The 41,295-nt window shown below is 63.9% G+C and carries 41 protein-coding genes (1 of these 41 cut by a window edge); 25 read left to right on the top strand and 16 right to left on the bottom strand.

All coding sequences use genetic code 11. The features are described from left to right. On the bottom strand, positions 1 to 351 hold a 351-nt coding region (locus tag WFP78_RS15235; protein ID WP_336964032.1), incomplete at its 3' end, for a ParB N-terminal domain-containing protein. A gap of 448 nt (positions 352 to 799) precedes the next feature. Here WFP78_RS15235 and WFP78_RS15230 point away from each other — a divergent pair. Both WFP78_RS15230 and WFP78_RS15225 read left to right on the top strand, forming a co-directional pair. After that, on the top strand, positions 800 to 1,408 hold the full coding sequence (locus tag WFP78_RS15230) for a type IV toxin-antitoxin system AbiEi family antitoxin domain-containing protein (protein WP_336964029.1): 609 nt from the start codon (positions 800 to 802) through the stop codon (positions 1,406 to 1,408). Continuing rightward, positions 1,405 to 2,325, top strand: coding sequence for a nucleotidyl transferase AbiEii/AbiGii toxin family protein (locus WFP78_RS15225; RefSeq protein ID WP_336964026.1), 921 nt, complete (start codon positions 1,405 to 1,407; stop codon positions 2,323 to 2,325). The genes WFP78_RS15230 and WFP78_RS15225 overlap by 4 nt, the downstream gene beginning before the upstream one ends. 136 nt (positions 2,326 to 2,461) lie before the next feature. Here WFP78_RS15225 and WFP78_RS15220 read toward each other — a convergent pair whose 3' ends face one another. Beyond that, a complete protein-coding gene (locus WFP78_RS15220) occupies positions 2,462 to 3,769 on the bottom strand; it encodes a DGQHR domain-containing protein (RefSeq protein ID WP_336964023.1) in 1,308 nt (435 codons plus the stop codon). Beyond that, positions 3,769 to 4,338, bottom strand: a complete 570-nt coding sequence (locus WFP78_RS15215; protein ID WP_336964020.1) for a hypothetical protein — start codon at positions 4,336 to 4,338, stop codon at positions 3,769 to 3,771. Before WFP78_RS15215 ends, WFP78_RS15220 begins: the two co-directional genes overlap by 1 nt. A gap of 289 nt (positions 4,339 to 4,627) precedes the next feature. Here WFP78_RS15215 and WFP78_RS15210 point away from each other — a divergent pair, with 289 nt between their 5' ends. Next, the gene (locus WFP78_RS15210) at positions 4,628 to 6,013 is read left to right on the top strand and encodes a hypothetical protein (protein ID WP_336964017.1); all 1,386 of its coding nucleotides are present in this window, start codon (positions 4,628 to 4,630) and stop codon (positions 6,011 to 6,013) included. 56 nt (positions 6,014 to 6,069) lie between these two features. Here the strand turns inward: WFP78_RS15210 and WFP78_RS15205 are convergent, their stop codons facing one another. The 6 genes from WFP78_RS15205 to WFP78_RS15180 all read right to left on the bottom strand — a co-directional run bounded on the left by WFP78_RS15205 (position 6,070) and on the right by WFP78_RS15180 (position 13,382). After that, positions 6,070 to 7,257 (bottom strand): cysteine desulfurase family protein, encoded by a 1,188-nt coding sequence (locus WFP78_RS15205; RefSeq protein ID WP_336964013.1) that lies wholly within the window; start codon positions 7,255 to 7,257, stop codon positions 6,070 to 6,072. After that, positions 7,254 to 7,628, bottom strand: coding sequence for a DNA sulfur modification protein DndE (gene dndE, locus WFP78_RS15200; RefSeq protein WP_336964011.1), 375 nt, complete (start codon positions 7,626 to 7,628; stop codon positions 7,254 to 7,256). The genes WFP78_RS15205 and dndE overlap by 4 nt, the downstream gene beginning before the upstream one ends. Then, entirely contained in the window at positions 7,609 to 9,615 is a 2,007-nt protein-coding gene (dndD, locus tag WFP78_RS15195; protein ID WP_336964008.1) for a DNA sulfur modification protein DndD, read from the bottom strand. Before dndD ends, dndE begins: the two co-directional genes overlap by 20 nt. Next, entirely contained in the window at positions 9,612 to 11,075 is a 1,464-nt protein-coding gene (dndC, locus tag WFP78_RS15190) for a DNA phosphorothioation system sulfurtransferase DndC (RefSeq protein ID WP_336964006.1), read from the bottom strand. The genes dndD and dndC overlap by 4 nt, the downstream gene beginning before the upstream one ends. Beyond that, positions 11,075 to 12,184: a DNA sulfur modification protein DndB gene (dndB, locus tag WFP78_RS15185; protein WP_336964004.1), complete on the bottom strand. Its 1,110-nt coding sequence runs from the start codon at positions 12,182 to 12,184 to the stop codon at positions 11,075 to 11,077. Before dndB ends, dndC begins: the two co-directional genes overlap by 1 nt. A gap of 73 nt (positions 12,185 to 12,257) precedes the next feature. Next, the gene (locus tag WFP78_RS15180; protein ID WP_336964002.1) at positions 12,258 to 13,382 is read right to left on the bottom strand and encodes a hypothetical protein; all 1,125 of its coding nucleotides are present in this window, start codon (positions 13,380 to 13,382) and stop codon (positions 12,258 to 12,260) included. Between the two features lie 400 nt (positions 13,383 to 13,782). Between WFP78_RS15180 and WFP78_RS15175 the strand changes: the two genes are divergently transcribed. The 3 genes from WFP78_RS15175 to WFP78_RS15165 are packed head-to-tail and all read left to right on the top strand — an operon-like array spanning position 13,783 to position 16,359. Then, positions 13,783 to 14,793, top strand: coding sequence for a hypothetical protein (locus tag WFP78_RS15175; RefSeq protein WP_336963999.1), 1,011 nt, complete (start codon positions 13,783 to 13,785; stop codon positions 14,791 to 14,793). 18 nt (positions 14,794 to 14,811) lie between these two features. Beyond that, positions 14,812 to 15,240, top strand: coding sequence for a hypothetical protein (locus WFP78_RS15170; protein ID WP_336963997.1), 429 nt, complete (start codon positions 14,812 to 14,814; stop codon positions 15,238 to 15,240). Positions 15,241 to 15,264: 24 nt separating this feature from the next. Further along, a complete protein-coding gene (locus WFP78_RS15165) occupies positions 15,265 to 16,359 on the top strand; it encodes a DUF4238 domain-containing protein (RefSeq protein WP_336963994.1) in 1,095 nt (364 codons plus the stop codon). Positions 16,360 to 16,717: 358 nt separating this feature from the next. Here the strand turns inward: WFP78_RS15165 and WFP78_RS15160 are convergent, their stop codons facing one another. After that, positions 16,718 to 17,275, bottom strand: coding sequence for a hypothetical protein (locus WFP78_RS15160; RefSeq protein ID WP_336964049.1), 558 nt, complete (start codon positions 17,273 to 17,275; stop codon positions 16,718 to 16,720). Between the two features lie 331 nt (positions 17,276 to 17,606). Beyond that, a complete protein-coding gene (locus tag WFP78_RS15155) occupies positions 17,607 to 17,840 on the bottom strand; it encodes a hypothetical protein (RefSeq protein WP_336963991.1) in 234 nt (77 codons plus the stop codon). A gap of 146 nt (positions 17,841 to 17,986) precedes the next feature. Between WFP78_RS15155 and WFP78_RS15150 the strand changes: the two genes are divergently transcribed. Next, positions 17,987 to 19,117: a sensor histidine kinase gene (locus WFP78_RS15150; protein ID WP_336963987.1), complete on the top strand. Its 1,131-nt coding sequence runs from the start codon at positions 17,987 to 17,989 to the stop codon at positions 19,115 to 19,117. A 4-nt stretch (positions 19,118 to 19,121) separates the two neighbouring features. Then, a complete protein-coding gene (locus tag WFP78_RS15145) occupies positions 19,122 to 19,916 on the top strand; it encodes a LytR/AlgR family response regulator transcription factor (RefSeq protein ID WP_336963985.1) in 795 nt (264 codons plus the stop codon). Between the two features lie 101 nt (positions 19,917 to 20,017). Here WFP78_RS15145 and WFP78_RS15140 read toward each other — a convergent pair whose 3' ends face one another. Continuing rightward, positions 20,018 to 20,365 carry a UrcA family protein gene (locus tag WFP78_RS15140; protein WP_336963982.1) on the bottom strand — a complete coding sequence of 116 codons (348 nt, stop codon included), beginning with the start codon at positions 20,363 to 20,365 and terminating at the stop codon, positions 20,018 to 20,020. A gap of 910 nt (positions 20,366 to 21,275) precedes the next feature. On the opposite strand from WFP78_RS15140, the gene uvrA reads away from it, so the two are divergent. From uvrA to WFP78_RS15080, 12 genes are all read left to right on the top strand, one after another. Beyond that, positions 21,276 to 24,188: an excinuclease ABC subunit UvrA gene (uvrA, locus tag WFP78_RS15135; protein ID WP_336963979.1), complete on the top strand. Its 2,913-nt coding sequence runs from the start codon at positions 21,276 to 21,278 to the stop codon at positions 24,186 to 24,188. 282 nt (positions 24,189 to 24,470) lie between these two features. Further along, entirely contained in the window at positions 24,471 to 25,160 is a 690-nt protein-coding gene (locus WFP78_RS15130; RefSeq protein WP_336963976.1) for a hypothetical protein, read from the top strand. Between the two features lie 11 nt (positions 25,161 to 25,171). Then, positions 25,172 to 25,777, top strand: coding sequence for a hypothetical protein (locus WFP78_RS15125; protein WP_336963973.1), 606 nt, complete (start codon positions 25,172 to 25,174; stop codon positions 25,775 to 25,777). Positions 25,778 to 25,949: 172 nt separating this feature from the next. Then, a complete protein-coding gene (locus tag WFP78_RS15120; RefSeq protein ID WP_336963970.1) occupies positions 25,950 to 26,144 on the top strand; it encodes a hypothetical protein in 195 nt (64 codons plus the stop codon). A gap of 47 nt (positions 26,145 to 26,191) precedes the next feature. Further along, the gene (locus WFP78_RS15115) at positions 26,192 to 26,542 is read left to right on the top strand and encodes a glycine zipper 2TM domain-containing protein (protein ID WP_336963967.1); all 351 of its coding nucleotides are present in this window, start codon (positions 26,192 to 26,194) and stop codon (positions 26,540 to 26,542) included. Positions 26,543 to 26,844: 302 nt separating this feature from the next. Beyond that, positions 26,845 to 27,039 carry a hypothetical protein gene (locus WFP78_RS15110; protein WP_336963964.1) on the top strand — a complete coding sequence of 65 codons (195 nt, stop codon included), beginning with the start codon at positions 26,845 to 26,847 and terminating at the stop codon, positions 27,037 to 27,039. Positions 27,040 to 27,224: 185 nt separating this feature from the next. Beyond that, positions 27,225 to 27,593, top strand: coding sequence for a hypothetical protein (locus WFP78_RS15105; protein ID WP_336964046.1), 369 nt, complete (start codon positions 27,225 to 27,227; stop codon positions 27,591 to 27,593). Positions 27,594 to 27,861: 268 nt separating this feature from the next. Next, entirely contained in the window at positions 27,862 to 29,061 is a 1,200-nt protein-coding gene (gene sucC / locus WFP78_RS15100) for an ADP-forming succinate--CoA ligase subunit beta (protein ID WP_336963961.1), read from the top strand. Positions 29,062 to 29,173: 112 nt separating this feature from the next. Continuing rightward, positions 29,174 to 29,923, top strand: a complete 750-nt coding sequence (locus tag WFP78_RS15095) for an electron transfer flavoprotein subunit beta/FixA family protein (RefSeq protein ID WP_336963958.1) — start codon at positions 29,174 to 29,176, stop codon at positions 29,921 to 29,923. Next, positions 29,920 to 30,849, top strand: coding sequence for an electron transfer flavoprotein subunit alpha/FixB family protein (locus WFP78_RS15090; RefSeq protein WP_336963956.1), 930 nt, complete (start codon positions 29,920 to 29,922; stop codon positions 30,847 to 30,849). Before WFP78_RS15095 ends, WFP78_RS15090 begins: the two co-directional genes overlap by 4 nt. Positions 30,850 to 30,937: 88 nt before the next feature. Next, positions 30,938 to 31,234: a cupin domain-containing protein gene (locus WFP78_RS15085; protein WP_336963954.1), complete on the top strand. Its 297-nt coding sequence runs from the start codon at positions 30,938 to 30,940 to the stop codon at positions 31,232 to 31,234. A gap of 130 nt (positions 31,235 to 31,364) precedes the next feature. Continuing rightward, the gene (locus tag WFP78_RS15080; protein ID WP_336963952.1) at positions 31,365 to 31,763 is read left to right on the top strand and encodes a hypothetical protein; all 399 of its coding nucleotides are present in this window, start codon (positions 31,365 to 31,367) and stop codon (positions 31,761 to 31,763) included. A 61-nt stretch (positions 31,764 to 31,824) separates the two neighbouring features. Here the strand turns inward: WFP78_RS15080 and WFP78_RS15075 are convergent, their stop codons facing one another. Next, entirely contained in the window at positions 31,825 to 31,974 is a 150-nt protein-coding gene (locus tag WFP78_RS15075) for a hypothetical protein (RefSeq protein ID WP_336963949.1), read from the bottom strand. 94 nt (positions 31,975 to 32,068) lie between these two features. After that, positions 32,069 to 33,352 (bottom strand): Na+/H+ antiporter NhaA, encoded by a 1,284-nt coding sequence (gene nhaA / locus WFP78_RS15070; RefSeq protein WP_336963945.1) that lies wholly within the window; start codon positions 33,350 to 33,352, stop codon positions 32,069 to 32,071. A 101-nt stretch (positions 33,353 to 33,453) separates the two neighbouring features. Here nhaA and WFP78_RS15065 point away from each other — a divergent pair, with 101 nt between their 5' ends. From WFP78_RS15065 to WFP78_RS15045, 5 genes are all read left to right on the top strand, one after another. Further along, positions 33,454 to 34,878, top strand: a complete 1,425-nt coding sequence (locus WFP78_RS15065; RefSeq protein ID WP_336963942.1) for a glycosyl transferase family protein — start codon at positions 33,454 to 33,456, stop codon at positions 34,876 to 34,878. Beyond that, the gene (locus WFP78_RS15060; RefSeq protein WP_336963939.1) at positions 34,875 to 35,999 is read left to right on the top strand and encodes a hypothetical protein; all 1,125 of its coding nucleotides are present in this window, start codon (positions 34,875 to 34,877) and stop codon (positions 35,997 to 35,999) included. Before WFP78_RS15065 ends, WFP78_RS15060 begins: the two co-directional genes overlap by 4 nt. A gap of 89 nt (positions 36,000 to 36,088) precedes the next feature. Further along, positions 36,089 to 37,003 (top strand): sulfite exporter TauE/SafE family protein, encoded by a 915-nt coding sequence (locus tag WFP78_RS15055; RefSeq protein WP_336963937.1) that lies wholly within the window; start codon positions 36,089 to 36,091, stop codon positions 37,001 to 37,003. Positions 37,004 to 37,050: 47 nt separating this feature from the next. Further along, complete coding sequence (locus tag WFP78_RS15050) at positions 37,051 to 37,779, top strand: TIGR02186 family protein (RefSeq protein WP_419722976.1); 729 nt, start codon at positions 37,051 to 37,053, stop codon at positions 37,777 to 37,779. Between the two features lie 182 nt (positions 37,780 to 37,961). After that, positions 37,962 to 39,623 (top strand): ATP-binding protein, encoded by a 1,662-nt coding sequence (locus WFP78_RS15045; protein ID WP_336963931.1) that lies wholly within the window; start codon positions 37,962 to 37,964, stop codon positions 39,621 to 39,623. A 26-nt stretch (positions 39,624 to 39,649) separates the two neighbouring features. Here WFP78_RS15045 and WFP78_RS15040 read toward each other — a convergent pair whose 3' ends face one another. Further along, positions 39,650 to 41,107, bottom strand: a complete 1,458-nt coding sequence (locus WFP78_RS15040) for an MATE family efflux transporter (RefSeq protein WP_336963928.1) — start codon at positions 41,105 to 41,107, stop codon at positions 39,650 to 39,652. A gap of 50 nt (positions 41,108 to 41,157) precedes the next feature. Further along, positions 41,158 to 41,295, bottom strand: the final stretch of a protein-coding gene (locus WFP78_RS15035) for a valine--tRNA ligase (RefSeq protein ID WP_336963925.1). The gene runs 2,574 nt beyond the window's last position; only the last 138 of its 2,712 coding nucleotides appear in the window; its start codon lies off the right edge, out of view; its stop codon occupies positions 41,158 to 41,160.

The following is a 41,295-nucleotide window of genomic DNA, read 5'->3' as shown; positions in this document are numbered from 1 at the left end:
CATCAACGTTCCGCCATCCTGACAGGGGGTCCCTTTTGCGCGCCGATAAGGGGTCCCGTTTGCACGCCGATTGACACGCTTGGCGCGCAGCAGCATCGCCAGCCTGCGGCCCTCGCCAGCGGTGACGAGGTAATAGCCGGTCGGCGTCCCGTCCTCCTTGGTTTCCGGCTCCACGACAAGGTTCTGGATCAGCCCCTTGTGCTGCATCGAAGCGGCCAGCGCCTCGATAGCGGCTTCCCCATGCGGCACCTTTCGGGCATTGTACGGGGACTTTTTGAGCTTGGCGAGCGGCACGAAAATCTCGACGCCCGACACAGGCTCGGCGGCTTCGGTTTCGGTAACAGCGTTCATCACACTACTCCTTCTAAAACCACACACACCCCGGAATGGGGTGGGCGGCGAAAGAGCGACCGGCAGGCCCGCCGGCGGAGCCGGGCAGCATCCGAAGGACCGGAACGCAGAGGAGGTAAGCGCGCCTGCGCGCGTTGCGGCCCGGCGCGGCGGGCCTATAGGGAGGCGACGCCCACCCCATAGCGGGAGTGCCACGATCAACGCGATCGGGCCGGCGAACGCCCTGGCCCGATCTCCGCAGATACGGAAAAAGCCCAAATCCGCAGGGGCGGATTTACAGATAGCGGGGCGTTGCGGGGTGTCCCCGCTTGAAGGGGTACGGCCAGATTTAGGCTGGCCGTCAGGGGAAGGCTTCCCCCACGATCAGCGTTGGCTATGGACGCCGCGGCAGTTCTGATACAAAACCTTGGTCATTGCATGTAAATACCGAGGACTTATATCAAAGCGCATGGAAACGACGACTCATCGAGAACGGGCCCTGGAGGTCGTCCGTCACCGCGGCATTGCGCGCGGCCGCGACTTTGACGCGGCTGGAGTCACGCGCGCCACCCTACAGCGCCTGCGTGACGAAGGCGTCCTCCAGCAGGTCGGCCGCGGACTCTACAAGCTGGCCGATGCGGACGTCGACAGCGCGACGAGCCTGGCCGAGGCCGTGCGTATCCAGCCACGCGGCGTCATCTGCCTGCTCTCGGCGCTGCAGTTCCACGAGCTGACCACGCAGATCCCCCATGCGGTGTGGATGATGCTCGGCCAAAAGGAGTGGGCACCGGTCAATCCGTCCGTGGCGCTGAAGATCGTTCGCGCGAGCGGCGAAGCGCTGACAGCGGGCGTGGAGACACACATCATCGACGGCGTTCCCGTGCCCATCACCGTACCGGCCAAAACCGTCGCCGACTGCTTCAAGCACCGCAACAAGATCGGTATCGACGTGGCGGTCGAGGCCCTGCGCGATTTCATGAAGTCCCGACCCCGGCCGGACCTCAATGCGGTCTACCGTTATGCCCAGCTCGATCGGGTCCAATCGGTGATCCGGCCCTACCTCGAAGCGATGACATGAGCCGGCCGCCGAAGAACATGGCGATCTCGGTGCGCGACCGGCTGACGGCGCGCGCCCGCGAGCGCCGCGAAAACGCACAGCTGCTGATGACCCGCTATGTCATCGAGCGCCTGCTGTTCCGCCTGAGCCTGTCACCGCATCGCGAGCGGTTCGTGCTCAAGGGCGCGATGCTGTTCAGCCTGTGGGCGGACGCCCCCTATCGCGCCACCGGCGACCTCGATCTGCTTGGCATGGGCGAGAACGCGCCCGAGCCGCTCGCGGCGGTTTTTCAGGAAATCCTCGCGGTCGCGGTCGATGACGACGGCATCGTGTTCCGGCCCGAAACCCTGCGCGCGGCCGCGGCCCGTGCCGAGGATGAATATGCCGGCGTCCGTATCGACTTCGTCGCCGAACTCGCCGGCGCGCGGCTGCCGATGCACGTCGATATCGGCTATGGCGACGCGATCACGCCGGGCGCGATCGAGATCGAGTATCCATCGCTGCTCGGCCAGCCGACCGCGCATCTTCGGGCCTATCCGCCCGAAACGGTCGTGGCCGAGAAATTCCAGGCCATGGTCGCGCTTGGCATGCTGAACACGCGCCTGAAGGATTTCTACGACATCTGGGCGATCGCGGGATCGTTCGCGTTCGATGGCGCCGTGCTGTCGCGCGCTATCCAAGCGACCTTCGATCGCCGCCAAACCCCGTTGCCCGTCGAGACGCCCCCGGCGCTCACGCCCGCCTTCGCCGACGAAAAACAGGGCCAATGGACAGCGTTCCTGCGGCGGACCGAAATCGCGTTGGCGCCCGAACCGTTTGCGGCAATCCAGGCGCAAATCGCGTCGCTCGTGATGCCGCCGGTGCTGGCGCTCGGCCAAGGCACCGCCTTGGCCAGCGACTGGCCCATTGGCGGTCCCTGGAGGAGAGTGGCCCGGTAGCTCCACCCAAACTGAGCGCTATTGAGCTAGCGGGTGTCTTCGATGTGCAAGATAACAGAAATGGATAATGGACTACGCGCAACGACTTGCAAACAGGGGGAGGCGATTAAAATTTATCGGGTCCTAGCGTCTAGATTCACGCATCAATGAAGCGCTCGTCACCCACAGGAAGCTCAGTGGCCGGCAACAGACCTAATCGCACCCGCAAGATGCGCCGAATGGCGGTGCGGTTGGATCCGGATGCGTTCTGAAACCGCTCGTCGGCGAAATTCACTCCCGCCCCAGGCTTCATCCGTTCGAGAAACGCCGCCTCGGTCATCACGCCTTGCGCGTACATGTCGCCGGCAATTTCACGATAGACGTCGAAGAGCGCTTGGACTCCGACGGTCTTCCGGATGAATGAATTGGCGGGTGCCTTCTTCCAGAAGAGCTGATCGCAGGCGTTGAGAAAGTTGCGCGTCGCCGCATAGAGCAGGGCATCGTCGCCTGTACGATAGACGTCCCGGAGCGGCGGCTTTCCGCTGCTAAGGTCGCTTCGCCTCGTGCCCGATCGCTTCTTAAGAGTGTTGGCGTCTTCCTTCGGGTTTGAGCTAATCAGCCGGAGGATGCCCCCGACGATAACCGCGAAGGAGAGCTTCATATCACCGCGCGGAATCATCACCGCGGACGCGAAATCATTGACGGGCGCGACCGCGACCTTGCCCTTGAGCGCGGATTGGTCGTCCGTTGCCAAGCGACGCGCAAGGAACACCGCCAGTTTTTCCGGACTCCATTGGTCCTCGGGCTCGTCGGAGAGATTGTACCCGAACAGCTCATAAGTCAGGCTCTTGTCGACGGCCTTCTGGTTGGAATTGATCGTCGCGAAGATTTGCGCCTGCATCGGCTTGGGTAGATCGATGAAGACAGAGCACAGAAGCTGATCGTCGAGATGCTGTTGCTCCGCGCGTGCGAAGGCGAACAAGCGATGTTGCCCGTCGATGACGGCGGCGAGCTTGGCCGCCGATGGAATCCGAAGCTCGTACCGTTCAGGCTGCTGCGCCGGTCCATCAGTGACGGCCGGAAAGACGGTGATCTGCCATCGTCGGTCGAGCTCCTCGACCTCATCCTCTTCGGTCTCGTCTTCGGACAGGTCCGATTCGATGTCGCCCTCGATGCGCCCTTCGGAACCGTGAATGTTCGCTGCCAATATGATTGAGTTTGGAAAGCTGGCGTCGATCCGGTTGATGTAGCGGCTGATCGCGTCGAGGCGACGTGGGTCGGACAATCGCTGGGCGCCATCCACGACGTATGTGCCGGTCGTGGAGTCCAGCTGCGCTTCGACGACATCGCTGAAGGCCACGTCAAGCAGCGTCCGCGCGCTCAGCACGACCGCGAAGAATGTGCCGATCGGTTGATCAATCCGCAACGCTGGTACGATAAGGGGATATTGCGTGGCCATCGGCATCAGACCTGCACGTTGCTGGTGCCGCCGGGAAGCGGACGCTGCGCTCCTCCAAGCAGGGGCCGGGTCGGATTGCCGCCGGTGGCAGCGTCGTCGGGCGTTTCATCCTGGAAAATGTTGTCGCCACCGTTAGCCAGCCACCATGTGAGTACGGCCAGGCCGAGGCCGATGAAGCCCCATAATATTGTGCCGCACCCATCCGGCGAGCCGAAGCCCATCAAGTAGATGGCGAGGACCAGCTCGACCGCGATCAGAAGAATCGCGACCACCGTGGCCATCTTATCGAGCGCATACATCAGCTGCATCGCGGCGGGACCCGCGATAGCCAGAATGGCCGTCGCCAGCGCGAGACGAATCCCAGAGAGTTCGGCGTGGGGATGGTCCTGGGACGCAACGAAGGTCAAGAATCGATAGGCCTCGATCCAGATCGCCATACCGCCGAGAAACAGGATGCCGACACCCAGAAAGATGTAGAACGACCACTCCTTGCACGGCTTTTGCAACCGCTCTCGAAGCAAATTCCATGGGCTGGGCGAGCGAAAAGCCCCCAAATCCTGACTAGTCTCGTCCATCCCCGTTCCCTGATTCGTCTCGCGTTGTCGATCAATTGCGACTGTCTCGGTGAGCACGACGGCAGCGTCAACTTAAAGGTTCCTGCCTGCGGAACCTCTTGACAGGTGACCCGTGACTGTGGTCGTTACGAAGCCGATCTCCGGATGGAGGTCATTAAGTCCCGGATGGGACGCTGTTGAAACCGCCTGGTGAGGCTGGTTGGTTGGTAAGGAAATCGCCCCAGGCATGATGCCTGAGGTGCCTGTGCCGTCCTGGCCGGTCTCTCGTTGGCTAAACGAGAGATGAAAAATGCAAGACAATTCCCTGATCGTTCGAATCCACGACGCAAGCCAGCAGAGCTATGGCTTGAACAAACTCGTGGGCAATGTCGGCCTCGCGGCCTTTGTCGATCTCATCACCATCGCTGATCTGGATGCCAATCCGCGCCAGGCCAAGAAGAGCATGGTCACCGACGACATCGAGGAAAGCCTCGAGACCGAACCCGACATCTTCCACTTCATGACCAAGGGCGTGCTGATTGGCGCGCGGCGGGTCGAGACGCTCGAACGCGACCGCTATCGCATCACGTTCGAAGATCCGCAGCTCGAGGGCATTCTCGACGGCGGCCACAATACGTTCGCCAATGGCCGCTTCATCGTGCGGACCCTGCTCGATGACGGCGAGGCTATCGCGAAGAAGATCCGGCGGTGGGATGATCTGCGCACCGTCTGGCAGGATCACCGCGAAACGATCGAACTGCGCAAGAAGGATTTGCCCGACGTGCGGATTCCGGTCGAGGTGATCTTCCCGGCGACCGGTGACGGTGCCGAGGAATATTTCCAGGAGAAGATCCTCCGGATCAACGCAGCGCGCAACAACAACGCCCAGCTGACCGAGGAGACCAAGACCAACAAGCGCGGCGGTTATGACGAGATCAAGAAGAACCTCGATCCCCAGATCGAGGTCGATGTCGAGTGGAAAGCCAATGCCGGCGGCCGCCTGAAGGCGCGCGACTTGATCGCCCTGTCGCTCATTCCGCTGTCCGTCCTACCGGAGGATCTGCCGACAGCCGCGATCCGCAAGAACCCAACGATCATCTTCTCGCAGAAGGGCCAGTGCGTCCAACTGTTCGACGATCTGCTGGAAACCGACGGCGTCGCTGAATCGGTGAAAGGTGACATCGTCGAGATCACGCACCCGAGCATCCAGAGCGCGCTCAAAATGATGAAGGACATCCCGCGGCTCTATGATCTGGTCTATGCGCGGCTACCCGACGCTTACAACAAGGTCAGCTCGCGCTTCGGCGGCATGAGCTGTGTCCGCTTGTGGAACGGCACCGACAAGCACAAAGAAAACAAGAAGAAGTACCTCGCCAAGCCGGCATCGACCAAATTCTACCAGAAGGAGGTCGAGTATGATTATCCCGACGGCTTCGTGTACCCGATCGTCTATGCCTTGTCGGCCCTGATGGAATTCAAGGACGGGGAGCTGTCGTGGAAGACAGCGCCCGATGCCTTCATCATCGCCAATCTGGAAAAGGTCATGCGCACCTATTGGACGATCATTCAGGGCCAGGGCTATGATCCCGCAAAGGTCGGCAAGGCGACGGGCGCCTATGCGCTGGTACAGACGCTGTTCGAGAGCGCGCTCAACGAGAATCTGATCGCGCAGCTAAAGGCAACGAACCAGATCTGATCGGACCGACCATGATGATGGCGGCGCCGGGCCATGCCCGGCGCCGCTTTTTCGTGTCAGCCGCGCACGCTCTGCAGGCCGCGCACGGCCGCGATCATCGCATCGCAGGCCGCGTCCATCATGATCGCTGTCGTAAACCGGCCGGGGGTCACCCGGAACGCCTGCCGCGCGCGCTTGGTATCCCCGAAAAGCGCAAGCAACACATGGCTGGTCTCGATCTTATCGGTTGAGCAGGCGCTGGAGGCCGAAATGCTGACGTCATCACGCAGGCGCCGCAGCAGCGCGAGCGGTTCAACCCCCTCGATGCTCAAGGACAGCATCGGCAGGCGCCGCTCGGGATCGCCATTGAGCTGCACTCCGGGCAGAGCCTCGCCTAGCCGGTCGAGAAACCCATCACAGAGGCCACGCAGCCTTGCGCGCTCGGTATTCGCCGACTGTCTGGCAATCGCTGCGGCCTCACCAAATCCGGCGATCAATGGGACGTTGAGGGTTCCGGGCCGAAGGCCGCGCTCCTGTCCGCCCCCGAAGTGAAGCGGTGCAAGGCGTACGCGCGGGCGCCGCGAACGAATATAGAGCGCGCCGATCCCCTTGGGACCGTAGAGCTTGTGTGCCGACAAGCTTGCCATGTGGATGTTGTCGCGGTCGACATCGACCTCGGTGCTGGTGAGGGCTTGGGCAAGATCGCTGTGGAAGGTGACACTTCGCTCGGCGCAGATCGTTCCGATCGCGCGCAGCGGTTGAAGTGTCCCGACTTCGTTGTTCGCCGCCATGATCGATACGAGGCCCGTGCCCTCGTCGATCGCGTTCGAGACAGCGTCGGGGTCGACTAGGCCATCCGTGCTCACCGGGAGATAGGTGACCTTCCAGCCACGCTGTTCGAGTTGCCGTGCCGGTTCGAGCACGGCGGGATGCTCGATCAGGCTCGTGACGAGATGGCGCTTGTCGGGATTGGCTTCGGCGAAGCCCAGGATCGCGAGATTATTGGACTCGGTGCAACTGCCCGTGAAGATGATCTCGGCCGGACGCGCGCCGATCAGGGCCGCGATCTCGCCACGGGCGTGCTCGACCGCCAGGGCGGCCGCATTGCCGTGGCTGTGCTCGATCGATGCCGGGTTGCCGAAGGTTTCCGTGAAATAGGGCAGCATGGCGCGCAGCACTGCCGGATCGAGGGGAGTGGTGGCGTTATGATCGAGATAGATGGGCTCTATCGCAGGCGTCGGCTCAGCCTGCCGCTGCGCCGTCATGCCGCCTCCGCGATCAGACGCGCGACATCGGCGGGGCTGCGTGTCCGCACCGACAGGGTCCCGACGCCGCGATGGATGTGGGCACGGAATCGCACCAGCACGTCCTCGTCTGACAAGGACTCCGCAATGGCGGATTGCTCCACGAAGCGCAGCATGGCCCCGATCAAGGAATTGTAATCGCCGGTCAGCGTATAGGCGTTGAATTCCATGCCCTCTTCATCGGGGAGAGGCATCTCTCCCAAGGGGCCTTCCTCGAGCGACAACATGACAGCCAGTCGGCAGAGCAGATTGGGTGTAAGGCCGGTACGCTGCCGAAGCGAACGAAGCTTACTCGTCGCATCGATCGAGATCTTAAGCTTGCTGTAGCGCACGCGGCGATCCCTTCCCTGGCTGCTCGTCGAAATAGCCATCGCTCACGCTGGTGGATCCGGCATCCGGATCATAGTCTAGACGATAGCTATGGCTGATGCTCGGCCGCAGGCGCGCGTAGAGGTCGTCGCCGATTTCGCTGTCGGTCGACAGTACAATAACCTGATGGCTTGCGGCGGGGAGATAGCGCTCGACTAGATTGGCGCGGTGTTCAAGATCGAGGCGGCCGAGTGGCGTATCGATGATCATCGGCAGCATGCGACCGCTCGTCCGAGCGAGCGCCCACAGCATCGCGGTCGCATACACCTGCTTCTCGCCTGCCGAGAGCTCGCCTTTTGCGACTTCGCGCCCATTGGATGCGATCAGATGAGTCTGAAAGGTCGAAGGATCGATGCGGATGTCGGCGATGAAGTCCGGCTTGCGCAGCAGATGGCGGAAGCAGCGCAGGAACTCGCGCGATAGCTGGTCGACCTTGTGCCGGAGGAGCCTGCCCTCATAGTCGGCAAGGGCACTAGCGACACGCGCGGCCAGCCCTGAGCGATCGCGCGCAGAGGCCGTCGATACCTGGGTTTCCAAGAGCTTCCGGCGCTGTCGATCCAGCGTGACGAGGTTGCCGCGCAAAAGCCTGAGTTCCTCCTCGGCCGCTGCTAGCAGCGCCTCGGTACTTCCCAGACGTCCGCTGGCGGCCTCGATCTCAGTCAGGATCGGCACGGTGACGTCTTCGTTCGCGCGGGTCAGGCTATCGTCGATCGCGCGCAATTCCGAGGTCAGGTCGTCGAGCTCGGCGGCGAGAGAGGTGATCAACGGGCGGATACGCTCCTCGACGTCGGCCAGCCTCGCTTGCGCGCCGGCTGCATCACCCAGCGCGTCAAGCATCGGGTCGCCAGCGCTCGATCCGTCGTCGCGGTGCTCGGCGAAGAAGCTCTGCAGCGCCTCGATATGGGCTGCGCGCCAAGGCGACGAGCGTCCGCTGTTCTCCTCCACCCAGGCGAGGAGCGACGCTTCGATCATCGCGAGTGCAGTCTGCGAAACAGCGCCGGACTTGACCGACAGCGCCTGACGAAAACGCGCCACCAACTTGGGTGCGGCGGCAAAGGGGAGCAGGCCGTTTGCCAGTTCCTTCAGCTCGGCCTCGCGCCGGGCAATCTGGCGCCGCACCTCGTCGCGTCGCGCCTCGATGCTGTCGCGGCGCAGGGCAATCTCGCCGCCCTCCGCAGTGAAGCGACGGCGCAGGCCTTCGACGGCACGGGCATGGGATTCTCGCTGCGTGCGCCGGTCGGCCAGCGCATCGGTCCGCTCTTCGATCCGCCGTTCGACCTGCGCGATCTCTTTCAGCACTGCCTCGAGCTCAGCGGTCGCGGACGCATCCTCGCCCCGGCTATGCCGGGCGAGGTATAACCCGAGATCGGTACGCAGGCGGCCCACGAGGTCGATGCCAAGTAGGCTGCGCATCGCGGCCGCGAGGCCCTCGTCATCGTCGCCTTCCGCGATGCTCGCGATTTTCTCGCCATCGAAAAAGAAGAGCTGCGAGACACCAGGTGGGATCAACTCCTGAAGAAAATGCGCCCACTCTTCCTTGGGCACGGAAGTGATCGGCGCGCCATCCTTTTCGAGCATCAGCGCTTCGCTGATTTTTCCGCGACGTGCAGTCCACTCCCGACGAATCTTGTAGTGGTGGACGACGCCCGCTTCGGCATAATCAAATTCGAGGCCGACCGCGGCATGACCTTCGCCCGCGACACGGTTCGCGGCGTGAATGCGACCATCCAGATAGGCATGATATTCGCCCTCGCCCACGCGCGCGCCGAGTGCGCGGCGCCCGTAGAGCGCAAGGCGGACCGCTTCGAGCAAGGTGGTCTTGCCGGCGCCATTCTTGCCGCCGAACAGGATGATGGGGCGCGGTGAAGCGGTTTTGCGCGGGGCAAGATCGATCGTCTGCCTGCCGGCATAGAGCCCGAAATCTTCGAGGAGGATTGTCCGCAGGATCATAGCTCGTCCTCGCTTGTCGGTTCGAGGTCGAGGTCGCTATCGTTGATGGTTTCAGCTGCGATACCGAGCACCCGGCGCCGCTCCGCGATCAGCGTGTCGACATCCCGCCACTCTTGTCGAAGGGCATCTTCAATGCGGGTGTGAACGGCATGGCGGCGTTTCAGTCCATGAGCGGCGCGTTCGATGTCGACCAGCTTGACGACAAGATCGGTCGGCACGTCATGGACCCGGCAAACTTCATCGAGCAGCGCGCCGTCCTCGGTGGTGAACGCTGCCGCATCTTCGATAACCCAGTTGATGTCGCGGCCGAGGACATCGCGCACGATGGCGGGCACGCTATCTTCCCAGTCGCCACGTTCGCTGCGCCAGAGCCGACGGATCTCGTGCAACTCGCTGTCGAGAATCAGAAGCGGAGCTTCGCCGACAGGGGCTTCCTTCTGGATGCGCACCTGGACTTCTAGCAGGCGCCGCAGCAGCGTCTTGCAGAAGGCCAGCATATAGGGCCCGGGCATCGGACGATCGGTTTCGCCGATGAAGGAGACCGACCCGTTCTTCCGCCGGAAATCGCGGAACTCACGCTTTCTGACGGGGTCCTGCGTCTCGGCAAGCATGTCGCGGAAATCGAGCAGCGGTTCGAGCCAGTCCTCCCCGGACTCGATCATCGCCTCCATGGCGCGGTCGCGCTCGACCACGGTGCAGACCCAGCAGCCAAAGCGCGAGTTGCCGCAGGACGGGGTGGTCTTGTCGACCACCAGCGGGCATTCTCCGGCCTGGGCGTTTCGGTACATTGCGACCAGGTCGCGATTGTCATTGCCCCACGGGCATTCGACTTGCAGCAGGAAGTCCCAGACATCGTCGGTCGAGAAATCCTTGATCGGAGCATAGACGAAGGCGTTCAGCAGCGACGAATGGCGTGACAGCTTGGAACCCTTGATCTTGTGCAGCGACATGACCTGGGCGCGGGTGGCCGATTCCTGCGAGCGCACGCCAAGCACCATCACGACCTCGCCGAACTCCGCGACACGGCTCTTGATGAAATCGTTGGCCGGCTCGATTTTTAGACGCTCGGTGCACCAGCGGAAACGCCGCGATGGCGCGGGATAGCCGCGTCCGATCAGGTTGACCCAGAAGCTGTTCTTCGTGGTCGGCGTGACCTTGTGGGTCGAGATGGGCAGGCCGAGCCGCTCGGCTTCCTCGCCGATCTTCTTCAGCGACCGGTCGATATAATTGGTGATGACCGGCGTTTCGACCAGCGTGTCCGAGCTGATCACGTAGATATGCTTGGTCCGTTCCTCCGGCGGCATATCGGCAAGCGCTAGCCAGATCAGCTGGAGCGTCGCGGTGGAGTCCTTGCCGCCGCTATAGCCGATCACCCAGGGGCGCTGGTCGCTTAGATAGATTTCGCGAACCTCGTTCTTGAGGATCGCGATCGGATCGGTAGCGATGATAAGATCCGACATCAGGCCACCTTCGCCTTGGGTGCGGCTTCGCCGCGGACGGCGCGTTCGAGCGCCTCGCCTTCGGCGCCAAGTTTCAAACCGAGGGTCTCGCTGATGACATTGGCGACGAGAAGAACATTGTTCTTCGAACGGTTGACCTTGCCCGCGATAAGCGCTCGGCCTTCCCAGAGCACTGTGTTGGCGCGCGACCAATCGACCTTCCGCAGCCCCGAGAGGCGCTTCTCCCAGTCTCGCGGATACGCGGCAATCAACCGCGCGCCAGCATTAGCGATCGCCTGTACGGCGACACCATGCGCATGGACATAGTCGCGGCGCAGCTCGCTCGCAGCGACATCGCGCGTGGCGACCCGCTGCCAGTCCGGCATCTGAGCAATGACGCCGTTCCAGAAGCGAATGGCAAGCGCTTCGTCTTCGGGCGCGACCTTGCCGGAGCGTGACTTGCCGATCAATTCGGCCGTTGCCTGGTGGACGCTGCTCAGCGTGAACAGCTTGAGCGATCGGTTCGAAATGCTGGTTTTTTCGAGATCAGTGAAGTCCCGGAAGAGCGGGACGGCACCGACCACGGCCCGCGACAACCGCGCCAGCGCATCACGATGATTGTAAAGAAGCCGGATTGACGCGGTGGGGCGGACGGCATGCATATTGAGATCGGCGAACATCTGCTGGCTGCGCTGGAGCCCACGATCCGCGAACACGACGACGGAAATGGTCTCGTCGCCAAGGTGCGGGCGCTCCTTGATCGCTTCCTCGATCGCCGCGCGGCGGTGCTGGCCGTCATTGATAAGGATGGTGGCCGACATGCCGATCTTCAGGCGGCCGACCGAGCGAAGCGGTCCATCGTCGGCCGCCGCCTCGAAAGTCATCTCGCCATCGATGCAGGCGCACAAAGACGACAGGATATATTCCGTCGAGTGCTCGGTGATGTAGCGCGCGATGGCCGGCACCCGCGCACGATTCAGCGTCCGCTGCGCGCGCAGCGGCGCGGGAATCGCCTCATCGTCGAATCGAAAGATTCGCGGAACCAGCTTCAACGGCACCATGATGACAAAATAGGCCGCACCGGCTTGAACGCCGCGGATGGCAGTGAACTCGTAACAATTTGCTTCCACATCAACCCCTCAAGCCTGAGTGGAAGTTAGTGTCACGTTCTTTGGAAGTCAAATTTTTGCCGCAGGAAGTTTGTTATTTCCTGCTTGGACTTTCCTGTATTATCCTGCCCGGAGTCCCAGCGCTAGTAGGTTGCGGTGGGTCGAGGACGCTATCGGATGATGCGGGCTCATCGACCTTCGGCTGCATCCGGAACACCCAAAGCGGCAAACGGCTGCCTTTGAAATCCCAACTGGCGATTGGCGCAAACCATTGCGGCACCGGCGCGCCGTGCAACTGGATCACCTGATCGCCGGCGATCGTCTGGCTCGAAAAATAGCGGGAGAAGATGCGGCTTGCCGTGCCGATCCCGTCATATCCTTCATCGGAGGGCTCGACGGGTTCGGCGATAAACTCGACCGCTCCGGCAGGATCGTTCGGAACCGGGTTCGGGCCGCTGATCGGCCATTCGCCATATTGCATCAGCACCATCGCCAGCTGACGATCCTTGGGGTCGATCAGCTCGACGTTCCGACTGAATATTTTCGCTACGGGCACGCGGTTTTCGGGCAACCCTTCGCCATCCAGCATAAGAGGCTCCTCCTGCGTCCCCGCGAACATGAGTCGGAGCGGGGCAACGGTATTGAGCGACACATCGCCGAGGCAGCCAAGCGCGTTGGCCATCATCGCTCCTTCCATGGAGATGTGGACACCGCCACCCGGCATCCGAAACCGGGCCGGCGGCACCAGCGTCCAGATTTTCCAGAGCGACCAGTAGATTGCCAAGTATAGCGGCGCACCGACCAACGCCGCGTAATCGTCCAGCGTGCGCATATAGGCAGCGCTCAGCTTGGTGCGCTGACGCTTCGGGTCCTTGCACCGAACATTCTTGACCTCGACGAGCCATTGCCTGCCATCCTTGAGAACAACGCGGAAGTCTGGCGCCCGCAGGTGTCGCGGGGCGTGGACGCGCCCGAGATCCTCGACCTTCAGCAGCGAATATCCGCCGAGGCTGACCACCATTGCCTCGAACAGATTCTCGACGCGTTTGCCATGGACCAGTGTGTGGGATTGCAGAGCCGCCGTGAGGGTTCCCCCGGCGGCCGCCAGGAACTGCGTGATCAGCGTAGGGTCGTTTAGTGCCACGCCGCTTTCGCGAGCGAACGCAGCTGCCGCCATGAGAAGATCAAACTTCGGAGTCTTCTTTGCCTCCCCGTTCACGACTCGCTCCACGCGCAATGCTGATTGCCATCAGCTCGACGCGTCGCCTGCGACGCGTCGAATGCCACCGACGCTATGTTTCTCTACGCTAGACGACGCCTGCTGTACCTGACGTCTTGGCATGCGCCGATCTTTCGATTTCTATTACGTACATTCGATTGAACTCGGAGCAAAGCGATGACGAGACTGAGCCGACCGCGCACTCGGCGTCATCGTCAGCGCGTGTCAGAAGGAGGGGAGATCATTGTGGTTTCGGCACCGCATGACCAGCAGGTGGTTGGTGCAGTTCAGATCATGATAGTCAGATTGCTCATGTCTACTCAAACATTGCGCAGCGCCTGTCGAACTGTGAAGGAATAATGGGGGATTACAGATCCTCGCCATAGGGAGGGGACATGCAATGCTATTGATGGTTGAAGATGCGGGCAAGAAGCGGGCCGCGCAAAAGGCGCTGGAGGTATCGGTTCGCCAGCATCTGACGGATCAAGGCGTGCGGAATATCGGCTTCCCGAGCGGGAATGTCGATGAACGCCTCTATGCGAACGGCCTTGGCGAGTTGTGGGCAGCGTTCGGCAAGGTGGATGACGCTGCCATTCCCCGGCGCTGGAATGCCTTTGGGGTCTTCGACCCTAAGCGGCACGCGCAAATCATCACTGTCGAGATCAATATCCCGACCACATCCAATTCCGCACGGGTGGCCGGGTTTTTCGCTCGCGACCCGGTAACCAACGAAGTCTATCTCATGCACGATGGCAGCATCGGCGGCGGCAAGGCCGGCGTCGGGCGCAGTGCCTTTCTTGCATGGTCGAAGGCAACGCTTGAGGACGTCAGTCGCGACGACGGCGATGACAGGGCAGGCATCGTCATCGGCCGGGTCGATTCCAACGATATGGCCGCTCGCCTTTGGCGCTTTGTCCAACTTGTCAAAGGTTTCAAGGATGCCGTCGCCCGTGGCGAACTTGACAACCCGGACGTGCGGCAGGCGATCGCCGAGTGGGAGAATTTCAAAAGCGAAGGCTCCGGCCGACGACATGGACGACGGCGCTCGGAAATCGATTATATTTCCTACCATGGCGACATCGTCGAACGGCTGTTCGAGGAACGGCAGGCCCGCTGCGCCAATGGCGAGCGCGTCCTGAACAGCAAACTGATCGACCTCTATGTCCGCACGGGCCAGTCCATGACGGAAATCTATGAGATCAAAACAAGCGTCGATCGACAGTCGATCTATACCGCGATCGGCCAACTTATCAGCCACTCCGCCGATGCGGTGCCAGGCGTCAAGCGAACACTGGTTCTGCCGGAAGGGCCAATCCCGCCTGATTTGGAGAGATCATTGGCATCTCTGTCGATCGCACTGCGCCGCTTTTCGATTTCTTCCGGCAAAGCGCCGAAGATCACTCTCTCCTGAGCGCGAGAGGTAGGCGCGATGACAGAAGGTGAGCAGCCGACGAAGGCACATCTTGATCGCTCAGCAGAGGCGTTGTTGGCTTTTTTAGAACTGAATCGTCAGGAACGGTTGTTCAGATACCCTCTTGGCAGTTCGTACCCGGCAAATAGCTGCGAGAGTGTGTCGCTCATTCTCACCTTCCTGCTGGAAGCAAAATATGGCCTTGAGAACGTCAGGATCATCAAGGGCACCGATCGCCGGCATGGACACCATCTGTGGGTCATGGTTGGCGATCTGATTTATGATCTGACCTCTCATCAGTTCCCAGGCCGCGGGCCTATCATAGGCGCGCTGGCCGACGGATTCCTGCTCGATGAATATCCCGATTGGTCGGTCGAGACCGGACGTAATTTCGTGGACCGCGATGAAGTGATCGCACTGTATCGGGCCGGCGTGATTCCATTTTGACCGCGCAGCTGAAAGGTGCCCGGGGTGCCCGAACATAAGAGCCATCATTATGTGCCGCAGATGTACATGCGTCTGTTCGCGCGCGCCGGTGACAACCGGATCGGCGTGTATGTCATCGACCGCGCCAAGTTCATTCCCAATGCGCCAATCCGTGGCCAGGCCTGTCGCGACTACTTTTACGGCAAAGACCCGCGCGCAGAGCGGGCGTTTGGCCACATCGAAGGTCACGCTTCGAGAATCTTCGCCGAAGCGGTCCATCAGAACCGGCTGCCGATGCCAGGGAGCCAGGATCATGAATGGCTGATCTTCTATCTCGGCATGCAGCACGCCCGGACGGTTGGCGCAGTCGAACAGCACAATGAAGGCTCGGAAAAGGTCGCTAAATCAATCCTCCGTCGCAAGGCGGAGCTGGAAGGGAATAGCGAAATCCTGGCTGCGCTCGACTGCGTGAGGATCAAGCGCACGAATGCGGTTTCCGAGGTGGTGGGCTACGCGACGATCGGCGCCAGCCTCCTCGCCGATCTTACGTTCGTCCTCCTTCAGAACGGTAGCGATACACCCTTCATCGCGTCCGACACCCCCGTCGTCCTTCACAACAGGCTATATGAAGGTCAGCATATTAGTGTCACCGGTTACGCCAATGTGGGGTTGCAACTGTTCCTACCCCTGGGGCCACGGATCGCTCTCATTGGTTTCGACAGCGTCGCGTACACCGTGCAGACGGACCCAAGGGGCATCCTGAAAGTCGATGATGATGAGCAGATTGCCCTGATCAACGATCTTCAGTGGGAAGCAGCTCACGCGGTGCTGTTGGCATCCCCTGATATGCTCGAGAAGACATTGCAGTCAGCGGCAGTCCATTGGGCGTCGCGCCGCCGCGCAGAGCGAACGGTCTTCCGGGAAGAAATCGTCGATAGGTCGGATACCGAAGTGCGGACACGGCAGGGATCGGGCGAGGCTCCGTCGGCGGTATCGCTCGATCTGTCATTCTTCACCTCTACCCTGCCGGCACCGAAGCTGCTCGCTCCATGGGAGATACCACCATTTCGGGACGGTGACCGTGTCGCTCGCGTAGACCGAGCGTTCGACCGGTTCGGCGATTGCTACGCGCCTCGTTAAATAAGCTTTCCGTGAAGGTGAGCCCAGAGGCGATCCTGATTGTCGGCAGGGTAAGCACACCTGGCAAAAATGGTGATTACCCGGTGATTACATTGCAGAACTCTACAGCTTCAAATTCGCAATTTTCGGATGATAATTCAACATTTTATGAGAATTTTATTCTCAAGGTCTGGTATTTCCGCTATCGGCGGAACGAAACGCCCATCGCCTAGAGCTGTCTGAAGTCGGCTGGAACAGTCGACGGTGCGCAGAATACGGAAAACAAAAGACAATCAGGCGGATTCAGTTGACGGCCTAGCAACATGGGGCCGACAGCAAGGGGCGGATTCCGCGCAAACGGAAACCGCCCGATGGCCGATCAGTTCGGCGCCTTGCTCGTATCCACTTTTTCCACCCATTCCGGGTAGAAGCTCGGCTCGCGGTTGGACCAGCCCGCCGCCGTCGCCGCCGCCTCGCTGATCGACTGCAGCAGGATGCGCCGCTTTTCGGGGTGGAGATGCGGCAGGCTCGCCGCCGCGCAGAAGGCGCCGGGGAGCCAGGGCCGCGCGCCCGCGCCGATCAGCCGTTCATAGAGGAAACGATAGGCGGAAAAGCCGTTCAGCCTGTCCTGCCCCAGGTCGAAGGCGGAGACGGTGACGAGCGGCGCCATGAACGGCTCCACCTGTTCCAGCCCGCTGTCGTCGGGGACCATGGACTTGATCTCGTCCAGCCGGTGATAGATGCGCGCCTGCGCCCGGATGCTGGCCTCTTCCACCAGATCGCGCGACCACAGCTTCATCGCGTCGCGACGATGCAGGCCGATGTCGAGGGAGCGCCGGATATAGCGCTGGGTGGATGCCGGAAAACTCGCGAATTCCCGCATTTCTGCGAGGGTGATCGCGCCATCCGCAGGTTTCGATCCCATGCCCGTACCCATGCTCATGCCTCCGACTGTAAGTCCAGACAGGCCAAATATGCGCCCAACATAGTTACCGAAGCATTAAGCGCCTGTTCGGCTGACGTTCACATGGAATCAGAAATTCTTGTGCGGTGCAACATAAAAATGTCGATTGCACGACAGGGTTCGGGGGCGTCATCTGGAAAAGCGGGCACCGGTTTTGGCTGCGCTGAACCGCGCTTCTGTAAAAAGGATGCGACATCAGGATGCTGGCGCGCGCGGCTCGCATCGGATGTCACGCAACACACGCCCGCCCGGCCGCGCATGTCCGCCGCCGCCCCTGCCGGTCGCATCGTCCAACGGATCAGCCTCAACTGTCGCTTTCGTCGCCGACCTCGTCATCCTCCTCGTGAAACCCCGATGAGGGCACGGGTTCGCCATGGTGGCTCGGCTGCGTCGAAGATGCCGGGTCGGAGGCATCCATCGAATCCATCAGCCCTTCCTCCAGGCTTTCCTCGTCGGACAACACATGGTCCTGCGCGTCGCTCGGGCGCTCGGGAGGTTCATTGTCGCGGTTCGGCCGAATCAGTTTCTGATCGCCCATCTCATTTCTCCTCTTCCGTTCCAACGGCTGCGACGACCGGGAGTTCCCCCGGGCGCATCGGGCCGGATCGACCAACATCGGGGCTTTTTCGACCGGCGCCGGGCGAGAGGGGCGACAGCAGCATGTAGAGGGCATATGAGGATGGAATGACAGTTCCACCGCAAGAGGGTGAAAACGGCGTTTCCCCGACCCTCGCTTTGTTCTCCATCCTCGGCTTCTGGCTCTTCTACATGTCGCTCGTCACCGTGCGCGCCACCGTGATGGGGTTCGAGGCGCAGGGGGAAATGGCGATCAGGCGCGGCATCGTCACCATTATCGGCATCGTCATCACCTGGGTCATGTACCTGATCCTGCGCCAGTTCGATCGCAGCGCGCTGTGGATGCGGATCGTCGTCGCCTTCCTGGCGGCGGTGCCCGGCGCCTTCGCCATCGCCTTCGTCAATTTCTACATGTTCAACCTCTACGATCCGGCGGGCCTGTTCCAGGATCTGGAGCGGCATAATTCGCTCGCCGAACAGGGCTATGCGCTGCAGGAAATCGTGGAGGTGGCGCTGGGCCGCTATTTCTTCCTCGCCGCCTGGGCCGCGCTCTACCTTGCCCTGTCCTATGCCGCGGAGGCCCGCCGGATAGAGCGCCACGCCTCCCGCCTGGAACAGGCCGCGCAGCAATCGGAACTGCGCTCGCTGCGCTATCAGGTGAACCCGCATTTCCTGTTCAACACGCTCAACTCCCTGTCCAGCCTGGTGATGACGGACAAGCGCGACGAGGCCGAGCGCATGATCCTCTCCCTCTCCAACTTCTACCGCACCAGCCTGACCGGCGATCCGCTGGACGACGTGCCGCTGTCGGAGGAAGTCCAGCTGCAGCAGCTTTATCTGGAGATCGAGACGGTGCGCTTTCCCGACCGGCTGCGGGTGGTGATCGACATCCCCCCCGCGCTGGCCGATTGCTGCGTGCCCGGCCTCATCCTGCAGCCGCTCGTTGAAAACGCCATCAAATATGGCGTATCGCGGACGACACGCCCCGTCACCGTCACGATCCGCGCCTGGGAGGAAGATGGCTTGCTCAATGTCAGCGTGCATGACGATGGCGCCGCCGCGCCGGGCAGCGCGAGCCTGTATGAAGGCAATGGCATCGGCCTTGCCAATGTGCGGGATCGGCTGGCGGCCCGCTTCGGCGCCGATGGCCGGCTCGCCATCGTCCAGCCCGGCGATGGCGGCCCGGATCATGGCTATGTCACGCGGCTGACCATGCCCATGGTGCGACAGGGATGCTGATCGCATGACGACGCCGATCCAGCCGGCACCCGGCCAGCCAGCGCCCATCCAGACGCCATCCATCCGCACCATGATCGTCGACGACGAACCGCTCGCCATCGAGCGCCTCCAGATCCTGTGCGCCCGCGAACCCCGGATCGCGCTGGTCGGCACCGCATCGGATGGCGAGGCCGCCCTGCGCATGGTGGAGGGGCTGGCGCCCGATCTGCTGCTGCTCGACATCGCCATGCCGCTGCTCGACGGTCTGGGCGTGGCCCGCGCCGTGGGCCGGCTCGGCATCCGCCCGGCGATCATCTTCGTCACCGCCTTCGAAGGCTTCGCGGTCGAGGCGTTCGACCTTGCCGCCATCGACTATCTGCTCAAACCCGTCGCGCAGGACCGGCTGACCCGCGCCATCGACCGCGTCGCGCTGGCGCTGGGCGCCCGCGACGAGGCGCTTCCGTCGCCGGCCGGCGTGCCGGCATCGGCATGGGCGGAGGAATTCTGGGTGCCCCACCGTTCGGAACTGATCCGCATCGGCACCGACCAGATCGACCGGATCGAGGCGGAACGCGACTATATGCGCCTGCATGTCGGCCCGCACAGCTATCTGCTGCACCAGACGATCAGCGCGCTGGAACAGCGGCTGGACCCGCAGCACTTCATCCGCCTGCACCGATCGCACATCGTCCGCCGCGGCCATATCGCCCGGCTGCGCCATGACGGCAGCGGCGTGTGGTACGCCTGCCTTGCCGAGGGCGAGGATATCCGCATCGGCCGCAGCTACCTCAACACGGCAAAGGCGCTTGCCGGGCGCTGAGCCCCTTGCGCTGCGACCTCACCAACGATGCATCGGCAACAGCACAGAACCCCCGGCGTGGGCACGCCGGGGGTTCTGGTATTGCGCGAAGGCGGAAAGGATCAGTTGCCGACCTGCACCCGGGCGCCCGAGGTGCCGGCATCGGCATAGCGGGCCCTGGTTTCGGCACGGGCGATGGCCTTGGCGATCATCGGTTCCGTATTGGCGATCGTCTGGTCCTGGCACTTGAAGAAAGACGTGCCCTGATATTGGGCGCACACGCCGCCCGAGGCCCGGCGGATGCGCATCTTCAGGCGCTCGACATCCTTCGCGCTGGTCAGGTCGAGGTCCGCATGGTGGACGCGGGCCTGCGGTGCCTTGGCCGGCGCGCTGTCTGCAAAAGCGGGGGCGGCAAAAGCCAGCGACAGGGTGCTGGCGGCAAGGGCGGTGAATTTGATGGGGGCGAACATTGGGGGGTCTCCTCACATATCATTATCCGGTGGGTTCCGTGCCGGCGCCCGGGGGCTGGGCCGTCGATACGGAGCAGATCGACCGCATGTCGGGGGCTTCGATCGATCCGCATCGCCGGTGTATGACGGGCCGGGATTCGATGCAGTCGCGCTTCGACTGACGGCGGTGCGTTTCGGCAGGCGACAGATATGTCGACAAACGACAAGCCGGCGGCGACGAACGTCGGGCGGCGCGGAAAATCCGTTTATTCCGTAACGGAAAATGCCACGCGCCACGATGGCGCGGCATCGGCGGCACCGGGCGCGGCGACTGCGCATAGCGGGAGGAAGGGGGAGAGATATGAGCGCCCCCGGTGCAAGGGATGACCGGGGGCGCATCCTGTTGCTGTCGGGCACGCAGGATCACTGAAATCTGCCTGCGAAACGGTCGGATTCAGCCGGCCTCCTCGCTGGGATGGCCCCCTCGCACGCCCGGATGACGGGACGGTGACGATGGAGCGACGGCGGGTCGGGTGGGGGTCGGGGTATCCCGCCGCCGCTCCTGACTAGCCTGACGGCACGCCCCTTTCATTCCCGTATCGACTTTCCGCGCCCAGGATCGGCCAATGACATCCGGTTCGACCAACAGCCATCTGGCGACGACGAACGCAGGGTGCATCGCACATGCCGGCGCGGGCATGGCCGGTCAATCCATTGACGTTACGGCATGCGATAGTTTTTCTTTGCCCCGATGCCAGCCCGCGCCGCGCCCGCCCCGGCCCCCTCGCCCATATCGCCCCGCGGCCGCGCCGCCTTGCGGCCCGGCACCCCTGCCGCCATATTGCACCACGAAACCGCCCTTGCCCTAAAAGAACAAATATGGAACAAGTCAACTCATGCTGACTCACATTCTCACGCCCCGGTCCATCCGATGCTGACTCACATCAGCGTGCGTGGCGCGCGCGAACATAATCTCAAGGGCGTCGACGTCGATCTGCCGCGCGACAGCCTGATCGTCATCACCGGCCTGTCGGGATCGGGCAAAAGCTCGCTCGCCTTCGACACCATCTATGCCGAGGGGCAGCGCCGCTATGTGGAGTCGCTCTCCGCCTATGCGCGCCAGTTCCTGGAGATGATGCAGAAGCCCGATGTCGAGCATATCGAAGGCCTCTCCCCCGCCATCTCCATCGAGCAGAAGACGACCAGCCGCAACCCGCGCTCCACGGTCGCGACCGTCACGGAAATCTACGACTATATGCGGCTCCTGTGGGCGCGGGTCGGCATTCCCTATTCCCCCGCCACGGGCCTGCCGATCAGCGCGCAGACCGTCAGCCAGATGGTGGACCGCGTCATGGCCCTGCCGGAGGGTACGCGCTTCTACCTGCTCGCGCCGGTCGTGCGCGGCCGCAAGGGCGAATATCGCAAGGAGCTGGCGGAATGGCAGAAGGCCGGCTTCACCCGCGTGCGCATCGATGGCGAGATGTATCTGATCGAGGACGCCCCGGCGCTCGACAAGAAATACAAGCATGACATCGAGGTGGTGGTCGATCGCCTCGCGGTGAATGCGGAGATGTCCACCCGCCTTGCCGACAGCTTCGAACAGGCGCTCAAGCTGGCCGAGGGCCTCGCCTTTGTCGATCTGGCCGATGGCGTTGTCCCAGGACGCGAGAGCGAAGCGGAATCCGCAGGCAAGATGAAGAACAGCGGCATCCCCGCCAACCGCATCGTCTTATCCGAAAAATTCGCCTGCCCGGTCAGCGGCTTCACCATATCGGAGATCGAGCCGCGCCTCTTCTCCTTCAACGCCCCCCAGGGCGCCTGCCCGGCGTGCGACGGCCTTGGCGAGCGGCAGGAGTTCGACCCCGAACTGGTCGTCCCCAACGAAGCGCTCAGCCTCAAAAAAGGTGCCGTCGTTCCCTGGGCCAAGTCCAACCCGCCCAGCCCTTATTATATGCAGGTGCTCGGCTCCCTCGCGAAGGAATTCGGCTTCTCCCTCGAAACGCCGTGGCAGGATCTGCCCGGCGAGGTGAAGCTCATCATCCTGCACGGCACCGGCGGCAAGCCCGTCACCCTGCGCTTTGTCGACGGCAAGAAGAGCTATGAGGTGAAGAAGGCGTTCGAGGGCGTGATCGGCAACCTCAACCGTCGTCTGCTCCAGACCGAAAGCGCCTGGATGCGCGAGGAACTGTCCAAATATCAGACCGCCATGCCGTGCGAGACCTGCGGCGGCGCGCGCCTGAAGCCCGAAGCGCTGGCCGTGAAGATCGCGGGCGAGGATATCTCGCTCTCCACCCGCCGCTCGGTGGTGGATGCGCTCGCCTTCTTCACCGCCATGCCGGGCAAGCTCACCGACCAGCAGAACCAGATCGCCCGCGCTATCCTCAAAGAAATCGTAGAGCGGCTTGGCTTCCTCAACAATGTCGGCCTGGATTATCTCAACCTCGACCGCACCTCGGGCACGCTGTCGGGCGGCGAGAGCCAGCGCATCCGCCTCGCCTCGCAGATCGGCTCCGGCCTGTCGGGCGTGCTCTATGTGCTGGACGAGCCCAGCATCGGCCTGCACCAGCGCGACAACGACCGGCTGCTCATCACCCTCAAGCGCCTGCGCGACCTTGGCAACAGCGTCATCGTGGTGGAGCATGACGAGGACGCGATCCGCACCGCCGACTATATTGTCGACATGGGGCCGGGCGCGGGCGTGCATGGCGGCTCCATCGTCGCGCAGGGCACGCTGGCCGACATCCTCGCGCACAAGGACAGCCTGACCGCCGATTATCTGAACGGCACCCGCCGGATCGAGGTGCCCAAAAAGCGCCGCAAGGGATCGGGCAAGAAACTGACCGTCCACAATGCCCGCGCCAACAATCTGCGCAGCGTCACCGCGGCGATCCCGCTCGGCACCTTTACCTGCATCACCGGCGTGTCGGGATCGGGCAAGTCCAGCTTCACCATCGACACGCTCTATGCCGCGAGCGCCCGCGCCCTCAACGGCGCCCGCATCATCGCCGGCGCGCATGACAAGGTGACGGGGCTGGAACATTGCGACAAGGTGATCGACATCGACCAGTCGCCCATCGGCCGCACCCCGCGCTCCAACCCGGCCACCTATACCGGCGCCTTCACCAATATCCGCGACTGGTTCGCGGGCCTCCCCGAAAGCCAGGCGCGCGGCTACAAGCCGGGCCGCTTCAGCTTCAACGTCAAGGGCGGCCGGTGCGAGGCATGCCAGGGCGACGGCGTGCTGAAGATCGAGATGCACTTCCTGCCCGACGTCTATGTCACCTGCGACGTCTGCCACGGCGCGCGCTATAATCGCGAAACCCTGGAGGTGAAGTTCAAGGGGATGTCGATCGCCGACGTGCTCGACATGACGGTCGAGGATGCGGTGGAATTCTTCAAGGCGGTGCCGCCGATCCGCGACAAGATGGCGATGCTGGCGGAAGTCGGCCTCGGCTATGTGAAGGTCGGCCAGCAGGCGACGACGCTCTCGGGCGGCGAGGCCCAGCGGGTAAAGCTCGCCAAGGAACTCTCCCGGCGCGCCACCGGCAACACCCTCTATATCCTGGACGAACCGACCACCGGCCTCCATTTCGAGGATGTCCGCAAATTGCTGGAAGTGCTCCACGCCCTGGTCGAACAGGGCAACAGCGTCGTCGTGATCGAACATAATCTCGACGTCATCAAGACCGCCGACTGGATCATCGACATGGGCCCGGAAGGCGGCGTGAAGGGCGGCGAAGTCGTCGCCGAAGGCACACCGGAGAAGGTGGCGAAGGAGCCCCGGAGCTTTACCGGCCATTATCTGGCACCGTTGCTGGGGCTGGAGAGCGTGGCGGCGGCGTGAGAAGTGCGATTGGAGCGGAAGCCGGAAAATCCTGTTCGTTCCATTCACCAGCGAACACGGAATATGCTGCACAACCCGCTAATAGAGCGTCGTAAGACTCGCCATCAAAAGGGACAGCCCGATATTGTAAGCTATCGGTTCAGGCTTGAGTGCCAATTCGTCCATCTTCCTTTCCACCATCCTCGCGCTTTTCCCGATTGACCGGTTCCAGCACCCCTTTCATACAGGCGACGGCCATCGCACATGGGGATGCGCGGGGCTGCGTTCTCTGGGGGAAACACATTGAAGAAGATTGTCATTCTGGCCGCATTTCTGGCCATGGGGACCGTTGCGCACGCAAAACAGCGCACGGTCATCGAGGATTTGCCTAAGGAAATCATCGACAACAACCATGTCGCCACGGTCGAGGTGTCCATCGCTGACACCGCGAAGGAAAAACTGGACAAGATCGAGCTGAAGGCAGCGGAAAAGCGCAAGGAGGCCGGGCTCGCGCCCTATGACGCAGCGCTGGTTTCCGGCCATCCATCAAAGGATAGCTACGATACGTTGCCCTTTGAGGTCATGTTCCCCCTCGTCATGCAGGATGTCACCCACGAATGGGGCCTGACGGAGGAAAAGGGCACCCCCATCACTCTGCGCGTCACGGTGGAGACGATCAAGACGGCGAACGCCGCCATGGCAATCCTGCTCAGCAGCAGTTCGGACGAGTTGGCCGGCAAGGTCGAGGTGCTCAATGCACAGGATGGGCAGAGCATCGGTTCCTTCTACGTCCATGTCGTGAACAGCCATGGTGGCTGGGGCGGCATGCTGATGCGCGGCGGCGGCATCCGCGAGAAGCTCGCCGAGGAGTTCTCGCTGGAAAGCGCCCGCATCCTGACCGGCAGCACCAAGAAGGACTGGAAGAAGCGGCTGAAAGCGCGTGAGGAGGCCACGAAGGTCGCCGCCGCAACGGCGCCCGCCGCGGCGCAATGAGGGCATGGCCCATGGCGGTAGCGGCCGGCGTCATGCTAGCCGCGACCGCCCCCGCATCCGCCCGTGTCGTCGACTATGGCCTGGACAAGACAGCGATAGAGGCCGCTGCACAGGATCAGGGGATCGAAGGCCCCTTTTCCGACACGCCCGCCCCACCGCTCTATCCCGTCACGCTGACGGAACCGACAGCGGCGAACCACATCGTCAAGGTGGTCAGTATCTATTGCCAGGCATATAAGGTGGAAAATCCCGTCTCCGCCCTGCTGCTGCAACTCCTCGCCGCGCCGCCTGCCGCACCCTCTCCCATGCCGGCCGCCACGTCCGGCCTGACCCTGCACATGGTGAAGGGCTCCACCCTGCTGCGCTGTCTGGGCACGGGCGAATTCAAGAATATCTGCAAGAATGAAGTGAAACTCTCCGCCCAGGCGCAATTTGCTGCAGCGGACGGCTCTACGACAACGCTTCCCCTCACCGTCAGCGTGGAGAGGGAAGGACGCGTCGGCGGCTTTTGCGGCAATATGGCCCGCTATACCGGCATCGTCAGCCGCGAAGCCGCCATCGCCCTGATCGCCAAGGCTCGCACCGCCTATGAGGAAGCGGTGCAAAACAGGCCGTGACGCCACATTGATCGCGCGTCCGCACGCCAAGCCTGCTCACCAAAACGCAAGCGGCCCGGCGCCATGCCAAAGCCCCCGGCCAACAACGCCTGTCCCCGAACCGCTGGCCGGAACCCCTCGCCTCGTCACCCGTTACTCCCTCGAACCCCGTAGAGGAGAGGAAGGAAACGCCATGCTCCGCATGCTCATTCTGGGCGGCATCGTCGCCTATGTCGGCAAGAAGCTCCATGACGAGGGCACGCTGACCCAATTCAAGGACGACCTGACCCGCCGCCTCCGCCCCGGGGGCGCCACCCGCGCCGTCGATCAGCCTCCCGCCACCGGCACGGCGCCCGCGCGCCGACGCACGCCCGAACCGATCGCCTGAGGCCCCGGCGCGCGCCGCCTGCCCCTCTTTCCATGCGGAGACATCCCATGCGTACCCCCATCCTTGCCGCCGTCATCCTCGCCAGCCTACCGCTGGGCGCCTGCATGTCGGATGGCGGCGGCGGGCGCGGCTATGGCTATGACCGCCCCGGCGACCGGCGCCCGCCGCACCACCGCCAGCTTCGCGACAACGACTATATCTACCGCGACAATGACGGCCGCTATTATTGCAAGCGGGATGACGGGACGACCGGCACCATCGTCGGCGCGATTGCGGGCGGCGTGCTGGGCAATGTGATCGCGCCCGGCGGATCGAAGACGCTGGGCACCATTCTGGGCGCCGGCGGCGGCGCGCTCGCCGGCCGCGCGATCGACAAGAACGACGTGCGCTGCGAATGATGGCCGCTACGAAGACGGGCACGACGAAGATGGGCGCTGCGAAGACAGGTGGGCGTCGGTCGGCGATGCCCGCCTCCAGGGCAGCCCACTGACCGGCCATTTCCGCGCGACGGACAGCCTCTCACCCGTCCCCGCGCACGCTTGGTCAGGCGCCGAACGCGCCGCGCCGCAAGGCATATGGCACGGGCTGGGACTCGCGCCGGATTCCATGCTAATGTTATCTCTTGCCGGAGTCGCGAGTACAATCATAACAACCGCATCCGGCACGATGTTTCCCCCAAGGAGAGGATGGGAGAACAGCGATGTTGGACGTCAATTATTTGCTGCACAGGCAACAGATGTCGCTGCTTCAGGCAGCGGTCGCGTCCTGCCCGGAAAGCCGCGCGGTCCATGAAGACATGGCGCGCGCCTATCTCGATCAGGTCCGCGATTATGCACGCGCCAATCGCAGGGCCACAACCATCAGGGCACTCGCCACCGCAGACGCCCTCTGCTGATCGCGGCGCGACGCCGGGCAACGCACCGCCGCCCGCGATGCGGAAAACGGAATGCCGCGCCGCCTTTGCGCGCCTGCCTGTGATCGCTCGCCTTTCCTTCCCCTCGGTTGCCTCCGGAGACAGGCCGTAGGGGCGCCCGTAAAACTCCCGTTCAGGCTTGCCGGTGCATGCCGATGGCCATGACCATGCCCAAAACCCTGCGTAACGCCCTGCACAACTTCTTGCCCGGGCACCTGCTCCGCCACCGCGCGCCCGCTGCGGCGCTCGCCGCCCTGCTCGCCCTCTCCGCCTGCGCTACGCCGGAAACCCGCGTGCGCACGGGCCTGATGGATGCAGGGCTCCCCCCGCCGCTCGCCGCCTGCATGGCCGACCGGATGGTGGATCGCCTGAGCCTGGTGCAGCTGCGCCGCCTGCAATCGCTGTCCAAGGTGCGTGGCGCCGACCTGCATCGCCTGTCGATCGACCAGTTCCTGCACAAGGTCCGCGCGCTGGAAGACCCGGAGATTTTCGTCGTGACCAGCAAGGCCGCCTTGAGCTGCGCCATTTCCGGTTAGAGACCGTTTGAGAAAGCCGGTTCCAGCCCGTTCGGGCTGAGCCTGCCAAAGCCTTGTCCCTTTCTTCGGAAGAGCAGTACGGCCCCCGATCCGGGAGCGAGCGAGGCGGGCGATCCACATTTGTCTTATGACGCTCCAGGCTGACCCTACGCCTTCCCGGCACTTTGCAATTTTGCAAAGCCATTTTGCGAAGTCACGCTGGAAATCGCCCTGCAGCTGTGCTTATGCCCTGTGCATTGCACCGCACCATTCAGGGGACAGGCTTTCCATGAACATTCACGAATATCAGGCCAAGGAACTGCTGGCGAAATATGGCGCGCCCGTGCCCGCCGGCTATGCCGCCTTCACCGTCGAGGAAGCTGTCGAGGCCGCCAAGAAGCTCCCCGGGCCGCTTTTCGTCGTCAAGGCGCAGATTCACGCCGGCGGCCGCGGCAAGGGCAAGTTCAAGGAACTGCCGCCTGAAGCCAAGGGCGGTGTGCGCCTGGCCAAGACGCTGGACGATGTGAAAGCCGCCGCGACCGACATGCTCGGCAACACGCTGGTCACCATCCAGACCGGCCCCGCCGGCAAGCAGGTGAACCGCCTGTACGTGACCGACGGCGCCGACATCGCCAAGGAATTCTACCTCGCCCTGCTCGTTGACCGCGCCACCGGCCGCGTCGCGTTCGTCGTGTCGACCGAAGGCGGCATGGACATCGAGGAAGTCGCCCATTCGACGCCCGAGAAGATCCACACCTTCGCCGTCGATCCGGCCACCGGCTTCCAGCCGCATCACGGCCGCGCCGTCGCCGCCGCCCTGGGCCTGACCGGCGACCTCGCCAAGCAGGCCGCCAAGGTCGCCTCGTCGCTCTATGACGCGTTCCTGGACACCGACGCCGCGCAGATCGAGATCAACCCGCTCGCCGTCACCACCGACGACAAGCTCTATGTGCTCGACGCCAAGGTCGGCTTCGACGGCAACGCCCTGTTCCGTCACAAGGACCTGGTGGCACTGCGCGACGAGACCGAGGAAGACCCGGCCGAGCTGGAAGCCTCCAAATACGACCTCGCCTATATCAAGCTGGATGGCGACATCGGCTGCATGGTGAACGGCGCGGGTCTGGCCATGGCGACGATGGACATCATCAAGCTCAACGGCATGTTCCCCGCGAACTTCCTCGACGTTGGCGGCGGCGCCAGCAAGGAGAAGGTGACGTCCGCCTTCAAGATCATCCTGGCCGATCCCAATGTGAAGGGCATCCTGGTTAACATCTTCGGCGGCATCATGAAGTGCGACATCATTGCCGAGGGCATCGTCGCTGCCGCCAAGGAAGTGAACCTTTCCGTGCCGCTGGTCGTTCGCCTTGAAGGCACGAACGTCCAGCAGGGCAAGGAAATCCTCGCCGCATCCGGCCTTGCCATCGTCCCGGCGGACGATCTGGGCGACGCGGCGAAGAAGATCGTCGCACAAGTGAAGCAAGCCGCCTGATCGGCTTGCACATCACGACTAAACGCGCCAAGGGACGCGGCAGCCTTGAAAAAGGCGGCCGCGTCCTTGCCCGTGCAGGGGACAAGAGGCGCAGCAACTGGAGGATGATGAAATGAAAATCCTTGTACCCGTGAAACGGGTGATCGATTACAATGTGAAGCTGCGGGTGAAGGCGGACGGAACAGGCGTTGATCTTGCGAACGTCAAGATGAGCATGAACCCCTTTGACGAGATCGCGGTCGAGGAAGCCATCCGCCTGAAGGAAAAGGGCGTCGCGACCGAGATCGTGGTGGTCTCCATCGGCCCGGCCAAGGCGCAGGAAACGCTGCGCACCTCGCTCGCCATGGGCGCCGACCGCGCGATCCTGATCCAGACCGACGACGAAGTGGAGCCGCTGGGCGTCGCCAAGCTGCTCGCCAAGGTCTATGAGGAAGAACAGCCGGGCCTGGTGATCCTGGGCAAGCAGGCGATCGATGACGACAGCAACCAGACCGGCCAGATGCTCGCCGCGCTGCTCGGCCTGCCGCAGGGCACCTTCGCATCGAAGGTCGAAGTATCGGGCGACACGGTCGACGTGACCCGCGAAGTCGATGGCGGCCTGGAGACGGTGAAGCTTTCCGTCCCCGCGATCGTCACCACCGACCTGCGCCTCAATGAACCGCGCTACGCCTCGCTGCCCAACATCATGAAGGCGAAAGCCAAGCCGCTGGCGAACAAGACCCCCGCCGATTATGGCGTGGACATCAGCCCGCGCCTGGAAACGCTCAAGGTTGCCGAGCCGCCCAAGCGCGTTGCCGGCGTGAAGGTTGCCGATGTCGATGAACTGGTTGCGAAACTGAAAAGCCTGGGAGTTGCCGCATGAAGACGCTCGTCTGGGTCGAACATGAGGGCGGCGCCGTCAAGGACGCGACCCTCTCCGCCATCACCGCCGCTGCGAAGCTGGGTGAAGTACATCTGATCGTCGCCGGTGCCGGCGTCGACGGCGTCGCCGCCGAGGCCGCGAAGATCGCCGGCGTGGGCAAGGTCCATGTCGCCGACGACGCGGCCTTCGGCCATGCGCTGCCGGAGAATGTCGCGCCGCTGATCGTGGACCTGATGGGGCATCACGACGCCTTCGTCGCGCCCGCCACCAGCAACGGCAAGAACATCGCGCCGCGCGTCGCCGCGCTGCTCGACGTCATGCAGATCAGCGACATCCTGTCGGTCGAGAGCGAGGACACGTTCACCCGCCCGACCTATGCCGGCAACGCCATCGCCACCGTCCGCTCGAAGGACGCCAAGAAGGTGATCACCGTGCGCGGCACCGCCTTTGAAAAGGCGGCGCGTGACGGCGGATCGGGCGCGGTCGAGGCCGTCTCCTCCACCGGCGACAAGGGTATCTCGTCCTTCGTGGGCGCGGAGATCGCCAAGTCGGAGCGTCCTGAACTCACCAGCGCGAAGATCATCGTTTCGGGCGGCCGTGCGCTGAAGGACGGACCCACGTTCGAGGAATATATCATGCCGCTCGCCGACAAGCTCGGCGCGGCCGTCGGCGCATCGCGCGCGGCGGTCGACGCGGGCTATGTGCCCAACGACTATCAGGTCGGCCAGACCGGCAAGATCGTGGCGCCCGAAGTCTATGTCGCGGTCGGCATCTCCGGCGCGATCCAGCATCTGGCCGGCATGAAGGACAGCAAGACCATCATCGCCATCAACAAGGACGAGGATGCGCCGATCTTCCAGGTCGCCGATGTCGGCCTGGTCGGCGATCTCTTCAAGATCGTGCCGGAACTCACCGCCAAGCTGTGATCCGCGCGATCCTGCCCTGAAAGCAGAAGGCCCCGGTGAGAAGCCCGCCGGGGCCTTTTGCATAGGCCCCAGACATGGGATGCCGCCAGTGAGCGCCGAGATTTTCGAACCCCTGCTGCGCCGGCCCGGCCTGCTGATCGAGCGCATCGTCTCCCACGGACAGACGACCCCGCCCGACCAGCCCTATGTTCAGGCCCATGACGAATGGGTGACGCTGATCTCCGGCAACGCCCGCCTGCTGCTGGAAGGCCGCGAGGAATGCGCGCTCGCCCCGGGCGACCACATGCTGATCCCCGGCGGCATACGCCATTGGGTAACGTTCACCGCGCCCGACGAGCCCACCGTCTGGCTAGCCGTGCATATGGGCCTCCCCCAGGAGGAGTGAGTCGGAGCCGCTTATGTCGATTTGGGTGGATTTCAGACAGGCAGGTTTGGGACGCTTTCGTGCAACAATCGGACATCGGAAAGCTAAGGGATGCGCTGTGCTTATCGCTAGCACGACTGTGGAGCCTCACATGAAATTCAGTTGGTCGTCAGAAAGTCACATGCCCGCAGACGCGGCACTGATGCGCTGTGCGGGACCAATTGGCGATTTTCTTCAAAAGCGTTTTGCAAGTGGCACGCTCAAGGCCTCACCGATTGAACTGCGCTATGTTCCAATCATCATGCCGACCGACATGCACGACCATTACAAAGAAAGATCGCGGATAAGAATCAAGCAACAGCTTTATGATTGCGCACCTCATCTTTTCTATGATGTTTTCGTAAATGGGAGCCTTGAGGATCAACTCAGGGAGTATGTAGGCGGGTTAGCGAAGAGCCTACCCCATCTTCGACGCTTAGGGTTGTCGAACGATCAACTCTCCGAAGTTGAAGCCGCTTTTGCCGATGCGGCAGGAGGCCATTTTAGTTGACCGGTTTGGAGGCACATGGATCGTGCGTTTGATGACCAAAAATGGTCGTTTGCGGATGCCGTCAGCCAAAGATTATCCACAGCAGTAAGCCGCCGATGATGAAAGGCCCTAGCAACGCTGCCGCACCGCCGATCCATCCCCATTTTCGATAGGATAGTTCGACCACGCCTTCCCAAAAGCCTTGGATTATAATTTCAGCAAGCCACGCCATTTTGGTACGATGCCTGCCTACCAGAACGTCTGCAATCAGGAATGATATTGGCGATAGTTTTCGGCAAAAAATGGTCGCAAGCCGCCACCACACCCTACTCCGCCACATCCCCATCGGCGTCGATCTCGCCCGCCTGCGCCGCTTCCTCGTATGCATGGTCGGGGTGCAGCGGCGCGAACCGCAGCAGCACGAAGCCCGCCAGCGCCGAGACGACCGATCCCATCAGGATGCCGATCTTCGCATCCTCCACCAGTTCCGGCGCACCGGGAAAGGCGAGGCCGCCGATGAACAGGCTCATGGTGAAGCCGATGCCGCACAGCATCGCGACACCATAGATCTGTAGCCATGTCGCCCCGCGCGGCCGCGTCGCGATGCCGATCCGCACGCAGAGCCAGACCGCGGCAAAGATCGCCAGCTGCTTGCCCAGGAACAGGCCCGCCGCGACCCCCAAAGGTAAAGGCGCGACGATATCGGCCAGCCCGATGCCGGACAATGCGACGCCGGCATTGGCAAAACCGAATAGCGGCACGATGACATAGGCGCTCCAGGGATGCAGTGCATGTTCCAGCCGGTGCAGCGGGCTGTCCACGGCATCGGGCGCGCCCGGCGTCCGGCGGATCGGCACGGCAAGCGCCGCCAGCACGCCCGCGATGGTCGCATGCACGCCGGAGAGCAGCACCGCATACCAAAGCAGCGCGAAGCCCAGCAGATAGACCGGCAATGCCTTCACGCCCATGCGGTTGAGCGCGAACATGATCGCGAGGACGGCGGCGGCGGCGGCCAGCGCACCCCATGCCAGCCCATCGGTATAGAAGACCGCGATGATGCCGACCGCGCCCATATCGTCCACGATGGCAACCGTCGTCAGGAACAGCTTGAGCGACAGCGGCGCCCGGCTGCCCAGCAGCGCCAGCACACCGATCGCAAAGGCGATGTCCGTCGCGGCCGGGATCGCCCAGCCATTGCCAAGGCCCGGCGCGCCCTTCGCAACTGCAAGGTAGATACAGGCAGGCACGGCCATGCCCGCCGCCGCCGCGATTGCCGGCAGCACGCGCTTGTCCCAGCTGGAAAGGCGCCCGTCGACACATTCCCGCTTGATCTCCAGCCCCACGAGCAGGAAGAACAGCGCCATCAACCCATCGTTGATCCACAGATGCACCGTCATCGGCCCCAGCGTGCCCGCCAGCACCGGCCCCGTCGTCGCATGCGTGATTGCATGGTAGAAATGCCCGCTTTCCGCCGAAAAATTGGCAAGCAGCAGCGCCAGCGCCGCCGCCGCCATCAGCAGAACGCCGCCGCCGGCCTCGCTTGCGAGGAAGTCGCGCAGCGCCGATGGGTTCGTCCGCCCGTTCACGTCCAGCCCTTTGTCCAGTGTCATGGGTGCAAGGGTAGGGATAGCGCTTCCACGGGTCAAATGGCCGTTCTTTTCGCACCTGCAATAATCATCTTGCACAGCACAATGATTTCACGGCACATGGCATGGTGACGTCATGGGGGCATGTCATCAACACACCGGAAATCCTCGCCTTTCTCCTGGCGGGCGCACAGCATGAAATCATGCTGTTCGCCGCTTGCGGACTGGTTCTGGGCGGGCTGGACGATGCGCTGATCGACATCCTGTTCTTCTGGCGCTGGCTGTGGCGCCGCCTGTTCATCTACAGCCGCTACCAGCCGATGACGACCGCGACCCTGCCGGACGCCGTCGACCGCGCGCCGCTCGCCATTTTCGTGCCGGCCTGGGATGAAGCGGCGGTCATCGGCCAGATGCTGCGCGACCTGACGGGCAAATGGGGCGCGGCGCGCTACCGCGTCTTCGTGGGCGCCTATCCCAATGATCCCGCGACCATCGGCATCGTCGCCGCCGCTGCCCGCGACCGGCCCGTCATCATGCCGGTCGTCACCGCCCGCCCCGGCCCCACGACCAAGGCCGATTGCCTCAATGCCCTGTGGGACGCGATGCTGCGCGACGAAGCCGCCACCGGCCAGCGCTACAAGGCCGTGATCCTGCACGATGCCGAAGATGTCGTGCATCCCGATGCGCTGCGCCTGCTGGATCGCATGGCCGACCGGTTCGATCTGGTGCAGCTGCCGGTCAAACCATATAAGAGCCAATATGGCAGCTGGGTCTCCGGCCACTATCTGGATGAATTCGCCGAAGCGCACGGCAAATATCTGTGCGTGCGGGAGGCGATCGGCGCGGCGGTGCCAAGCGCGGGCGTGGGTTGCGCCTTTTCCCGCGCCGCACTGGCGCGGCTGGCGGCCGAACAGGGTGGCCATCCCTTCGATCCCGGTTCGCTGACGGAGGATTATGAGATCGGCCTGCGGATCGTGGAGCATGGCGGCCGCAGCGTCTTCGTGCGCATGGCCGATGCGCTGGGCGAGATCGTCTGCACGCGCGAGCATTTCCCCGACACGCTGCGCCTCGCCGTCCGGCAGAAGGCGCGCTGGACGGTGGGCATCGCGCTTGCCGGCTGGGATCGCATGGGCTGGGGCAATGGCCTGGCCGAACGCTGGATGCGCCTGCGCGACCGCCGCGCCGCGCTGGCCGCGCTGATCCTGTTCGCCGCCTATCTCTCGCTCGTGCTGCAACTGCCGATCTGGATGCTGGCGCTGGCCGGCGCGCCTTCCCACCTGTCCCCCTCCCCCCTGCTCTCCATGCTGCTGCTGGCGACCGGCGTGCTGATGGCCTGGCGGCTCATCATCCGCATGCTGTTCGTGACGCGCGCGCATGGCTGGACGCAGGGGCTGCTGTCGGTGCCGCGCACCTTTGTCGCCAATCTGGTCGCGATCCTTGCCGCGCGACGGGCGATCTTCATCTATCTCGGCACCCTGCGCGGCCATCCGCTGATCTGGGACAAGACGCCGCATGTCTTCCCGGCCGCAATGCCAACCCCCGCCGCATGACGAAGCCGGCGCGCGGCCGCCCGTTGCGTTTCCTGCTGGTCGTGATGCTGTGCTGGTCCGGCGCGCGGCTGGCGCAAAGCCTCGACTTCGGCATGGCGCGGCCATTGCAGGCCACTGTCGCCCATGCGGATCATCCCCCGCCATCCGCGGCGCCGACGCCCCGGCGGACGGCATCGGTCGCGCCTGGGCCCATCGGGGCGCCGACGGTCTCCTATGGACGCCCGCTCCCACCGCATGTCACCCCGGCCATGGCCGGCGCCCACGGCATGGCGGCCCTCCTGCCCACGCTTTCCCCACCGGCGCCCGCCTTACCCGCGCCTTCCCTGGTTGCGTCTTCCCTGGCCGCAGAATCCCATGGCTATGCCGCCGGCAAAGGCCCGGCATCCCTCGATCGGGGCACGGCGCATGATGGCACCGGGGCACTGGCCGGCTTCCCGCCCGGCCTCGGCTTTCCCAGACGCGCAAGGTCCGGGGCATCCGACCGCTGGCAACTGTCGATCTGGGCCTTGTGGCGCCCCGGCATGGACGGCCATGCCAATGCCGGCACGGGCAGGCTGGGCGCGTCGCAGGCCGGCATGCGGATCGACCGGGAACTGCTGGCGGGCGGCGCCGGCGGCGGGCGCCTGACCGGCTATGCCCGCCTGTCCCGCGCCTTCGTCCAGCCCGCATCGCCCGAAGCCGCCCTCGGCATCGCGCTGCAACCCGTGCGCGCCGTGCCCTTCACCATCGGGATCGAGCGCCGGATCGCGCTGGGCACTGGCGATCGCGACGCCATGGCCATCATGGGCGCGGCCGGCATCGGCCCGCTCGCCCTTCCCGGCAGGATCGCGCTGGATGGCTATGCGCAGGCCGGCATGGTCGGCGCCCGCAGCCGCGATGCCTTTGGCGATGGCCGCCTGTCCCTGCTGCGCCCGGTCGGGGACGGCCGCATCGCCCTTGGCCTTGGCCTGTCGGGCGGCGCGCAACCGCAGGTCGCGCGCCTCGATTTCGGCCCGGAGCTTCGCGCGAAGCTCAAGGTCGCGGGCGGCACCCTGCGGCTGGATGCCGGCTGGCGCACACGGATCGCGGGAAATGCACGGCCCGGCTCCGGCCCGGCAATCACGCTGGCGAGCAACTTCTGACCGTTCGCAGCCATGCGATCCGAAAATGCGATCGCAAGGGGAAAGAGGGTTTCCGCTCACGGTGGAAACGCTCTAGGATCGCGCCGACAATGGACCTTTATCTCCCCATCGCCAATCTCTCCGTGAATGCGCTGGTCATCATCGGCCTGGGTGGCATCGTCGGCCTGCTTTCCGGCATGTTCGGCGTGGGCGGCGGTTTTCTGACGACGCCGCTGCTCATCTTCTACGGCATCCCACCCACGGTCGCCGCGGCATCGGCGGCAACGCAGGTGACGGGCGCCAGCGTCTCGGGCGTCGTCACGCACCTGCATCGCAAGACGGTCGACGTCCATATGGGCGCGGTGATGGTGGCGGGCGGCCTTGTCGGCGCGGGCATCGGCGCGCTGCTGTTCCGCCTGCTGCAGAAGGTGGGGCAGATCGATACCGTCATCGGCATCCTCTATGTGCTGATGCTGGGCTCCATCGGCCTGCTGATGGCGCAGGAATCCATCCACGCGCTGGTCGCCATGCGCACCGGCCAGCACCCCCCGGCCCGCAAGCGCCGCCATCACCCGCTGGTCGCAGCGCTGCCGATGCGCTGGCGCTTCTACCGCTCGGGCCTTTATATTTCCCCGCTCGCCCCCTTCCTGCTGGGCGCGGCGACGGGCATCCTCACCATGTTGCTGGGCGTGGGCGGCGGCTTCATCATGGTGCCCGCCATGCTCTATCTGCTGGGCATGACGACTCAGGTCGTGGTCGGCACGTCGCTGTTCCAGATCCTGTTCGTCACCATCGCGACGACGATGATCCACAGCCTGACGACCAAGGCGGTCGACCTGGTGCTGGCGCTGCTGCTGCTGATCGGCAGCGTCGTGGGCGCGCAGGTCGGCACCCGCATCACCATGAAGGTGCGGCCGGAATATCTGCGCATCGTGCTGGCCTTCGTCGTGCTGGTGGTTGCGATCCGCATGGCGCTGGGCCTGGGCTGGCGGCCCGATGAAATCTATACGGTGCAGGTGCGATGAGGGCGCGGCGGGCAGCGTTCGCCACCGCCCTGCTCGGCTGCTGGCTGATGCTGACGGCGGCCGATGCCGTGCGCGCGCCCATCCTCGTGCCCGACGTGTCGCAGCGCTCGGTGGAAATCCAGTACAGCTTCACCGGCGCCGAACTGCTGCTGTTCGGCGCCATCGTCTATCCCGATGGCCGCCCGCCGCGCCGCCCCGCCGACATCGTCGTCGTGCTGAAAGGCCCGGCCCAGTCGATCACCATGCGCGAGAAACAGAAGGTCGCCGGCATCTGGGTCAATGCGGACAGCGCCGCCTTCCGCTCCGCCCCCAGCTTCTACGCCATGGCATCGTCCCGCCCGATCGACCGGATCGTCGATGAACGCACCGCCGCCATCTACGAACTGGGCGTCGACAAGCTGCAACTCTCCCCCTCCTCCATCAACGAAAATGCCGAAATGGAGCGCTTCCAGGCGGGGCTGGTCGACCTGCGCCGCCGCAACGGCCTCTATGTCGAGCGGCCGGGCACGGTGGAGATCACCGACAGCGTGCTCTATCGCGCCCGCCTGCCCCTCTCCGCCCGCGTGCTGGTGGGCAATTACACCGCCGAAACCTTCCTCATCCAGGACGGGCGCGTCGTCGCGGCGGCGGTGCGCGACATCACCGTGCAGAAATCCAGTTTCGAACGCTTCATCGCGCTGGCCGCGACCGACTGGTCCTTCCTCTACGGCCTCACCGCCATCGCCCTTGCCGTCGGCATGGGATGGGGGGCGGGCGCCATCGCGCGGCGGATCTGATGCCCGGCCCGGTCGCATGTGCCCCGGGCATCGGCTTTTCGCAAAGCGACGGGGAAATGAAATGAGCTTGCGCGACATGCGCCGGATCGAACGCCACGCGCTCTAAGCCAATCTTTACGTTTGCGATCTAATCTCACCCGCTGGCCGATGCGATAAAGACGCGTGGCCGGCGGGGGAACCACATGAATCACATGACCGGATCGGAACAGTTCGCGATGCACGGCGCCAGGGCGACAAGCGGGCCATTCAACGGTGCGATGGGTGTCGTGTTCCAGATCGCCGGGTCCAGTTCCCAGATCCTGATCGACACCCGTGGCCTCTCCTCCTTCGCCGATCATGCCGATCAGTCCATCCGCATGGCGGGCCAGGTCGGCAGCCAGGTGAAGATGCGCGTGGGCGGCGTGTGGCTGATCGCCAGTATCCGCGCGGTCACGCTGGACCGGCGCGATCCCAACATCATCGTCGCCGATATCGACTTTCTGGGCGAGGGCGACGAGGAAGCGGGCAGCGGCCGCATCGCCCACTTCCGCCGCGGCATCACCCGCTATCCGACGCCGGGCACGGAAATCTTCCCCGTCTCCACCGCCGACATGCACCAGATCTATGCCGCCGACGATCGCGCCCATGTCCGCGTCGGCACCGTCTATCCCACGCAGGACACGCCCGCTGCGCTCTATGTCGACTCCATGCTGGGCAAGCATTTCGCGCTGCTGGGCTCCACCGGCACCGGCAAGTCGACCAGCGCCGCGCTGATCCTCCACCGCATCTGCGATCTCGCGCCGCAGGGCCATATCGTGATGATCGACCCGCATGGCGAATATGGCGCGGCCTTCCGGGATAATGGCGCGATCTTCGATATCAACAACCTTGCCTTGCCCTATTGGCTGATGAATTTCGAGGAGCATTGCGAGGTCTTCGTCACCTCGCAGGGCGCCGAGCGCACCATGGACCGGGACATCCTGGCCAAATGCCTGCTGGCCGCGCGCGGCAGGAATCGGCTGGCCGAAGGCGCCGCGCGCCTGACCGTCGATTCCCCCATCCCCTATCTGCTGTCGGACCTGACGACGATCCTGCAGAATGAAATGGGCAAGCTGGACAAGGGCACCGGCACCCTCCCCTATCTGCGCCTGAAGACCAAGATCGAGGAGATCAAGGGCGACCCACGCTACAGCTTCATGTTCTCCGGCATGCTGGTGGCCGACACCATGCAGGCGTTCCTCGCCAAGATCTTCCGCCTGCCCTCCGACGGCAAGCCCATCTCGATCATCGACGTGTCGGCCATGCCGTCCGACATCACCTCGGTCGTGGTGTCGGTGCTCTCGCGCATGGTGTTCGACTATGCGATCTGGGCGCGCACGGAGCCGCAGCGGCCCATCCTGCTCATCTGCGAGGAGGCGCATCGCTACATCCCCAACACCACCACCGGCGGCGGTCAGGCGGTGCGCAAGATCCTGGAGCGGATCGCCAAGGAAGGCCGTAAATACGGCGTCTCGCTGGGCCTCATCACCCAGCGCCCGTCCGACCTTGCCGAAGGCGTGCTGTCGCAATGCGGCACCATCATCGCCATGCGCCTGAACAACGATCGCGACCAGGCCTTCGTGAAGGCCGCCATGCCCGAAGGCGCGCGCGGCTTCCTCGATTCCATCCCGGCGCTGCGCAACCGCGAATGCATCATCTGCGGCGAAGGCGTCGCCGTGCCGATCCGCGTCGCGCTCGACACGCTGGAGGAACATCGCCGCCCCGCCTCCAGCGACCCCAGCTTCTCCGACCTGTGGTGCCAGACCGGCGGCGAGCAGGAAATATTGGAACGCACCGTCAGCCGCTGGCGCAACCAGGGGCGCTGAATGGCGGCCTTGTCACTCGGCTGGCGTCACTCGGCCGGCGCGACACGGCCGGCCGGGACATCGGATGCCTGCGCCGTCTCGCCGTCCTCCGGCGCATGCGGCGGCACCATCGGCCTCGCCTTGCGCCAGCTGCCCTCCAGATAGAGCGCCAGGGCGCAGGCCGCCGCCACGATCGACCCGACCGGAAAGGCGATCCACAGGGCGTCCGCGCCGATGGCCGGATAGGCGAAGTGATAAAAGCCCAGCCGCACCGGGAACATCGCAAAGGCAAGCACGAACAGCGGCCGCAGCACGACGCCATTGGCGCGCATGATGCCGAAGAGCACCATGGAAATGCCGAAGATCAGGAAGCTCCAGCTCGCCAGGAACTGCATGTGCCGGGCGATGTCGATGGCCGGGCTGGCCGCGCCCAGGAACAGCGCCAGCACCGGCCGGTCGAACAGCAGGATCAGCGTGATGACGACGCCGGTGATCAGGCAATGCATGGCGATGCCGCTGCGCGCGGTGCTGTTCACCCGGTCCCACCGACCCGCGCCGATATTCTGCGCCGCCATGGCGCTGACAGCGCCGCCGATCGCCATCGCCGGCATCTGGATATAGGTCCATATCTGCTGCGCCGCGCCATAGGCGGCGGTGGTGAGCAGGCCCTGCTGGTTGACCAGGCCGACCATCATCAGCCCCGCGCCGGACAGCACGATCATCTGCACGCCCATCGGGAAGCCCTTGACGACCAGCAGCCGAAGCTCGGCAAAGCGCGGCAGCAGCCAGCCAAGTTCGCGCCCACGCAACCGCAGCGGCAGGTCTTTCCAATAGATATAGGCGACGAGCGCGAACAGGCTGACATAGTTGGCGATGGCGGTCGCCGTCGCCGCGCCCCTGATCCCCAATTCCGGTGCCGGCCCCAGCCCAAGGATGAAGACCGGGTTCAACCCGGCGTCGAGGATCACCGAGAGGATCATGAACCACAGCGGCGTCATCGAATCTCCCGCCCCGCGCAGGCCCATCATTAGCATCACCACGATCTGCATCGCGGGCATCGCCAGGAAGATGATCCGCAGATAGGCGAGCGCCATGGGATAGGCATTGGCCGGCGTGGACAGGCCGCGCAGGATGTCCGGCGCGAAGATCCAGCCCGCGACGGCAACGATCATCGACAGGCCGAGGCAGAAGCCGATGGCGGCGCCGAACGCCTCGCGCGCGGCGGCGATGTCCCGCCGCCCCATCGCCTGCCCCACCATCACGGTGGAGGCCAGGCCGAAGCCGAACACCGCCGAGAACATGAGGAACATGATGACATTGGCATTGGCCGTCGCCGCCAGCGCATCCTCGCCCAGGAAACGCCCGACCCAGACCGAGTTGATCGATCCGTTCAGCGACTGGAGGATATTGGACGCCAGCGTGGGCACCGCGAACAGCAGCAGCGTGCGACCGATAGGGCCGGTCGTCAAATCACGCCGCTTTGGTGCGCTCGCCGCTGTCGCCATGCCGTCCCCCTCCCGTCGTCTCATCGCCTGGACATGCCCGGTGCGCCCGCTCAGCACAGCCGCGCGAGCGCCGCTTCCAGACGATCGGCCTCGGCGGCCTTCTCGGCATGGTCCTCACGCGCCTTCACCACCGCCTCGGGCTTTGCCCGCTCGACGAAGCTGGGATTGGCCAGGCGCCCGGCAAGGCT

The organism is Sphingobium aquiterrae (assembly GCF_037154135.1).
GTDB lineage: Bacteria > Pseudomonadota > Alphaproteobacteria > Sphingomonadales > Sphingomonadaceae > Sphingobium > Sphingobium aquiterrae.
The sequence above is the reverse complement of the archived record's forward strand: the minus strand, read 5'-3'. Positions and strand labels throughout refer to the sequence as shown.

Excerpts from the sequence above, each read along its gene's own strand:
- WFP78_RS15230 (WP_336964029.1), top strand. The coding sequence starts at position 800 with ATGGAAACGACGACTCATCGAGAACGGGCCCTGGAGGTCGTCCGTCAC.
- WFP78_RS15225 (WP_336964026.1), top strand. The coding sequence starts at position 1,405 with ATGAGCCGGCCGCCGAAGAACATGGCGATCTCGGTGCGCGACCGGCTG.
- WFP78_RS15220 (WP_336964023.1), bottom strand. The coding sequence starts at position 3,769 with ATGCCGATGGCCACGCAATATCCCCTTATCGTACCAGCGTTGCGGATT.
- WFP78_RS15215 (WP_336964020.1), bottom strand. The coding sequence starts at position 4,338 with ATGGACGAGACTAGTCAGGATTTGGGGGCTTTTCGCTCGCCCAGCCCA.
- WFP78_RS15210 (WP_336964017.1), top strand. The coding sequence starts at position 4,628 with ATGCAAGACAATTCCCTGATCGTTCGAATCCACGACGCAAGCCAGCAG.
- WFP78_RS15205 (WP_336964013.1), bottom strand. The coding sequence starts at position 7,257 with ATGACGGCGCAGCGGCAGGCTGAGCCGACGCCTGCGATAGAGCCCATC.
- dndD (WP_336964008.1), bottom strand. The coding sequence starts at position 9,615 with ATGATCCTGCGGACAATCCTCCTCGAAGATTTCGGGCTCTATGCCGGC.
- dndC (WP_336964006.1), bottom strand. The coding sequence starts at position 11,075 with ATGTCGGATCTTATCATCGCTACCGATCCGATCGCGATCCTCAAGAAC.
- WFP78_RS15175 (WP_336963999.1), top strand. The coding sequence starts at position 13,783 with ATGCTATTGATGGTTGAAGATGCGGGCAAGAAGCGGGCCGCGCAAAAG.
- WFP78_RS15170 (WP_336963997.1), top strand. The coding sequence starts at position 14,812 with ATGACAGAAGGTGAGCAGCCGACGAAGGCACATCTTGATCGCTCAGCA.
- WFP78_RS15160 (WP_336964049.1), bottom strand. The coding sequence starts at position 17,275 with ATGGGTACGGGCATGGGATCGAAACCTGCGGATGGCGCGATCACCCTC.
- WFP78_RS15155 (WP_336963991.1), bottom strand. The coding sequence starts at position 17,840 with ATGGGCGATCAGAAACTGATTCGGCCGAACCGCGACAATGAACCTCCC.
- WFP78_RS15150 (WP_336963987.1), top strand. The coding sequence starts at position 17,987 with ATGACAGTTCCACCGCAAGAGGGTGAAAACGGCGTTTCCCCGACCCTC.
- WFP78_RS15145 (WP_336963985.1), top strand. The coding sequence starts at position 19,122 with ATGACGACGCCGATCCAGCCGGCACCCGGCCAGCCAGCGCCCATCCAG.
- WFP78_RS15140 (WP_336963982.1), bottom strand. The coding sequence starts at position 20,365 with ATGTTCGCCCCCATCAAATTCACCGCCCTTGCCGCCAGCACCCTGTCG.
- uvrA (WP_336963979.1), top strand. The coding sequence starts at position 21,276 with ATGCTGACTCACATCAGCGTGCGTGGCGCGCGCGAACATAATCTCAAG.
- WFP78_RS15125 (WP_336963973.1), top strand. The coding sequence starts at position 25,172 with ATGGCGGTAGCGGCCGGCGTCATGCTAGCCGCGACCGCCCCCGCATCC.
- WFP78_RS15120 (WP_336963970.1), top strand. The coding sequence starts at position 25,950 with ATGCTCCGCATGCTCATTCTGGGCGGCATCGTCGCCTATGTCGGCAAG.
- WFP78_RS15115 (WP_336963967.1), top strand. The coding sequence starts at position 26,192 with ATGCGTACCCCCATCCTTGCCGCCGTCATCCTCGCCAGCCTACCGCTG.
- WFP78_RS15110 (WP_336963964.1), top strand. The coding sequence starts at position 26,845 with ATGTTGGACGTCAATTATTTGCTGCACAGGCAACAGATGTCGCTGCTT.
- WFP78_RS15105 (WP_336964046.1), top strand. The coding sequence starts at position 27,225 with ATGCCCAAAACCCTGCGTAACGCCCTGCACAACTTCTTGCCCGGGCAC.
- sucC (WP_336963961.1), top strand. The coding sequence starts at position 27,862 with ATGAACATTCACGAATATCAGGCCAAGGAACTGCTGGCGAAATATGGC.
- WFP78_RS15095 (WP_336963958.1), top strand. The coding sequence starts at position 29,174 with ATGAAAATCCTTGTACCCGTGAAACGGGTGATCGATTACAATGTGAAG.
- WFP78_RS15090 (WP_336963956.1), top strand. The coding sequence starts at position 29,920 with ATGAAGACGCTCGTCTGGGTCGAACATGAGGGCGGCGCCGTCAAGGAC.
- WFP78_RS15080 (WP_336963952.1), top strand. The coding sequence starts at position 31,365 with ATGAAATTCAGTTGGTCGTCAGAAAGTCACATGCCCGCAGACGCGGCA.
- WFP78_RS15075 (WP_336963949.1), bottom strand. The coding sequence starts at position 31,974 with ATGGCGTGGCTTGCTGAAATTATAATCCAAGGCTTTTGGGAAGGCGTG.
- nhaA (WP_336963945.1), bottom strand. The coding sequence starts at position 33,352 with ATGACACTGGACAAAGGGCTGGACGTGAACGGGCGGACGAACCCATCG.
- WFP78_RS15065 (WP_336963942.1), top strand. The coding sequence starts at position 33,454 with ATGGTGACGTCATGGGGGCATGTCATCAACACACCGGAAATCCTCGCC.
- WFP78_RS15060 (WP_336963939.1), top strand. The coding sequence starts at position 34,875 with ATGACGAAGCCGGCGCGCGGCCGCCCGTTGCGTTTCCTGCTGGTCGTG.
- WFP78_RS15055 (WP_336963937.1), top strand. The coding sequence starts at position 36,089 with ATGGACCTTTATCTCCCCATCGCCAATCTCTCCGTGAATGCGCTGGTC.
- WFP78_RS15050 (WP_419722976.1), top strand. The coding sequence starts at position 37,051 with ATGCTGACGGCGGCCGATGCCGTGCGCGCGCCCATCCTCGTGCCCGAC.
- WFP78_RS15045 (WP_336963931.1), top strand. The coding sequence starts at position 37,962 with ATGAATCACATGACCGGATCGGAACAGTTCGCGATGCACGGCGCCAGG.
- WFP78_RS15040 (WP_336963928.1), bottom strand. The coding sequence starts at position 41,107 with ATGGCGACAGCGGCGAGCGCACCAAAGCGGCGTGATTTGACGACCGGC.